Origin of the sequence: Microcoleus sp. AT8-B5 (genome assembly GCF_036705565.1) — a bacterium.
In the GTDB taxonomy this organism is placed as follows: Bacteria; Cyanobacteriota; Cyanobacteriia; order Cyanobacteriales; family Microcoleaceae; genus Microcoleus.
Genome location: NZ_JAUBUY010000005.1, coordinates 57,672 through 115,342 on the forward strand (window position 1 = coordinate 57,672; position 57,671 = coordinate 115,342).

The 57,671-nt window shown below is 47.3% G+C and carries 48 protein-coding genes (2 of these 48 cut by a window edge); 18 read left to right on the top strand and 30 right to left on the bottom strand.

What is annotated here, in order from left to right; translation table 11 throughout:
• Positions 1-159: the end of an ATP-binding cassette domain-containing protein gene (locus QUB39_RS05330; protein ID WP_333208267.1), read on the top strand. The gene continues 1,329 nt to the left of window position 1, outside the view; the window shows 159 of its 1,488 coding nt (coding positions 1,330-1,488); its start codon lies beyond the left edge, outside the window; the stop codon is at positions 157-159.
• A 125-nt stretch (positions 160-284) separates the two neighbouring features.
• Positions 285-437, top strand: coding sequence for a chlorophyll A-B binding protein (locus QUB39_RS05335; protein ID WP_333054810.1), 153 nt, complete (start codon positions 285-287; stop codon positions 435-437).
• Positions 438-648: 211 nt separating this feature from the next.
• Here QUB39_RS05335 and rpoD read toward each other — a convergent pair whose 3' ends face one another.
• From rpoD to trxB, 4 genes are all read right to left on the bottom strand, one after another.
• Positions 649-1,815, bottom strand: coding sequence for an RNA polymerase sigma factor RpoD (gene rpoD / locus QUB39_RS05340; RefSeq protein WP_333054809.1), 1,167 nt, complete (start codon positions 1,813-1,815; stop codon positions 649-651).
• 686 nt (positions 1,816-2,501) lie between these two features.
• Complete coding sequence (locus QUB39_RS05345) at positions 2,502-2,666, bottom strand: hypothetical protein (RefSeq protein WP_333054806.1); 165 nt, start codon at positions 2,664-2,666, stop codon at positions 2,502-2,504.
• A gap of 997 nt (positions 2,667-3,663) precedes the next feature.
• Entirely contained in the window at positions 3,664-4,548 is an 885-nt protein-coding gene (locus tag QUB39_RS05350; protein WP_333054802.1) for an ABC transporter permease, read from the bottom strand.
• Positions 4,549-4,954: 406 nt separating this feature from the next.
• On the bottom strand, positions 4,955-6,325 hold the full coding sequence (trxB, locus tag QUB39_RS05355) for a thioredoxin-disulfide reductase (protein ID WP_333054800.1): 1,371 nt from the start codon (positions 6,323-6,325) through the stop codon (positions 4,955-4,957).
• A 584-nt stretch (positions 6,326-6,909) separates the two neighbouring features.
• Here trxB and QUB39_RS05360 point away from each other — a divergent pair.
• A complete protein-coding gene (locus QUB39_RS05360; RefSeq protein ID WP_333485024.1) occupies positions 6,910-7,926 on the top strand; it encodes a methyltransferase domain-containing protein in 1,017 nt (338 codons plus the stop codon).
• Positions 7,927-8,041: 115 nt separating this feature from the next.
• On the opposite strand, the gene QUB39_RS05365 is transcribed toward QUB39_RS05360, so the two are convergent.
• The 4 genes from QUB39_RS05365 to QUB39_RS05380 form a co-directional block, all read right to left on the bottom strand.
• Positions 8,042-8,962 (bottom strand): hypothetical protein, encoded by a 921-nt coding sequence (locus tag QUB39_RS05365; protein WP_333208264.1) that lies wholly within the window; start codon positions 8,960-8,962, stop codon positions 8,042-8,044.
• A gap of 126 nt (positions 8,963-9,088) precedes the next feature.
• Entirely contained in the window at positions 9,089-9,385 is a 297-nt protein-coding gene (locus QUB39_RS05370) for a type II toxin-antitoxin system RelE/ParE family toxin (RefSeq protein WP_333208263.1), read from the bottom strand.
• Positions 9,382-9,612 (bottom strand): addiction module protein, encoded by a 231-nt coding sequence (locus QUB39_RS05375; RefSeq protein WP_333104998.1) that lies wholly within the window; start codon positions 9,610-9,612, stop codon positions 9,382-9,384. Before QUB39_RS05375 ends, QUB39_RS05370 begins: the two co-directional genes overlap by 4 nt.
• 128 nt (positions 9,613-9,740) lie before the next feature.
• A complete protein-coding gene (locus QUB39_RS05380; protein WP_333203912.1) occupies positions 9,741-9,920 on the bottom strand; it encodes a hypothetical protein in 180 nt (59 codons plus the stop codon).
• 150 nt (positions 9,921-10,070) lie between these two features.
• Between QUB39_RS05380 and QUB39_RS05385 the strand changes: the two genes are divergently transcribed.
• A complete protein-coding gene (locus QUB39_RS05385) occupies positions 10,071-10,310 on the top strand; it encodes a helix-turn-helix transcriptional regulator (RefSeq protein ID WP_172186452.1) in 240 nt (79 codons plus the stop codon).
• A 59-nt stretch (positions 10,311-10,369) separates the two neighbouring features.
• Here QUB39_RS05385 and QUB39_RS05390 read toward each other — a convergent pair whose 3' ends face one another.
• Positions 10,370-11,479 carry a GGDEF domain-containing protein gene (locus QUB39_RS05390; RefSeq protein WP_333208262.1) on the bottom strand — a complete coding sequence of 370 codons (1,110 nt, stop codon included), beginning with the start codon at positions 11,477-11,479 and terminating at the stop codon, positions 10,370-10,372.
• A 422-nt stretch (positions 11,480-11,901) separates the two neighbouring features.
• Positions 11,902-12,396: a DUF427 domain-containing protein gene (locus tag QUB39_RS05395; RefSeq protein ID WP_333203908.1), complete on the bottom strand. Its 495-nt coding sequence runs from the start codon at positions 12,394-12,396 to the stop codon at positions 11,902-11,904.
• A gap of 113 nt (positions 12,397-12,509) precedes the next feature.
• Between QUB39_RS05395 and QUB39_RS05400 the strand changes: the two genes are divergently transcribed.
• Both QUB39_RS05400 and QUB39_RS05405 read left to right on the top strand, forming a co-directional pair.
• Positions 12,510-13,790, top strand: a complete 1,281-nt coding sequence (locus tag QUB39_RS05400) for a GH25 family lysozyme (RefSeq protein WP_333208261.1) — start codon at positions 12,510-12,512, stop codon at positions 13,788-13,790.
• Positions 13,791-14,679: 889 nt separating this feature from the next.
• A complete protein-coding gene (locus QUB39_RS05405; RefSeq protein ID WP_333208260.1) occupies positions 14,680-16,638 on the top strand; it encodes a cation:proton antiporter domain-containing protein in 1,959 nt (652 codons plus the stop codon).
• 49 nt (positions 16,639-16,687) lie between these two features.
• On the opposite strand, the gene QUB39_RS05410 is transcribed toward QUB39_RS05405, so the two are convergent.
• Positions 16,688-19,777 (bottom strand): tetratricopeptide repeat protein, encoded by a 3,090-nt coding sequence (locus QUB39_RS05410; protein WP_333208259.1) that lies wholly within the window; start codon positions 19,775-19,777, stop codon positions 16,688-16,690.
• Between the two features lie 105 nt (positions 19,778-19,882).
• On the opposite strand from QUB39_RS05410, the gene QUB39_RS05415 reads away from it, so the two are divergent.
• Positions 19,883-20,020, top strand: coding sequence for a hypothetical protein (locus QUB39_RS05415; protein WP_333208258.1), 138 nt, complete (start codon positions 19,883-19,885; stop codon positions 20,018-20,020).
• Between the two features lie 169 nt (positions 20,021-20,189).
• On the opposite strand, the gene QUB39_RS05420 is transcribed toward QUB39_RS05415, so the two are convergent.
• From QUB39_RS05420 to QUB39_RS05430, 3 genes are all read right to left on the bottom strand, one after another.
• The gene (locus QUB39_RS05420) at positions 20,190-21,911 is read right to left on the bottom strand and encodes a S8 family serine peptidase (RefSeq protein ID WP_333208257.1); all 1,722 of its coding nucleotides are present in this window, start codon (positions 21,909-21,911) and stop codon (positions 20,190-20,192) included.
• A 43-nt stretch (positions 21,912-21,954) separates the two neighbouring features.
• Positions 21,955-22,116, bottom strand: coding sequence for a hypothetical protein (locus QUB39_RS05425; RefSeq protein WP_333485025.1), 162 nt, complete (start codon positions 22,114-22,116; stop codon positions 21,955-21,957).
• A 269-nt stretch (positions 22,117-22,385) separates the two neighbouring features.
• Positions 22,386-22,859 (bottom strand): hypothetical protein, encoded by a 474-nt coding sequence (locus tag QUB39_RS05430; RefSeq protein ID WP_333208256.1) that lies wholly within the window; start codon positions 22,857-22,859, stop codon positions 22,386-22,388.
• A gap of 55 nt (positions 22,860-22,914) precedes the next feature.
• Between QUB39_RS05430 and QUB39_RS05435 the strand changes: the two genes are divergently transcribed.
• Entirely contained in the window at positions 22,915-23,127 is a 213-nt protein-coding gene (locus tag QUB39_RS05435; RefSeq protein WP_333208255.1) for a hypothetical protein, read from the top strand.
• Positions 23,128-23,498: 371 nt separating this feature from the next.
• On the opposite strand, the gene QUB39_RS05440 is transcribed toward QUB39_RS05435, so the two are convergent.
• The 4 genes from QUB39_RS05440 to QUB39_RS05455 form a co-directional block, all read right to left on the bottom strand.
• A complete protein-coding gene (locus QUB39_RS05440) occupies positions 23,499-26,318 on the bottom strand; it encodes a tetratricopeptide repeat protein (protein WP_333208254.1) in 2,820 nt (939 codons plus the stop codon).
• A gap of 35 nt (positions 26,319-26,353) precedes the next feature.
• Positions 26,354-27,223: a DUF928 domain-containing protein gene (locus QUB39_RS05445; RefSeq protein WP_333054781.1), complete on the bottom strand. Its 870-nt coding sequence runs from the start codon at positions 27,221-27,223 to the stop codon at positions 26,354-26,356.
• Positions 27,224-27,712: 489 nt separating this feature from the next.
• Positions 27,713-29,668 (bottom strand): CHASE2 domain-containing protein, encoded by a 1,956-nt coding sequence (locus tag QUB39_RS05450; protein WP_333208253.1) that lies wholly within the window; start codon positions 29,666-29,668, stop codon positions 27,713-27,715.
• 71 nt (positions 29,669-29,739) lie between these two features.
• A complete protein-coding gene (locus QUB39_RS05455; protein WP_333054779.1) occupies positions 29,740-30,411 on the bottom strand; it encodes a response regulator transcription factor in 672 nt (223 codons plus the stop codon).
• 364 nt (positions 30,412-30,775) lie between these two features.
• On the opposite strand from QUB39_RS05455, the gene QUB39_RS05460 reads away from it, so the two are divergent.
• Entirely contained in the window at positions 30,776-31,594 is an 819-nt protein-coding gene (locus QUB39_RS05460) for a class I SAM-dependent methyltransferase (RefSeq protein ID WP_333054778.1), read from the top strand.
• Between the two features lie 601 nt (positions 31,595-32,195).
• On the opposite strand, the gene QUB39_RS05465 is transcribed toward QUB39_RS05460, so the two are convergent.
• From QUB39_RS05465 to QUB39_RS05490, 6 genes are all read right to left on the bottom strand, one after another.
• Positions 32,196-32,795: a Uma2 family endonuclease gene (locus QUB39_RS05465; RefSeq protein WP_333208252.1), complete on the bottom strand. Its 600-nt coding sequence runs from the start codon at positions 32,793-32,795 to the stop codon at positions 32,196-32,198.
• 117 nt (positions 32,796-32,912) lie between these two features.
• Positions 32,913-33,512 carry a Uma2 family endonuclease gene (locus tag QUB39_RS05470; protein ID WP_333208251.1) on the bottom strand — a complete coding sequence of 200 codons (600 nt, stop codon included), beginning with the start codon at positions 33,510-33,512 and terminating at the stop codon, positions 32,913-32,915.
• Positions 33,513-33,591: 79 nt separating this feature from the next.
• Positions 33,592-35,805, bottom strand: a complete 2,214-nt coding sequence (locus tag QUB39_RS05475; RefSeq protein WP_333208250.1) for a phosphoketolase — start codon at positions 35,803-35,805, stop codon at positions 33,592-33,594.
• A gap of 328 nt (positions 35,806-36,133) precedes the next feature.
• Positions 36,134-37,357: a COP23 domain-containing protein gene (locus QUB39_RS05480; RefSeq protein ID WP_333208249.1), complete on the bottom strand. Its 1,224-nt coding sequence runs from the start codon at positions 37,355-37,357 to the stop codon at positions 36,134-36,136.
• A 414-nt stretch (positions 37,358-37,771) separates the two neighbouring features.
• The gene (locus QUB39_RS05485) at positions 37,772-37,999 is read right to left on the bottom strand and encodes a hypothetical protein (RefSeq protein ID WP_333054772.1); all 228 of its coding nucleotides are present in this window, start codon (positions 37,997-37,999) and stop codon (positions 37,772-37,774) included.
• 442 nt (positions 38,000-38,441) lie between these two features.
• A complete protein-coding gene (locus QUB39_RS05490; RefSeq protein WP_333208248.1) occupies positions 38,442-39,008 on the bottom strand; it encodes a COP23 domain-containing protein in 567 nt (188 codons plus the stop codon).
• 694 nt (positions 39,009-39,702) lie between these two features.
• Here QUB39_RS05490 and QUB39_RS05495 point away from each other — a divergent pair.
• The 3 genes from QUB39_RS05495 to QUB39_RS05505 all read left to right on the top strand — a co-directional run bounded on the left by QUB39_RS05495 (position 39,703) and on the right by QUB39_RS05505 (position 41,938).
• Positions 39,703-40,308, top strand: a complete 606-nt coding sequence (locus QUB39_RS05495) for a hypothetical protein (protein ID WP_333054770.1) — start codon at positions 39,703-39,705, stop codon at positions 40,306-40,308.
• Positions 40,309-40,446: 138 nt separating this feature from the next.
• On the top strand, positions 40,447-41,823 hold the full coding sequence (locus QUB39_RS05500; protein ID WP_333054769.1) for a cytochrome P450: 1,377 nt from the start codon (positions 40,447-40,449) through the stop codon (positions 41,821-41,823).
• On the top strand, positions 41,798-41,938 hold the full coding sequence (locus QUB39_RS05505) for a hypothetical protein (protein WP_333054768.1): 141 nt from the start codon (positions 41,798-41,800) through the stop codon (positions 41,936-41,938). The genes QUB39_RS05500 and QUB39_RS05505 overlap by 26 nt, the downstream gene beginning before the upstream one ends.
• 424 nt (positions 41,939-42,362) lie before the next feature.
• Here QUB39_RS05505 and QUB39_RS05510 read toward each other — a convergent pair whose 3' ends face one another.
• Complete coding sequence (locus tag QUB39_RS05510; protein ID WP_333054766.1) at positions 42,363-42,650, bottom strand: hypothetical protein; 288 nt, start codon at positions 42,648-42,650, stop codon at positions 42,363-42,365.
• A gap of 494 nt (positions 42,651-43,144) precedes the next feature.
• On the opposite strand from QUB39_RS05510, the gene QUB39_RS05515 reads away from it, so the two are divergent.
• From QUB39_RS05515 to QUB39_RS05525, 3 genes are all read left to right on the top strand, one after another.
• Positions 43,145-43,405, top strand: a complete 261-nt coding sequence (locus QUB39_RS05515) for a MoaD/ThiS family protein (RefSeq protein WP_015179186.1) — start codon at positions 43,145-43,147, stop codon at positions 43,403-43,405.
• 495 nt (positions 43,406-43,900) lie between these two features.
• Positions 43,901-45,199, top strand: a complete 1,299-nt coding sequence (gene thrC, locus QUB39_RS05520) for a threonine synthase (RefSeq protein ID WP_333054764.1) — start codon at positions 43,901-43,903, stop codon at positions 45,197-45,199.
• Positions 45,200-45,391: 192 nt separating this feature from the next.
• The gene (locus tag QUB39_RS05525; RefSeq protein WP_333054763.1) at positions 45,392-45,667 is read left to right on the top strand and encodes a MoaD/ThiS family protein; all 276 of its coding nucleotides are present in this window, start codon (positions 45,392-45,394) and stop codon (positions 45,665-45,667) included.
• 474 nt (positions 45,668-46,141) lie between these two features.
• On the opposite strand, the gene QUB39_RS05530 is transcribed toward QUB39_RS05525, so the two are convergent.
• From QUB39_RS05530 to QUB39_RS05545, 4 genes are all read right to left on the bottom strand, one after another.
• Positions 46,142-48,028: a ribonuclease J gene (locus QUB39_RS05530; RefSeq protein WP_333054762.1), complete on the bottom strand. Its 1,887-nt coding sequence runs from the start codon at positions 48,026-48,028 to the stop codon at positions 46,142-46,144.
• A 297-nt stretch (positions 48,029-48,325) separates the two neighbouring features.
• Complete coding sequence (gene dapA, locus QUB39_RS05535; RefSeq protein WP_333054761.1) at positions 48,326-49,219, bottom strand: 4-hydroxy-tetrahydrodipicolinate synthase; 894 nt, start codon at positions 49,217-49,219, stop codon at positions 48,326-48,328.
• 106 nt (positions 49,220-49,325) lie between these two features.
• Positions 49,326-50,369, bottom strand: a complete 1,044-nt coding sequence (locus QUB39_RS05540; RefSeq protein ID WP_333054760.1) for an aspartate-semialdehyde dehydrogenase — start codon at positions 50,367-50,369, stop codon at positions 49,326-49,328.
• A 132-nt stretch (positions 50,370-50,501) separates the two neighbouring features.
• Positions 50,502-50,705 carry a hypothetical protein gene (locus tag QUB39_RS05545; protein WP_333208246.1) on the bottom strand — a complete coding sequence of 68 codons (204 nt, stop codon included), beginning with the start codon at positions 50,703-50,705 and terminating at the stop codon, positions 50,502-50,504.
• A 678-nt stretch (positions 50,706-51,383) separates the two neighbouring features.
• On the opposite strand from QUB39_RS05545, the gene tig reads away from it, so the two are divergent.
• The 3 genes from tig (at position 51,384) to clpX (ending at position 55,351) form a co-directional block, all read left to right on the top strand.
• The gene (tig, locus tag QUB39_RS05550) at positions 51,384-52,802 is read left to right on the top strand and encodes a trigger factor (RefSeq protein WP_333054759.1); all 1,419 of its coding nucleotides are present in this window, start codon (positions 51,384-51,386) and stop codon (positions 52,800-52,802) included.
• A gap of 506 nt (positions 52,803-53,308) precedes the next feature.
• On the top strand, positions 53,309-53,998 hold the full coding sequence (gene clpP, locus QUB39_RS05555) for an ATP-dependent Clp endopeptidase proteolytic subunit ClpP (RefSeq protein WP_333041644.1): 690 nt from the start codon (positions 53,309-53,311) through the stop codon (positions 53,996-53,998).
• 9 nt (positions 53,999-54,007) lie between these two features.
• Positions 54,008-55,351, top strand: coding sequence for an ATP-dependent protease ATP-binding subunit ClpX (gene clpX / locus QUB39_RS05560; protein WP_333054758.1), 1,344 nt, complete (start codon positions 54,008-54,010; stop codon positions 55,349-55,351).
• A 301-nt stretch (positions 55,352-55,652) separates the two neighbouring features.
• Here the strand turns inward: clpX and QUB39_RS05565 are convergent, their stop codons facing one another.
• Positions 55,653-57,671, bottom strand: the 3' portion of a protein-coding gene (locus QUB39_RS05565) for a DNA polymerase III subunit gamma/tau (RefSeq protein WP_333054757.1). 63 nt of this gene lie beyond the right edge of the window; the window shows 2,019 of its 2,082 coding nt (coding positions 64-2,082); its start codon lies beyond the right edge, outside the window; it ends in the stop codon at positions 55,653-55,655.

Sequence of the window (57,671 nt, forward strand, 5' to 3'; positions counted from 1 at the left end):
TTGGGGGTTTGTTTGACGGATGCTCCGGCGGTGAGGATGCAAGTGCGGGTTCCTCCTGAGCGATCGATCCGAGTTGGCGAAGAGCTTTGGTTGGCTATCGCCCATGACAAGATTCACTTGTTCGACCCTGATACCGAGTTGGCTATTTTTCCTAGTTAGGCAAAATCCTCAAGGTCGATCGACCGTTGTGACCGATATCACCAATCACAAGCTTGCATTTTTATCAAGGAATGTTATATTTATTTACATAAGCCTTACAAAAGTTAACGAAGGGAGTTCGCACTATGCAAGAACAAAAACGCAATGCTTGGAACTGGGGCTTCACCGAAGGCGCCGAAAATTGGAACGGTCGTTTGGCGATGATTGGTTTCTCTGTCGCTGTCATCATCGAATTGGTTTCCGGTCAAGGTCTGCTTCACTTTTGGGGCGTGATGTAATTTTCTAGTTAAGACTTTTTTGACAATGCAAAGCTTGGGAGTTCCGTTACGGACTCCCAAAATTTTGACAGCGCGATTTGGGCCACAAATAGGCAATTGCTCCCGGCAGTTAGCAGCACAAAATTTAACAGCTATAGCTCAAACCGGGTCGGGGGGTTCCCCCCCCCAAAAGAGTGATAATCACTCTTTCGGGTGATGCTAGCAAATTACTCTAGCGGATATATTCTTTCAAGATGCTGTTCCGGTTGGGATGGCGCAACTTCCGCAAAGCTTTAGCCTCGATTTGGCGAATCCGCTCGCGGGTGACGTTAAAGATTTGACCAATTTCCTCCAAGGTCTTCATCCGTCCGTCATCTAAGCCGTAACGCAGCCGCAGTACATCCCGTTCGCGGGGGCTGAGAGTATCCAAAACGCTTTCCAAGTCTTCCCTGAGCAGGTTTTTGGAGACTTGATCTTCTGGTGTTTCCCCGTCAGATTCAATAAAGTCTCCCAGACGTGAGTCTTCCTCTTTGCCGATCGGAGTTTCTAGAGAGATTGGCAATTGTGCGGACTTAGCAATGAACCGCAACTTCTCGATCGTCATTTCCATGCGGGTAGCAATTTCTTCTTCCGTAGGCTTGCGACCCATTTCCTGAGACAGGAGTTTAGTAGTTTTCTTGATCCGCGAAATGGTTTCGTAAAGGTGAACAGGTAGGCGGATAGTGCGCGATTGGTCGGCAATTGCTCGGGTGATAGCCTGACGTATCCACCAAGTTGCGTAGGTAGAAAACTTGTAGCCTTTTTCGTGATCGAATTTTTCAGCGGCCCGGATCAGACCCAAAGAGCCTTCCTGAATCAAATCTTGGAAAGACAAACCGCGATTCATGTATTTTTTGGCGATCGACACCACCAAACGCAGGTTTGATTGCACCATTTTTTCCTTGGCCCGACGGCCGACGTGAAGTCGGTGACGGAATGCAGGAAGTGCCATATCTACAGCATTCGCCCATTCGCTGTCTTTGGGTTCGCGGTTATACTCTTCGAGCAGTTGTTCTCGAACTCGCTCTAATTCCAGCAAATCTGCAATCTTGCGCGCTAGTTCAATCTCTTCGTCAGCTCGCAGCAGTCGAATCCGACCGATTTCTTGCAGGTAAAGACGAATAGAGTCTTCAGTATAATGCTTTTTCTTTGCCTGTGCCCGACGGCGGGCTTTGGCGCCTTTGCCAGCTTTAGTGTCGTCCTCAGATTGAGAGTCTAAGAATTCTTCTCGATCGTCTTCTTCGTCGATAAAGAGTTCCAACTCGCTCTCAGGTAGAACGCTTTCGGCGCCCCGAAGCAACTCGAGTGTTTCCATTTCCGGTGTAATTGTGGTTGCGAGTACGGTGTTAGCCTGGATCATGCCGTCTTCCTCATGCTCCTGAATTAAAGAATAAATAACAGTGGAATAGTGTCTGTTTGTAGTTTAGACAAGTTAGCCAGTATTGACATTCCCGCAGGAAAAAATAGTGGGATTTTCGGTTTGCTAGCTGAATCTGTTACCGAAACTGCACCTGTTTTATGAGTCACGGTTCGAGTTCTGGTTTGAAGCAGGCAGCGCATTCAATCGATCGCAAATTTTAACATCGCGACCTTGAATTGAGCTAGCGGCTTTTTCTTTCGGAACGAGTTACCACATCACCTGCGATACCTTGCCCACAGAAGCAAACCATGAAGTGCGATCGATCGCACTTCCAAAAATACTGGCTTTTTTACTCGGTACTTCGAGCTTTTACCCGTACAAGTTTTCCCGCACGGAACCCTCTAACTTTTGTATTTGAGGTATCGAACTTTTGATTCGCCTTGCTTTCACTCTGGTTGTCAGACATGACAGTTGCACGGCAAATTTTCGCCACCTTGGATGTCGGTCTGCTGCCTCAAATGCAACAGCAGAGGGTTGAAGCACCAAAAGGGGAGAATCGGATCTTGCCAAGACCTTCCCGATTGTAGCCTTTCTCACAAAAAATGGAAGTTGTTTTCCATTGTTTGTCAAGAACTAGGAAAACTCTGTCAGCTTAGCTTGACAATACTAACTCATGTCCAGCTCTGCTAAATCCTGAGAACGGCCCGCAAAAACTTTGGCACGATCGAACGGCGCTGTTTTCTGCGTATATCTGGGTGAACGGCTGCGGCGTAGTTGGCCAGACAGTTAGCAGACAATTTTTGAGTTGCCCAAATTGGAACCAATACCATCCGTGTAGATACACCCATCATTACCCTGTTTCCCTGAATTGAATCATACGCAATCTGCGATTGAATAAAGCTCGTAGCTTTAGTTTTAAGCCGGCCACTCTGGATTAGAGACCGACTCTGACCCCCTATGAAGCGTTGCGGGTTGAGTAGTGCAACAGGGGCTTTCATTGTTAAGTTAGCTCAAATCTCAGAAATTGGCTTTAATTTTGACGTTAAATCACATTAAGTTCTTAACGTCACATTCTTATTTAAGCAGTTCGACACGAGTTTGTCGCGTCCGTGGCAAAAACCACCCGGATAAATTCTACTGAGAGTTAACCCGCCGCGCAACTCTCGGCTGTGGACTTCTCTAAAATTTTTGGCTTTCGGTTCGCACTTACGCGATCGCACTGTCTCACAAACAATACAATTCGACATCTCCCGGAAGTATAACTTCACGATTCCTTTAAATACATTGTGACAGTGTGAAGATTCAATAAACTCCTTCCATCAATTTTAGGTAGGATTCCCGAATTGTCTTGATAATTTCAAGCAGACGGAAAAAAATCCCCAGCGGACGTTGATGCAACTACCTGCAGATGATAACTCCGCCAGGGAAGGAAAATTTACCCAGTTAGCGATGTGCTTGCTATTGTTGGAGAAGGCATAAGCTGCAGGATGCGCTTAAAGAAATGGAACGGTAGGACGTTGGTGCGATGCTCAAAATTTTGTTATTATTTACAGCGTGTCATCAGAAAGCACAGAGCCTTGCTTTATCCTCTAGTGTGGTTTAAATTATGTGGCTTGACCTTTAGGGGAGGAAGCTATCAATAAAAATTTCAGCTCCGTGCCTGTATTGACAACAGAACGAAGGTTTACGAAAAAGAATTCACCTGATTGAGATAAAGATTTAGTAATTAATCGGGCCGAGATTACCATCTCTTTATAGCGCCTGTTTGTAGTCAGGACTTCAGTTTTTTTATATTTGTGAATAAGCACTAAAGTCCTGACTGCCAACTTAATTTAACCGCAAGACAGATTACTGCTGATTCCGCAGGCGAGGGTTAACAAACTCGTTTAATCCTTCCCCCACCAAAGATAGTCCCACCACCATTAAAGTCATTGCCAAACCGGGAAACAAAGCTGTCCACCAAATACCAGTAGGTAGCGCATCTAAAGCTAAACGCAAGTCGTGTCCCCATTCGGGAGTTGCTTCGGGAAGTCCTAATCCCAGAAATCCCAAACCTCCTAATGTTAAAATTGCATCGGCCGCGTTGAGCGCAAACAGCACCGGTACGCTCTGAATCACATTCAGAAACAGGTAGCGCGAAAGCACTGTCCAAGTGTCAGCACCCATTGCTCGCGCGGCTTCGACAAATAATTCGGTTTTGACGCTGACGGTGTGATTCCTGACGACGCGGTAGTATTGAGGGATGTAGGAAATGCTCAGGGCGATCGCAGCATTCAAAACTCCTTTTCCCACTACAAATGCTAGCGTCAGAGAAAGTAGCAGCCCCGGCAAAGTATAAATTGTATCCATTAAAAATAACAACACTCGATCGAGCTTGCCACCCAAATAACCGCTAACCAAACCCAGCGGCACACCGATAAACAAACTCAAAGCAGTGGCTAAAATTACCACTTGCCAAGCCGCGCGAGAAGCAAACAGCGTGCGCGAAAACACATCGTAGCCACTGCGGCTAGTACCAAACCAATAATTCGCCGACGGCGGTTCGTGGATGGGGTTACTCAAAGCCTCGGTAGGATTTTGCAGCCATCCCCAAGCTTGCATAGCTGGAGACAAGGTTGCTACCAATATAAACACGGCAGTTATTGTCAAACCTGCCCACATCATTTTCATTGACAGGCTTGACGGTGAGGCACTGTTGAGAAATCGCGGTAGTCGGAGGCGGCTTTGAGCCATAATGACGATCGACCTATATAAGACTTTTCGATTTTAGTAGCACTCAGGCGAAAAAACCCGGAACAGTCAATCGATTTTAGATTTTAGATTTTAGATTTTCGATTGACTTGCGCGAGATAAATGCTCTTTCTTGAGGATTTTCGATTTTCGATTTGGGATTGATTCCACGGATAAATCACGTGGCGGGTACCACCTTTGAAATTCCTGGTCAAAAATCCTCTTTCTCATTCGCCAAACACTCGCGACAAACCGGGTTTTTTCGCGCGATGGGGCTAAAAAAACCCGGTTTCTCCCCTGCACGAGACTGGCGCGCAGGGGAGAAACCGGGTTTTTGGCAGGTGGGACACAAGTTGAGTTTAGGAAAAATCTCTCTTGGCACACCTCCAATCTAAAATCGATCGAATTCCTACAAATTACTGGCAATTAACTCGCGGTACTGGCTTTTCGGCTTAACTCCTTTGAGCTCAGCCACCAAATCTTTGTCTTTGAAATACTGAATCGTCGGCGTACCCATCACGCCAGCATTTTCAGCAATTTCAGGATCTTCTTCGATGTCAATTTCCACGTAGTGGATTTTGCCATCGAACTCATCTACTACTTTGCTCAAAATCGGCTTGAGGCTGTGGCAAGGCCCACAACTCGGAGAGGCATATTTGACCACAATCAGTCGATCGCTATCGTGGAACAACTTCCGCAAAGCATAACCTCCTTCGTGGCGCGTCTCTTGGATATCAAAGTTCTCGCTGGTTTTGCGTACTTTTGGAGTTTCTGGCGCTGCTAGGGGTTGCTCGGATTCCTCAGTTTGATGGAATTCCTGCGTTAAACCGTTAACTGACAGCCAACGTTCTGCCAGCATCGCACCCATACAGCCGCTGCCGGCTGCGGTGATTGCTTGGCGAAACTCGTGGTCTTGCACGTCGCCGACGGCGTAAACTCCCTCGACGCTGGTTTCTACCGAACCGTGTTTGGTGGCGATATAGCCTACTTCGTCGAGTTCTAGCTGACCTTGGAACAGTTGAGTGTTGGGAGTGTGACCGATCGCGTAAAACAATCCTTTCACCAGCAAATCGCTCTCGGCGCCGGTCTCGATATTTCTAATTCTCACCCCGTCCATTTTGCCCCCTGGCTCTCCCAAGATATCCACTGCTTCGGTGTTCCAGTGCACGGTAATTTTGGGATTGCTCAGCACTCGGTCTTGCATGGCTTTGCTGGCGCGCATTCGATCGCGCCGCACCAGCATATGTACATGAGAGCCGTATTTTGTCAAATAAATAGATTCTTCCGCTGCGGTGTCGCCCGCGCCGATGACAGCTAAGTCTACTCCTTTAAAAATTGGGGTAGCGCCGTCGCAAATCGCACAGGCCGAAATGCCGTGACTCCAAAATACGTGTTCGCTAGGTAGCCCCAGCCGTTTCGCCGTCGCGCCTGTAGCGATTACTATCGTGTGGGTTTTGATTTCTCTGTCTTCCGATCGCACTGTAAACGGACGCTTGGTCAAATCCACCGAAATTACATCTTCTGTGTATAATTCGGCACCCCAGCGCACTGCTTGAGCTTTCATCCGATCCATCAGTTGCGGCCCGGTGATGCCTTCGGGAAAGCCGGGAAAGTTTTCGACTTCTGTGGTGGTCATCAGTTGACCGCCGGGGATGCCTCCCATTTGGTAGCCTTCAAAGACTACGGGTTTCAGGTTTGCCCTCCCCGCGTAGATGGCTGCTGTGTAGCCTGCTGGGCCTGAGCCGATAATTACTAGGTTTTCTACGGTTTCGTCGGTCATAGCTATTTAATTAAACTCATAACGACTTCGTTTTACTAATTCTAGCAGAGTTCGATCGAGTTTGGTGGGATGCCATTGTGCGATCGAGGATCTGTATCTATATCTTGAGGGTCGATCGGTCTTCGGGGCAACTCCAGCTACTTTGATAAGCAAAAACAATCTAAAAGTCGATTTAGTTTTAAATGTTCGATCTATTTTAAGGGCTGAAATCTTAAGAAAATCTAAAGACGACCAAAATTATTGACTTCATTCTCAATTATTTTACCTATTTACTTGTTTTGAGGCTTGTGGTACGATTTTCATAATCCAGGGGCATTATGACTAATTTTACTTTTTGACGCTGCAAGCTTTTAAAATCGTAAAATTAACGAATTCGCAAATGTAATAAGTACAATTATTTATGCAAAATCCGCATTTGATGGTTTAAGAATTGTAACGCAGATTTTGCCATTTTTGACAAAATACAGTATTTGTGGTATGCAAGGTGCGATCGGGGGAAATTAGAAGGAAATTTTTAACCGCTTCGGAAGCACAGGCGGGACGCCCGTGCCACGATAAACATAGAATTTTATAATTGTGTCTGAATGGATAAAATCAAGATATTGTTTGTGTGCAGTCAGAATAAGTGGAGAAGTTTGACTGCCGAGAAGATATACCAGAAGGTTAGTGGCTACAGCGTGCGATCGGCTGGAACGGAAAAAGGTGCAAGAATTAGAGTAACTGAGGGTTTGCTGGGCTGGGCGGATTTGATATTTGTGATGGAGAAGAAGCATGGCGATCGACTTCGCAGCAAATTTCCGCAAAGTCTCGAAGGCAAGAAAGTTATTTGCCTGCAAATCCCGGACAATTACGAATATATGGAACCGGAATTAGTCGAGCTTTTGCAGGCGAAACTCAATCCCTATATGGAAATTCCAGAGAACGAGATAAATTTTATGCAGCGAGTTTTGGAACCGGAAGTGATGGATTCCTTGGAAGAGGCGATCGAATACGATTCGATGGACTTTACTGAGGTTAATGCTGCTTTTGCTCAGAGTGCTGCGGCCTTGGGGCCGGTTTTTGGAAACGTTTTGGATGCGGGGACGGGTACGGCGAGAATTCCGATCGCCCTTTCTCAACTCCGGCCTGAGTGGAAATTGACTTGCATCGATTTGTCGCCAAATATGCTGAAAGTTGGGGCCCAAAATGTGGAAAAGGCGGGGGTGCGATCGCAAATTAGTCTCGAATTAATCGATGCTAAGGCCATGCCGTATCCAGACAGTTATTTTGACATGGTGATTTCCAACAGCATTATCCACCATTTGCCCGATCCGCTGCCGTTTTTGCAGGAAGTCAAGCGGGTGTTGAAGCCGCAGGGAGCAATTTTTTTGCGGGATTTGCTGCGGCCGGAAAAACCGGAAATCAGGGATAATTTAGTCAAGCTTTATGCGGGAGATTGCAACGCGCATCAGAAACAGTTATTCAGCGATTCGCTGCAAGCAGCATTTACGCTGGATGAAGTTGAGGAGATGATGCAAAATGCCAGGTTGGATGGGTTGAGGATTTATGAATCTTCAGACCGGCACTGGACGGCAGAACGTGCTTGGTGCGAGACTTTGTAGACTGGGACGATCGGTTGCAAATATCTACTTTTGGGCAGGAAGAATTAGTATGATTGAACCGCGAAGACGCGAAGGACACGAAGGAAGAATAGGGAAGAAAAAGCCAGAATCAGCGTTAGGGTAATGGAATTATGCGGCGCATGAGGTTTCCGCTAATGTCTTCATCCAACCACTCAAGTGCATCGGGTTCCCAGTAGGCAGTTGCTAGTGGCAACCAACCAAAAAAAGAGCCAAGTCCACCGCAAATGGAGCATCCGCCGTCTCCGCCTCGGACTGTATGTTTGTCGCTAATTACCTCGCCATCGTAAGGATTTTGAGCGATGTGGAGTCCGAAAAGGTTGGGCTGCAAGTGGAGTTTCCAGTCGGCTGCCTTGTCAGTTGGGTAGCAATCGCTAGGATTTAAGTCTCCCCAGCGAAATAGAGTGGTACTTCCGGCACCGCAAGCATACTCCCATTCGTCGAAAGTTAGCAAGCGCAGTCCTTCAGTCGCCAATTCAGTCGCGAGTTCTTCATGCGTTTTGCTCGTAATTTGCCAAGCCTCAATCGAGCCATCCTCAGCACGATCGAATCCGTATCTATCGTTACATATCATCCTCTGCCTGTCTGGAAACTCTTTTAATAAATTCTGGATTTTAAGTGACTCCGAACTAATTGCCTCAAGACCGATTTTTGTTGGTTTAATTTCTACAAGCATCGGCGAAAATGTCACCTTTCGAGGAGGTGTAGTGACGCTTTGGACGTAAGAGTATATATCTCGATCGATCTCATACACCTGGGCAGTATCTTGAAATGATTCGATTTGCTCGTCTGTCGGGCGAAAGTTGTAGGCTTCGTATCCGATTTGGACTTCACCTCCTGGCATCAGAGAAAATAAAGCTCCTCCATACTCGAAAATGGCAATAGAGAGTTCGGGGCCGCCATCAGGGTAAAATCGCAAACCTTTAAAAATTACTAACTGTGGCAGATGTGCTGCTAATTCCTGTGAGTAGCGATTTTTTTGTTCTTCGCTCAATTTTTGCCATTCCTGCAATTCCATAAGCCAAAAGTTCCTCAACTCAAGTAGAGTTAACGTAGGGTGCGTCGCCCTTGAAAATTCTCGCCCTTGTGTATTTATCCCATAGCGACGCACCATACCGCGATATATCTCCTATCCGTAAAATTCTTAGACTCGTGACTGCCAAGTTTTCGGCTCTCGCTTGCTGTGAAATATCCCGATAACTACAATTTGCTCCGGTTCAACACGGTAGAAAATTAAGTAGGGAAACTGTCGCACAACTATGCGCCTCATTTCTTGGAAAATAGTTGGGTAGGCTTCTGGGGTCACGCTAATTCGATCGAGTGCTTCTTCTATACGATTGAGAAACTCTACTCCAAGTCCTGCACTTTGTTGCTCGTACCAATCAACAGCCTCATCAAACTCTTCCTGTGCAGCCGGACGCAGGACAATAGAAAGGCTCACTGTTGCAACCTCGCCATTGTTCTAGCTTTTACTTCTTGCCAAGAAATAACCGCATTGGGGTTTGTTTCGTGGTCTAGCAGGCGGCGAGATAGCTCTATCCTTTGAGATTCAGTTAATTCAAGATGTTCGGGATCTGCGCTTATGCTGTCCCATATCGCTTGTACTAAGCGAATTCTGTCATTAACGCTCAAACTAATAATTTCTGCAAGAGTACCAGCGAGATCCATAGCTTAAAAATGCGTCACAGCTAAATACTTTTCCACATTTTATCGCAAAGATTGCTGGAAAGGAGCGATCGCACCTCCCCAGCTATTCGCCGTACTGTTGCGCGATCGCTTCCAAACTCAAAACTAATTTACGAGCGATCGCCCGGATCGAACACGACTATTAGGCGAGCTTCCGGCAACAACTGTCGCAAAATGCGGATCTGACCGTCTGCATCCGACCAACTACGAAACCGACCCACAACGCTTCTTTGTAAATTGGGAAGCAAGCGAACAATAATCCAGGAATTCAGACGCTGTTTGTAAGGCATAATCGATTCATGCTCCTTTCCAAAGGGGTATTAGAGCCAGTCCTTGTACTTTCCACGGTTCTGGACTGGCTATTAAACATATTGTCTAATCAATTTATTGTTTAGTCAAGATGCTTAAGCATCTTATAGAAAAAATGTGCGATCAAAGTTATGCCGAAAAAGCCCGTTCCGCGACCTGAAGATGAAGAGTCGCACTTAAAGAAGCTCAGGGAAGAACTGGAGATGAGTCAGGAAGATTTGGCGCGAGAGCTTGGCGTTTCGTCGCAAACCATCAGCCGTTGGGAGTTGGGGAAGAATGTGCCGACGTTCACCGTCAAGCAGATGAAAGCTTTGGAGAAATTGCTGGCTAGCATCGGGAGGTCGATCGGAGATTTGCCAGACAATCTGTGATGGAAACCATTAAACCAGCCCACGGATAAATCCCTGGATCGCTTTTTCCAATCTAAAATCTAAAATCTAAAATCTAAAATCACTCGATCGCGCCCTAGGTCTTTAGCATGATAAAGCGCGCGGTCTGCCGCTGCAAGTAGGTTTTCCTGAGAAGTTTCGGGCTGAGGAAACGTGCTCGCTACCCCCAAACTCAGCGTCACGAAAGAACACACCGCTGAATTAAGGTGTTCGATTTCTAGTTCTTTGACGCAAACTCGAATTCGCTCTGCAATCCAAACAGCTATTTCAGACGAAGTGCGGGGTAAAATTACCGCAAATTCTTCACCTCCGTAACGAGCCACCAGAGTCTCCCCGGAAACTGCGCCTGCTGAGTAATGTACAGCCTCAACAATAGTTTTGGCTACCTGTTGCAAACAAGCATCTCCCGCCTGATGCCCGTACGTATCGTTGTATTTCTTAAAAAAGTCAACATCGCATAAAATCAAAGATATTTCTGCCGCAGCTTCTCCCAATTCTTGCCATTCTTTTTGTAAGTATTCGTTAAAACAGTGGCGGTTGGCAATCTGAGTTAAGCCATCTAAGTTAGCAAGGCGATACAATTCTGAATTAGCTGCTTTTAATTGAGAATTAGCTGCTTCTAGCTCGGATTGCGTGACTGATAAATTGTAATAAAGTTCGCTCATAGACCAAGTAGCTTCTTGGTGAATTTGGGATAAAGCTACCCAGAGTTGATGCACGTCTAAAAGTCGGTAAACTTGAGGTTCTAACTGCACAACAATCGGCTCGTAAAGCAGTTCCGGCGGTCGCTGCACGGAGCGCTGAGCTGCCATGACAATTAAGGCTACTCCTGGTAAAATCAAACTATCGGTTTGAGCTATTTGATACAAGGCTATAATCGGTCTGCAAGCAAATATATCTACTCCGTAAGGGCGGCTCATGCGTTCCATAAATCGCCGACGCGATATCATCCCTAAAAATTCTCCATTTACGGTTAAGATAACTCCCGGAAGCAGCGGGTGAGATTGAAAAAACCGGGCTACTTCTTTGGCTAGATATGAGGAGTCAACCTGAAAATTGAATAGAGCCAGATCCTTAAGAGTAGACTCTAAAGATAAATTTTTGGGTGAGTTTTCTGGCGAGTTGGACGGCTCAATAAATTCAACAGACACAGCACAGATCCGAATAAATAAATAATAAAGAAGCAACAAAGCTAGTGTCAGATATTAACTTATACTAACATTTATTTATGAACAGTCACTGTATTCTTGACTACACTGTTTATTTCAAGGGATAAGCTGCTGCGTTAGCTTCTGCCTTGCCTGCATTGCATTACATTGATTCATTCTCACTCAATTAGAAAGCTATTGAGTTATTATTCATTTTTTTAATGTTGGCTTTTTGCGTCGTAATAAAAATATTTCAGAGCCATTCCTTAACTCATTCAATGCGATCGCACACTCAAGAAACCTGGTTTTTATTTAAACCTGGGTCAAAGCTGTAACGATGTTTAAATAAAAAGACGTGGTTTCTGTCGCTGTTCTCAACTGAAAACTCAAAACTCAAAACTGAAAACTCAAAACTCAAAACTTCCTCACCACCCCCAAGTTCCCGGCCCTCCCTTAAACGGGCCGACAATATCTTTGGTAATCCAGCCGCCGTAAAAATCCCCTGGTTGAGATTGCACTAATTCCCCGTCCACATAACAGGCATCCATCTTGCTCGGATAAAAAGCCACATAATCTTTAATAGCTGCAAAAACCTGATTAGGATTGGGATAAAACCAAGCAGCATTTACTACTTCTTTCGACTCTACCGTCACAGTGTAATAACCGGCTTGTCCCTTCCACTCGCACCAAGAACCTCGTAAAGTTTTGTGCAAATATTCCATTTTGATGTCATCGGGGCAGATATAGTAGGCAGGAGGGTGGCTTGTCTCCAATACCCGCTGAGGACGGCGCGTGTCGGCGATCGTCACTCCATTAAAAATTATCTGTACGTGTTTGGTCGATTCCTCAAGCCGAGGGGGACGCGGGTAATCCCAAACAGACTCTTGACCAGGGCCGGGCTCTATTCGATCGAAGTTCATTCGCACCATCTCCCCTGTAAAAAAACAATTAGCGACTTAGCATTACAATTTTAATGTACCCTTAATCGAGTCGCTGCTTCAGAGCAAACCAGCTTTTCTCAACTCTTCGTCATATGAGTATTCGCGGTATAGATGTTTCCGACTACCAGCCCAATGTCAATTGGCCAGCAGTTGCCCGGGATGGTATCACCTTCAGTTTTGTCAAATCGACCGAAGGTGCAACGTTCGTTGCCCAAACTTTCGCTCGCAATTGGGCGGCGATGAAAGCGGCGGGGATTCAACGCGGTGCTTACCACTTTTTTCAACCTGCAAGCAGCATTCAAGGACAAATAGATTTGTTCTTGAAAACTGTAAAACTCGAACCGGGGGATTTGCCACCAGTCTTGGATATCGAAACTACAGGCGGTTTGACTGCGACTCAATTGTGCGATCGAGCCGCAATTTGGCTAGAAGCAGTCGAAAAAGCCACCTTGATGCGGCCGATTATCTACACGTACCCCGGTTTCTGGGACAACTTGGGGACAAAACGGTTTGCCGATTATCCACTGTGGATTGCTCACTATACCACTGCTGAAGAACCTTGGGTTCCCGGCGGCTGGAAAACTTGGACTTTTTGGCAATACAGCGACAGCGGCAGCGTGTCGGGCGTATCGGGCAATGTAGACACCAATATTTATGAAAGCGTCCGAGAAGGCACCGTAAGTTATAAAGTTGCAGACATCCAAAGGGAATTAAGAATTAAAGGTTTCTATCAAGGCGCGATGGACGGTAAATTTGGAGCTACCACCACAGCGGCGCTCATCTCATTTCAGAAATCTCAAGGTCTCAATCCAGACGGTATTGCCAGCCTCAAAACCTGGGCCGCTTTGATGCGAAAATCTCCCAAAGTAATTGTCCCTCCTCCAGCGCCGACACCCGTCCCGCAGCCGACTCCTGCTCCGACTCCCACTCCCATCTCAGACGTGCGCCTGACTCAGGTATTCTCGTCTTATCAAGCTAAGGCTAGTCAAGATACTGCCTTAATTTGGCTGCAAAGTCAAGTTTCTACCTCTGTTTTAGGGGAATTTGCTCAAAAATGGCGGGCGACTACCTTACCTCAAGATAGTAATTTGCGATTGATAGATGTGGGAAAATTTTATCGCGGTTTAGCACAACAAGACCAAGCTTTAGATTGGCTGCAAAAACAACTTTCTCCGGCTATTATTAACGAGTTTGCACAAAAATGGCGAGCTCAATCAACTGTCACTAATTCTCCGATTCGGCTGATAGATGCGTGCAAATTTTATCGGGCCGCACCCCAGCAAAACCAGGCTTTAGATTGGCTGGAAGGGCGAATTTCGCCGGCCATTCTATCGGAGTTTTTTCGCAGGTGGCAGAATGCGAGTCGATTATAGATTTTAGATTGAGTCTAAAGATGAATCTTGTGATGTAAAATTTTAGATGGGAACTCTACTCTAAAGATGAGTGTGGGAACGATAGATTAGATTATAGATTTTAGATTTACTCTACAGATGAATCTTGGGATTTTAGAGTTTTTTAGATGGAAACTCTACTCTAAAGATGAGTCTGGGGGCGATCGATTTGAGATGTGAGCTTTTTAATTGGAGATTGACCGAAAGCATCCAGGATACAAGCCCCCGGATTTATTCCGAAAGCAGACTCAGGACCGGTGAAATAAAAAACCTGTAAGCTGTCGCGCATTTAAATTGTAGATTGAGGGCGGGCGGGACGCTAGGGCCCCTACTCCCCACAAGACTTTAAAAATTTTTGACATACCATTTAAATGCCGCAACAGCTTATCCGATGAAACTTGCCCCCCGAATTTATCCGTGGGGTCAATACTTCAATTCTAAAATCTAAAATCTAAAATCTAAAATCGATTGACTCCCCATCAAAATTCGTCAAATCCTCTCCCTCTGTGCCCGCATCCCCATCGGCATCGGAGTCTCGAACATAACAGACAATCTCTGGCTTAAGCTGTCGCGCATTTAAATTGTATATTCAGGGCGGGCGGGACGCTAGGGCCCCTACTCCCCACAAGACTTTAATTTTTTTTGACATACCCTTTAAATGCCGCAACAGCTTAGCTACAGCTTACTCGCATCTTTGACGCCAAGAGAATTATCTGATAAAGTTATAGCGACTATCAAGGTTTTTTAATCTTATTGGGAAAAATCCAGGGCCGTGCCGAGTTTGTAAGCTGCGCCGAAAATAGCGCCTGCACTCAAATTACCCGCGATCGAACATTTAAAACTGAGCGGGCAGCCTGTAACAATTATATCTATGGAAATCCCCTTTAACATCACCCAGTTGATGGTCATGACCGTCATCTGTGGCATCAGCGCTCAAGTTATCGCCGCTTATCTGAAAGTTCCGGCGATCGTCTTTTTGCTGTTGTTTGGCATTTTAGCCGGCCCAGACTGCTTGGGAGTGCTGCACCCGAATCTGCTGGGAAGCGGTTTGGAAGTTATGGTATCCCTTTGCGTAGCTTTAATTCTGTTTGAAGGCGGCTTGAATTTGGAATTGCGAGATTTAGGCAAACTTTCCGGCAGCATCCGCAATTTAGTTACCGTAGGCACTTTAATTACGCTCATAGGCGGCGGAATGGCCGCACACTGGTTGGGAGAATTTCCCTGGCCGATCGCATTTTTGTATGCTTCTCTAGTAGTCGTCACAGGCCCGACAGTAATCGGCCCTTTGCTCAAACAAGTATCCGTTGACAAAAAAGTTGCCGCCTTGCTAGAAGCAGAAGGCGTTTTAATCGATCCTGTCGGGGCAATTCTGGCAGTATTGGTGCTGAATATTATTTTAAACGGCAATGCTGATTTGCTGGTTTTGTTCCGAGATTTAATCGTGCGACTCTTCGTTGGCGCACTCGTCGGAGTTGCGGGAGGTTGGCTGCTGGGATTCATTCTCAAGCGATCGCAATTTCTCTCAGAAGACCTCAAAAACTTAGTAGTATTAGCTGGTTTGTGGGGATTTTTCGGCTTAGCAGAAGAAATCCGCAGCGAATCGGGACTGATGGCAACAGTGGTATCCGGCATCGTCCTCAGAGCCGCTGCTGTGCCAGAAGAAAGGCTGCTGAGGAGGTTTAAAGGGCAACTCACAGTCCTGGCTATTTCCATGCTGTTCGTGCTGCTGGCGGCCGATTTATCCCTCGCTAGTGTGGTCGCCCTCGGTTGGGGAAGTTTGTTTACAGTTTTAGCTTTAATGTGGGTAGTGCGCCCGATCAACGTTTGGCTGTGTACTTGGAACAGCGGACTGAATTGGCGGCAGAAATTATTTGTTTGTTGGGTAGCGCCGAGGGGAATTGTCTCAGCGTCGATCGCATCTTTATTTGCAATTTTGCTCACCCAGCGGGGAATCAACGGCGGCGACTCGATTAAAGCCTTAGTTTTCCTAACAATTATTATGACAGTTTTCGTCCAGGGACTAACAGCCGGACGGATGGCTCAACTTTTGGGAATTACCTCAAAATCGGCAACCGGTGCTGCAATTGTGGGGTCAAATCCTTTGAGCAGATTAATTGCTCGCTTGTTTCAAGAACGCGGAGAATCGGTGGCAATTATCGACACGAACCCGGAAGCTTGTGCACAAGCAGAACGAGAAGGTTTGCGGGTGTTTTTGAGCAGTGCTCTGGATCACAGCGTGTTAGAAGAAGCCGGACTGGATTCGATGGGAACTTTTTTGGCAATGACTAACAACGGCGAGGTAAACTTAGTGTTAGCTCAGCGAGCTGCTGAAGAGTTTGCACCCCCAAGGGTTTTGGCAATATTCCCCAAAGATCCGCAAGCAAATACGCCTGCTAATCAGAGTAAAATCAATCAAGCTTTTGTCTCCGATTTGTCGCTGAAGGATTGGAACGAATATTTGAGCGACGGCGAAGTGAAATTGGGGGAAACTGAGTTAAAAACAGAGGGATTGCAGTTTCAGATTGCTCACTTACAAGCTTTAGTTAAAGCCGGGGAGTTAGCGCCGCTGCTGCTGGAAAGGCAGGGATACTTGCAAGTAGTGTCGGCAACTCAGATTTGGCAAGCGGGCGATCGAATTATTTATTTGCTGTACGATCCGACACCGAAATTGTTGAAAAGATTGTCTGGTGCGTCGCAGTCTCGCTTGACTTTGGAAAAGCATCAGGTAGTTGAGGAAGTGCCGATTCCTTCTCCGGTTTTAGAGGAGGTTTTGGAGTCAGCAAAAATAGTTCCAGAGGATGAAATTTTGCAGCCGCCTGTTTCGCGATAAGGGTTTGTATCCCCGATCGTACTCTGTAATCTGCTTGTCGCGATCGTCCTTACTCTGCCTCCCCAATCAAAGTAAATGCCGCCCAATTTCGCGGCTGGGGATGAGTTTTCATCGTAGTTAACATTGCTTGCCGAAGTGCCTGTGCTTTGTCGGGATTATTTTGCAAGTTTTGGTAAAACGACTGCATCAATTCCGATGTCGGCGCATCAGGAACCGCCCATAAAGAAACAATCACACTCGGCACTCCGGCCGAAATCAAAGCGCGCGACAAGCCAATCACCCCATCCCCGGTAATTCTGCCTTCTCCAGTGTTGCAGGCACTCAAAACGACTAAGCTTGCTTGCAGTTTCATGTCGAAAATCTCTTCTGCGGTCAATAAGCCGTCATCGCTACCAGAAGGAGCCATAGCGATCGCACTTCCCAATCCGCGCACATCATCCAGCAATCCATGCGTTGCTAAGTGAATAATCGATGCTTGAGGCATTTTTTGGACGATCTGGGCTTTTGTCCCTTGTGCGCCTAAGATCGCTTGAGTATTGAGCAGAGGCGCGATCGCTCTAGCTTCAGCTTCGGCCCCAGGTAGAGGAGACAATTGCTGTTTGGGTTCTCCGGGAGACAAAGATACCTGTGGCATCGTGGGATTACCGAGCACCAGAGCATTTCCGCGACCGTTGGCTGGCTGATTGCCTAACTTCTGTCGTTGTTGTCGAGTCAAATCCAATACTTGAATCGAAGGGGCGGTGAGAATCGTGTGTTTTTCGATTAAGTAAGTGCCGGTGGCATCTTGGAGGGCGGGAAAGGGTACCTGGAACAGGGAACCTTGGGGAATGAAAATTACATGGGCGTTGGGGTCTTTGGGCAGAAGCGTTTGAATTGGATCGATCAGCAGTTGATGCAGTGTCGGTAAGTCGGGTTGGGGTTGGGTGGAACCCAGACTGCTGCGACTGCGGACGGCGAGGAATTCTTGATTGCCAATAATTAAGCTGGCTAGAGAGGCATTGTGTTGCTGCCACAGAGGTTTGAGGTCTACTTCGCGAAACGCGATTTCGCCCGTCGGTTGAATCACCCAAATGTAGAGCGCGGATTCTCGCCCTACTTGTTTGCCCTGACTCTGGAAGCCCTCGTAGATGATGGAATACTGCACCAAAGTGGCATTCTGTGCTTTGGCGATTTTGCGGATTTGCTCCTGGTTCGGAGAAGAGGCGATAACCGGATTGGTAGAACCTGAAGATAAGCGTTCTGTCAGGAGATCCACAAAGGCACGAGCACGTCCCCGTTCGGCAATTTCTAAAGCGGCGATCGGGTTATTCTGAGCCACTCGGACTTCTTGTAAAGTCCGATAGGTATTAGCTTGTCCTTCAAAAATGGAGACTTTATTCGCATCGTTGGAGCCGAGCATTTGACGCATTGATTCCCAAACTTGAATCCCATTGACGAGCATTTTTTCAGCTTCTGTTGGGTTGCCAGCTCTCAAGAACGCCACTCCGAGGTTGTTGAGCGCCAAACCCTCCGTCCGGCGGCTTTGAATTTCGCGAGCGATGGCTAACTGTTGCTGTGAATAGTCAATGGCTTTGGCCGGGTTGCCCAGATAGAGGTAAGTGACTCCCAAATTGCCCAGTGACGCAGCCTCTCCAGAGCGGTCTTGAATTTCGCGGGCGATAGCTAACCACTGCTGTGAATACTCAATGGTTTTGGCATAGTCGCCCAGAGAGTGGTAAGCGGCTCCCAAATAGCCTAGTGCCCGACCCTCCCCATCACGGTCTTTAATGGAGCGGGCGATGGCTAAACTCTGCTGTGCATGCTCAATGGCTTTGGCATAGTCGCCCAGATCGATGTAAGCGAATCCCAAATTGCCCAGTGCCGCACCCTCCCCTTGGCGGTCTTTAATGGAGCGGGCGATGGCTAACTGTTGCTGTGAATACTCGATGGCTTTGGCCGAGTTGCCCAGAAAGCGGTAAGCCAGTCCCAAATTGTTCAGTGCTACACCCTCTTGGTGGCGGTCTTTAATGGAGCGGGCGATGGCTAACTGTTGCTGTGAATACTCAATGGCTTTGGCATAGTTGCTCAGAAAGCGGTAAGCGTCTCCCAAAATGCCTAGTGACGCACCCTCCCACTTACGGTCTTTAAGGTCGCGGGCGATGGCTAACCACTGCTGTGAATACTCGATGGCTTTGGCATAGTTGCCCAGATAGAGATAAGCGACTCCCAAAATGCCTAGTGTCCGACCCTCCCCCTCACGGTCTTTAAGGTCGCGGGCGATGGCTAACCACTGCTGTGAATACTCGATGGCTTTGGCATAGTTCCTCAGTGAGAAGTAAGCGACTCCCAAATTGCCTAGTGCCACATTTTCACTGTGGCGGTCTTTAATGGAGCGGGCGATAGCTAAATGTTGCTGTGAAGACTCAATGGCTTTGGCATAATTGCCCAGAGAGCTGTAAGCCTCTCCCAAATTGCCCAGTGCCACCTTTTCACTGTGGTGGTCTTTAATGGAGCGGGCGATGGCTAACTGTTGCTGTGTATATTCAATGGCTTTGGTATGGTCGCCCAGCTTGAGGTAAGCAACTCCCAAATTGCCCAGTGCTGCACCCTCCCTCTGACGGTCTTTAATTTCGCGGGTGATGGGTAAACTCTGCTGTAAATACTCAATGGCTTTGGCATAGTTGCCCAGATAAAGGTAAGCACGTCCCAAATTGCCCAGTGCCCAACCTTCAGTTTTGCGATCTTTAATTTCGCGGGCGATGGCTAAACTTTGCTGTGAATATTCAATGGTTTTGGCATAATTGCCCAGAGACTGGTAAGCACGTCCCAAATCGGCCAGTGCCAAACCTTCTGTTTGGCGGTCTTTAATTTCGCGGGTGATGGCTAAATGTTGCTGTGCATATTCAATGGCTTTGGCATAGTTGCCCAGAGATTGGTGAGCCATTCCCAGATTGCCCAGTGCCCAACCCTCTCCTTGGCGGTTTTTGAGGGCGCGATAAATTGGCAGTGCCTGTTGCCAGAAATTCAGCGCTGCTTGGAATTGCCCAGTCTGATATTGTTGGGTGCCCTGCTGCAAGAGCCGATCGGCCTCTACTTGACGAGCATCCGTAGTTTGAGCGATCGCTGGGGAAAGAGAGTCAGGAGTATTTAATAGGGACATAGTGGTAAGCAGGAACAGGGAAATGGAAGCTAGGAAAACATTAGTGAGCCTAGAGTGCGTTGATTTGAGTCGCTTAAATGGGGAATACAGCATAGGATTCTAGAGTTGGAATTTAGAGAATTAGCCCGATCGCTCTTTCTGCAGTCGTCGTGCGATCGCCTCAATCTGCCACAGGCGATCGACCTTCCTAGAAGTTTACTCTGCCTCCCCAATCTCGCCGCCGGGATGAGGACTCAAATCTGAATTAGACGACAATTTTAGCGATCGGGCGATCGGTTTGAATCAAACCATTATCCACTGGCATAGTCAAATCCAACCTCAAAACCTGGCGTGTTTGGAGCGTTCATATCCAGAGCCGTCTGCTAAATATGCTCTATTAATGTCCGCTGGACTTAAGTGAGGATTTGCAATGCTATCCTGTTAACCCATTTCTATTAGCTGTTGTCGTCAAAATGTGCTCAACTTGAGCCGGAGTTAAAGTCGGATTGGCACTCAAAACTAAAGCCGCTACACCCGCTACCTGTGGCGTTGCAAAAGACGTACCAGTTCTGAGTTCATAATCCTCATCAGGAGTAGTAGAAACTATCTCTACTCCCGGAGCAACTAAGTAATCTAAAGGTCTGGAACCCGCCCGGTTAGAGCTATCAGCCATGCGGCCTCTTACATCAATGCTGCCCACTGCAATTCCCAAGCTATCGGCATTACGAGCTGGATAAGCTGGTTGGATGTCACCCGTATTTCCGGCTGCTATCACCACAACAGAGCCTTTGTTATTTGCATACTGAATTGCGTTATTTACTACGTTGGAAGGGACAAACTCATTTCCCAAGCTGAGGTTAATTACATTGGCTCCATTATCAGCAGCATAGCGGATTCCAGCAGCAATATTATTCACCGAGCCCCTACCAAAGGCGGGCAACACTCTGACAGGCATAATCTTAGCATTGGGCGCAACTCCTGTGATGCCAAAATCATTTCGTTCCGCCGCGATCGCACCTGCTATGTGAGTCCCGTGACCGTTGAAACTCATATCCATTGGGTTGTTGTCGCTTCCCACAAAATCCCAACCCCGAATATCATCAATATATCCGTTGCCATCGTCATCAATGCCGTTTCCAGCAATTTCACCAGGGTTCCGCCAAATATTGTCATCCAAGTCAGGATGGGTGTAGTCAACACCACTATCCACAACAGCTACAACAATCCCATTTCCTGTAATGTTCTGATTCCAAACTTCCGGTGCATTTATGACATCTAGCGCCCAATTATTCCCGCCCAAATTGGGGAGAGCAGGGAAAGGATTTGAACTGTTCAAGGTGCTGGAAACTGCTGCATTTGCATTCACCAAACCGTAGCCGTAATTACTATTAAAAGGGCCGCTAGGTGTGGGAATATTTAGTTCAGGAATAGAGGTGGCAGAAAGATTCAGGTTGTAATTAGTAGAGTTGCTTAAGAAGCTATAAACTTGGACATAGTATGTCCCTGCCTCCAGATTGGATACATTAATGACATCGGGGACAGTGCCACTCTCAAGAGAGTAGTCAATAATTTCCCCTAAATCAACTCTACCGTTGCCGTTTCTATCTTGAATTAACCGTACATCAGCATCCGCTCTCAAACCGTCTAGACGCAGGCTAAAATTGCTCCTAGTGTTGAGTTCGAATCGGTAGAAATCGTCCCGATCGCCTAGGCCCACAAAATCAGTTAAACTGATGCTACCATTCTGAACGCCAACAACATTACGAGCTGTCAAAAGAGTGTTACCTGGATCGGCGAAATTCAACTGGGAAGCAGAAATCATTCCTGTTAGCGGATCTGCGTTTGCGATCGCCGATTCTGACTGCGGTTTGAGTTGAGCATCGGCGACATCGCCAGTAACTCGATCGCTCGCAGGGAAACTGAAGCCTTCGCCTGCATTAGCTACAATAAAATCTGCTATCTGTGTCTGTTGGTCGAAGCTGGATGCTGTGGGATTAGTCAAGCTAGATTCAGCACTATAACCAGGAATATTCAATGGATCGATCGCTGAGTTGAGCAAGTCGCTGTTAGCCGGAAATGTTGATGGGGCGAGATCCTTTGGCTGTTGATTGAAATAAAGGCGATCGTTAGGATTGGTTGTGGTGATGTCTAACATAATTTTAAAACCCCGATATTTTGATTCATTCTTGAGTTAAATCTTAAGCCGCCCAGATGGGAAAATCATTCGTTCTACCCACAGACTTGATTAAGTATGAGTGCAAAATAGATTGCGGGAAAGTGCAAAGTATGTGAATATGTAGAGTAGATGGTTCACTTCCATCAGTTTTGAGATTGAGACGCGATCGCGAATAAAGATTCATTCCACAGTCCTTAGCGGGAATTAATTCCCTGTCTCATAGTGCAAGTCCTCTCAAAGAGGACTGAAGAAGATAACTCATTAGTCCTATTTCAGATATAAATGAATTCAACTATCAAATAGAAAGATCGATCTTCCTGAAAGCGAGCTAACAGTTCCGGTATGCGATCGGGCATATCTTCATCTTCCGCAAGATACAGCATATTCCAGGTTTGTGAAGTACACCTCAGAAACCGGGTTTCTTTACAGTTCTAGCCTTTAAACTGATTCTGTTCAAGAAACCCGGTTTCTCTGTACTACACATATATGGAATATGCTGTAAGTATCGCTAAACTCGGTACTTACCAAATGTTCGGTAATTCGGTAACACATTCGCAGTTTGCTGTCCAGCATCGGATCTGGCGGTACGGGGGGTTGACTTTTTTGTACAGATTCCGACTGCACGCTTTGCTGTGCCACTCTAATCGCGGACTCCCACAAATTTTTGTTGCGGACTCTTTCGTCCGGGTCGATAATTCCTGCATCTTTCAATACCTCTGTCAGCAATTTCCACAAATGATAAGCAACGTATCGCGCTAAGTAGCATATTTCATAGTTCCGCGCGATCGCATAATTATTCTTGATTTCTTGGTATGTCAAACCATCTAACACTCCTTGAATAATTGCTCGCTGTAAGCCGTTCAATGGTTCGCCTCTCTTTTTCTGTACCAGGTTATCTAGAATGTTTGTAGCTGATTCTGCATTCATAAAGTTACGCAGTAAGTTGACAGTTGACAGTTGACTTAAATTTTAAGCAACCCAGATGGGAAAATCATTCGTTCTACCCACAGACTTGATTAAGTATGAGGTGCAAAATAGATTGCGGGAAAGTGCAAAGTATGTGAATATGCAGAGTAGATGGTTCACTGCCATCGGTTTTGAGATTGAAGCGCGATCGCGAATAAAGATTCATTCCACAGTCCGCCAGGGAATGAATTCCCTGTCTCATAGTGCAAGTCCTCTCAAAGAGGACTGAAGAATATAACTCATCAGTCATCTTTCAGACAGGATTTACGCACTCAGACCAAAGAAACCGGGTTTTTTACCGAATCTGCGGGTCACAACGCGTCTTCTCGAAAAAACCCGGTTTCTGGGCCCCATGCGTAAGTCCTAGAGATATAAATGTCGCTTTTAGGCGAAGTCTAGACCCCCCTAAATACCCCTGGTTGTTGGGGAGTAGGGGTTGACTTTGAATGTTCTTGTTCCCCCTTCTTAGGTCGGGGAACTTTGACAACTTCTTGTCCCCCCCTTCTTAAGGGGGGCTAGGGGGGATCGGGATTTAATAGTTAAACAGCAGTCCCCGATCGCGATAAAAATATCGATATCCAATCCACTATTAATAAAAACTTACTCTGCCTCCCCAATTAAAGTAAATGCCGCCCAATTTCGCGGCTGGGGATGAGTTTTCATTGTGGCTAACATTGCTTGCCGCAAGGCCTGTGCTTTGTCGGGATTATTTTGCAAATTTTGATAAAACGACTGCATCAATTCCGATGTCGGCGCATCAGGAACCGCCCATAAAGAAACAATCACACTCGGCACTCCTGCCGAAATCAAAGCGCGCGACAAACCAATTACTCCATCCCCGGTAATTCTGCCGAATCCAGTGTTGCAAGCACTCAAAACGACTAAGCTTGCTTGCAGTTTCATGTCGAAAATCTCTTCTGCGGTCAATAAGCCGTCATCGCTACCAGAAGGAGCCATAGCGATCGCACTTCCCAATCCATTTACATCATCGAGCAATCCATGCGTTGCTAAGTGAATAATCGATGCTTGGGGCATTTTTTGGACGATCGCAGCTTTTGTCCCTTGTGCGCCTGTGATGGCTTGAGTATTGAGCAGAGGCGCGATCGCGATCGCTTCAGCTTCGGCTCCAGGTAGAGGAGACAATTGCTGTTTGGGCTCTCCGGGAGACAAAGATACCTGTGGCATCGTGGGATTACCGAGCACCAGAGCATTTCCGCGACCGTTGGCTGGCTGATTGCCTAACTTCTGTCGTTGTTGTCGGGTTAAATCCAATACTTGAATCGAGGGGGCGGTGAGAATGGTGTGTTTTTCGATTAAGTAAGTACCGTTGGCATCTTGCAGGGCGGGAAAAGGCACCTGGAACAGGGAACCTTGGGGAATGAAGATGACGTGGGCATTGGGATCTTTTGGGAGGAGGCTGGCAATGGGCTCGATTAGCAGTTGATGCAGCGTCGGTAAGTTGGGTTGGGGTTGGGCAGAACCAAAACTGCTGCGACTGCGGACAGCGAGAAATTCTTGATTGCCAATAATTAAGCTGGCTAGAGAGGCGTTGTGTTTTTGCCACAGGGGTTGGAGGTCAACTTCGCGGAACGTGATTTCGCCCGTCGGTTGAATCACCCAAATGTAAATCGCGGATTCACGCCCTAGTTGTTTGCCCTCAATCTGGAAGGTGTCGTAGATGATGGAATACTGCACCAAAGTGGCGTTCTGTGCTTTCGCGATTTGGCGGATTTGATCCTGGTTGGGAGCAGTGGCGATGACCGAATTGGCATCACCAGTTGATAAGCGTTGTGTCAGTAGATCGACAAAGGCACGGGCACGTCCCCGTTCGGCAATTTCTAAAGCGGCGATCGGGTTATTCTGAGCCACCCGAACTTTTTCTAACATCCTATAAGTGCTAGCTTGTCCTTCAAAGATGGAGACTTTATTCGCATCGTTGGAGCCTAGCATTTGACGCATCGATTCCCAAACTTGAATGGCATTGACGAGCATTTTTTCAGCTTCTGTTGGGTTGCCAGCTTTTAAGAACGTCGCTCCAAGGTTGTCGAGCGCCGTACCTTCTCCAAGGCGGTCTTTAAGGTCGCGGGCGATGGCTAAGCGCTGCCGTGTATACTCAATGGCTTGGGGATAGTTGCCTAGAGAGCGGTAAGCAAATCCTAAATTGCCCAGTGCCCTACCCTCTCCAAGGCGGTCTTTAGTTTCGCGGGCGATGGCTAAGCACTGCTGTGCATACTTGAGGGCTTGGGCATAGTTGCCCAGAGAGCGGTAAGCGATTCCCAAATTGCCCATTGCTGCACCTTCCCCTCGGCGGTCTTTAATGGAGCGGGCGATGGCTAAACTCTGCTCCATATACTCGATGGCTGTGACATAGTTGCCCAGAGAGAGGTAAGCGGCTCCCAAATTGCCCAGTGCAGCACCTTCCCCTTGGCGGTCTTTAATGGAGCGGGCGATAGCTAAATGTTGCTGTGTATACTCAATGGCTTGGGGATAGTTGCCCAGAGAGCTGTAAGCGATTCCCAAATTCCTCAGTGCAGCACCTTCTCCAAGGCGGTCTTTAAGGTCGCGGGCGATGGCTAACCACTGCTGTGAATACTCAATTGCTTTAGCATAGTTGCCCAGAAAGCGGTAAGCAACTCCCAAATTGCCCAGTGCTGAACCTTCCCCGTAGCGGTCTTTAATGGAGCGGGCGATAGCTAAAGTCTGCTGTGAATACTCAATGGCTTTGGCATAGTTGCCCAGAGAGAGGTAAGCTGCTCCCAAATTGCCCAGTGCCCTACCTTCCCCGTAGCGGTGTTTAATTTCACGGGCGATGGCTAACCACTGCTGCAAATACTCAATGGCTTTGGCATAGTCGCCCAGATAGTGGTAAGAGGTTCCCAAAATACGCAGTGCATTACCCTCCCTTTGGCGGTCTTTAAGGTCGCGGGCGATGGCTAACCACTGCTGTGAATACTCAATGGCTTTGGCCGAGTTGTTCAGAGAGTGGTAAGCGAGTCCCAAATTGCCCAGTGCATTCGCTTCCCCAAGACGGTCTTTAAGTTCGCGGGAGATCGCTAAATTCTGCTCCATATACTCGATGGCTTTGGCATTGTTGCCCAGAAAGCGGTAAGCGACTCCCAAATTGCCCAGTGCTGCACTTTCCCCGTAGCGGTTTTTGATGGCGCGATAAATTTGCAGTGCCTGCTGGAACGAATTCAACGCTGCTGGGAATTGGCTAGTCTCAAGCTGTTGAATTCCTTGCTCCACAAGCCGATCGGCATCTGCATCACGAGCATCCGTAGTTTGAGCACTAGCCGGAAGTGGTGAGTGCATAGGAATATAAAAAGCAACAGACAAAACGCAAAAAGCTAGGGGAAACAGAAAGCCCGATCGCACTTTAAGATCGCTGGATTTAAGCAGTTTTAGCGAGAAAGATTTCATAGGATTTAGTCTGTGGATTGCGAGGGTTAGCGCCGTCATTGTCGCTGTTGTTCGATCGCCCTAATTTGTCGCAATCGATCGCTCCAATCTTTCAAAGGTTCGGCTTCCGAACTAGCAAGAGAATCTAGCAATTCCAGCACAGCCGCTTGGTTTTGAGAAGTCTCAGAGGCTTTCCGCGCTTCCGCGATCGCGTCATACCACAGCCCAGACTCCGCATACAGGTCGATCCGCTGTTGGGGAGTTTGCGCCGCTGCAAGTTGAGTCTGCAACGATGCAGCAGGCGCAACGACTTGGATTTCTGCCGCCGCCACGACATTCCTCGAAGGAACATTCGGATCGCACACCAACACCACTTGCCACTGATAGGATTGCCCGATCGACAGTTGGGGCCCATTTGAAGGCAAAGCAACGGACATTATTCCCGGCTGACTCTGGATCTCGGTTCTGTAAAGCAGTTGTCCCGATCGAGCAAACAGCCTCAATTGCAACGGACGAGAAGTGCGATCGGGTACAAACCAGGTAAAAGTCGGATGCCCAGAAATCGTCTGTCCCACATGGCTAAACGGCACTAAGGCAGTCAATCTCGCCGATGAATTAGCTTCGCAACTGCCCCCGCGAGTGGTATTCGTCCCCGTTTCTTTCGGTTTAGAAGGGTTTTCAGGAGGAGTGTATTGTGCCAGCGCTACAGGAGCGATCCAGAACGAAACACTCAGCATTAAACTCGCAAGGCCCGCAGAGTAAACGGTTCGACGCTTCAACTCGTGAGTCATCATCGCAATCCCCTCTGTAACTATTTCTACAGTAATCAACAATACACAAACACAATAGAGGACTACCCGCAAGCGTCCTTTGCGGGAAGGTGCAAAGATATTGGTGTCAGCAAGCCGTAGGGGCGGGTTCGCCAAGGGCCTTAAAGCTTGCAGACCGGTTAAATAAACCCGCCCTGCCCCATGAAAAATCCCCTTGCTGACATTGGTACAAGATGTCAGTTAGATATGACATCTTGCAGCACGATCGATTTGGGGGTTATTCGGAGTCGGGCGGGTTTATTTAACCTAGGATCGCGAATTAAATAACTTACAATTTTAATTGTTATTGTGGGATGGGCTCTTATAGCCCGTCCACTCATGACGGGCTATAAGAGCCCATCCCACTTTCAAGAGTGGAAGTTATTTAATTCTCATTCCCTATTTGCTACGTTTTTGACTGTTGGCGAACCCGTTCCTTGTATCTTAAAAGAGGTAGATTGCGATTTACTGTTGGGTGGGGGCGGGTTTATTTAGATTGTGGGTACTTGTTAGATATTGTTGGTGAACCCGCCCCTACGGCTAATTGAGAATGCTGCAATATCTCATCTCAATTAGCTCGGATTTGACAAGGGTGAACCCAACCAATTACCAGAACCACCGCCGTTTTGCTGACCAGGTTAACTCGCACACTGTCCCCTTCGGTTGATTCGGGTAGCGCCGAAATGCTCCGCCTAACTGTTTGGCTAAGTTCTTTGCAAGCTGGGTTCCTAATCCTGAAGGTTGAAGTTTAGGGTTTGGATCTTCGGTTATCTCCCTGTCTCGATCCATTTGGGCCAAGCTAAGCGTTTCTGACTGAGACGGTTTTCCCCTACCATTATCCGCCACCCGAATCACCTGCCGATCGCCCTCCTGAGTGCAAATTACGGTCAAGCGAGTGGCTTCGATCGCGTGTTTCCCCACATTGCAGAGCGCTTCTTCCAGAAAGCGGCAGAGTGCTCGCTTGTGTTCCAACCGCAGATGCGAGGTGTTCAAAGGATCGAACTGCACAATTTTGAATTTGAGCGTTTTGAGGTAAGGCAGTTCTTGTTCTAACGTGTTGCAATAGACTTTGTAGAGCAATTCATGCAGTGGAGCCTGCAGGGCTAATTCGATCGCACTTCCCATTCGCAAATGCGGTTCATCGGCGATCGCTTCTCGCTGCACTGAGCCGTAAACTGCCCGCAATTCTTGATTCAAGCGTTGCAACTCCGGTAGAAACGGCGGCGGCGGATCTTGCTCCCCAACTGTTCTCAAAATCACCACTAATGTTTGTAAAGGCCCGCTATGAATCGCATTAAAAGTTTGTTCGATCGCAAATTGACGTTCCTCCAAGCGCAGTCGGAGTTCCTGTTCGTGGCGATAAAATAACGCTGCCGTCAACCCAACCCCATTCAACACGAGTACGAGCAATACAGGTACGATTGGCACCCACCATCCCAAAAGAATGAACCAGTAACAGAGCGCGATCGGGGTAATACTAGCGATTAAGAGCCCGATCACAATTTTCCAGGGCGATCGCAGAAATTGTCCCAAACTCATCCCCAAGAGTCCCCAGACCGCAATCCAGAGCGTTTCCCAGCCCTCCCCCCAAACCTGAAGCAACGGTCGCCGATCGAGCACCGCGCTAATCATCTGGCTGGTTTCGTGGGCCTGCATTTCGACTCCGTAAATCCGTCCGGGATTGATACCTGCGATCGCACCTGAACTTGCCAAATCCTTCGCGCTAAAAGACATCATCCCAATCAGCACAATTTTGCCTCGAATCCAATCCGGGTTGACCTGTCCCGATTTGATTTGCGAGAGAGAAAGCAGGCGAAACGGCATTGTCCCGCTGCGAACATTCAGCAAAATTTGGTTCCCGCCTGCATCCGCCCCCACATATCCGCCAGAGTTTGACTGCACTCTGGTCAATTCAATGCTGCCAAAGCGCTTCGCCTCCCGATCGCGAATTCCATTACCTAACTTAATTCCTCGGGTTGCTAAATAGAGTTGTGCCAGCCGGATTGCGAAGGAAAAACGGTATTCCTGTCGATCGTTGTTAGTGCCCAATAAACTGCGACGCTGGTAGCCATCCGCATCGAGTACGAAATCTGCAAAGCCAACCTGTTCGGGTGGTAGCGCGGGCGGAGGTGCGACGGTAAAGCCACTGCGATCGGGCAGTGCAATCTCCACTCCGATCGTATTCTTGCTGCTGCGAAACACCGATGTCAGTTCAGCATTACCCGGTTCAACCGGAATATCGCGGACAATATCCAGCCCGATCGCGATCGGTTGATAGACCTGCAAGCGTTTGAGTAAATCGGCAATGTCGCGATCAGGAATCGGATAAGTTCTAGCGCGTTGAATATCCTCCTCAGTGATGCCGACAATTACAATCCGTTCATCCATTGGCTCAGGAGGACGCAGCCGCAGAAATCGATCGAACGCAACCAACTCCCAAAACTGAAGCGCACCGCTCAATCTAGCCATCATCACAGCGACAATCACCATCAACCCTGGAAGCGAGCCGCGCCGCCAAGTCGAGATATCTGCTTTCACTGCTTGTTCTCGATCGGGCTTCAATAATAGACATCTCCAATAATTCTTGTGGAACAGGCATCTTGCCTGTTCTGGACTTGGTATTCGGTCGAGGCCTAATCAATCAATCCTTGTTCCCTAGCTCGCACTTCCGTTTGAATCCGCAGATTTTTGTCATTTTCGGTATGCACATCTAGCACATCTCGAATCTTACTCCAGTAACACTGCACAGTGCGTTCAGAAACATTCATCCGTTTGGCGATCGCAGTATCCTGCAAGCTCTCGTGAAAAGCAAATTGCAACACCTGCATCCAGGCGGGTTTGAGTTGGAGCCCATTGCGGATCTCTCTGGGTGTAGAAATCCGCTCGTGCAGCGCCCAATCAACCATTGCTAGCAAGTCTTTGATCGGGTGGCTCTTATCGACAACTGTGAAGCCGCCCATGTGATTGTCGATCGACGGTTTCAGCCAAACTAAAGTCCGAACATGGGCACTCTGCACCACAATATTCAGACTCGGATACTTATCCATCAACGTTTTGAGAAGTTGAAGCCCTGAATTCGCTTGCGCCGTTTCGCCGATCGTCTCTGGCATCACCAGATCCACAATCACCAAATCCGGGGTTCTCTGCGCTATTTGCTCAAGGGCAGCCTGAGCCGTCGAAGCCGTCAGAATCTCTGCCTCTGGATATTCTTGCTTCAGAATGTTAAGCGTGCCACCTAACACCATCGCATGGTCATCCACAACTAAAAAGGTTCGTTTTTCAGATTGAGCTAGAGTTTTGGGCATAGTGCATAAAATAAAAATAGTAAGGGATGCGGGAAAATCAGCATCTTGAGTTTAGGTAATCCGTCATCTTCTTACAATAGAGGAATTACCGGGTTTCCGTCCTGCATCTGTCCGCCAAATGTAGTTGTGGATGTCGGCAACGAGAATTGCGCTTTAGCGCAATTCTGATGATTGTGTTGCAAAATCCGCACTTCCTCGTCCTGTATTCATCTCTCTCTTCTCGAACTCTGCGTTCTGGAGCGTCCTCTGTGGTTAAATCATTCCCATGCCACCGGAAACGATCTTACGCACAGATAACTCGATCGGAGATTTGATTATATTTCTATTATAATCCTGGTATCCTAGTAAGAATAAGGATAATTTCATGCCAGCAGAAGGTTCGTATCAAGCAAACACGTACAATCTGGAAATTGACGCAGAAATTCAACGGTTAAAAGCTCAAGTTCTCCTCAGTTGGGAAAAGGAAGCGCGCAATTTAAAGTGGTTCGGTTTAGCCGACGGGATGAATGTTTTAGAAGCAGGTAGCGGGCCTGGATTTTTCACCGAAAAACTGTTAGAATTGCTGCCAAACAGTTCGGTAACAGCGGTAGAAATTGACCCGGTACTGCACGAAAAAGCAGTAGCATATTTGCAGGATAAAGGGGGCGATCGAGTAAATCGCATCCAAGCATCGGTTGCGGATACTGGTTTGGCGGCTAACACTTTCGATTTTGCGATCGCCCGTTTGCTGTTCGTTCACCTCCCAGAGCCCGTCGCAGCAGCTAAAGAAATATTCCGCATCTTGAAGCCTGGGGGAAAACTGGTGATTATTGATAGCGACGCGGATCTGTTTTGGCTGACAAATCCACCGTTGTCAGTCGAGATTGTCAGGGAGAAATTCAAGCAGGTAATCGCATCGCGGGGCGGCAATTTATGCGTCGGGCGAAATCTGTGCCGCATTCTCCAAGAAGCTGGGTTTGTTAGCGTTGATTTAGAAGCCGTTGTCAGCCACAGCGATATAATAGGAATTGAAGCGTTCCAACCTTTACTTGACTCCGGGCCCATTTTGCAAATGGTCAAACAAGGGTTGATTTCAGAGTCGGAAATAGAAAGCTATCTGGTTTCGCGGGATGAGTTTGTAGCTGCGGGCGATCGATCTATGATGAGTTTTTGGTTGATGGCTTGCGGGGAAAAAACTCAATAAAATTAAGACACATATTTCACACAATATTAATGTCCCGTCGCAGCACAATCTCTAGCACTCTCGCTACATTCCCAGCTAACAAATCAAATCCGCGCTTCAGCGTCGGGCGTAAAATCGAGTCAATAGTCAACAATCACAGACGGTGCCACTATAATTTATCTAATTCATCTGCGTTAAGCTGTTCTCCATTTAAATTGTGTGTCAAAAATCACTCAAATTATTGTGGGATGGGCACGCGAACCCGTCCCGAATATGCAATTTAAACGCGCAAAAGTTTAATCTGTGTTTATCTGCCCTCATCTGCGGTGAAAAAAAGAGAAATTTTTAACCGCAGATGACAATGGATTGACGCAGATTCACGCAGATTAAGAGAAGAGAGATAGGAATAATTCCGATTCTAAAAGATTTAATATCAAAGTTATAAATTTTCATATTTCTGAGCTTAGTAACTTTACACATACCAGTCTAACAAATCCTTGGAGCCGATCGCGCAAAGGTTTTTTGTGAGAGCCAATGGTTGACTGTCACATTTTAGCTTAACCAATCAAGTCGTTAGGGAAGCTCTCGTAGACGATCGCACTTTTTACCAACTCCTCAGCATTCAACCCACTTGCCGAATTCCATTAAGAAACTCTGTCCTAGCCTCAATCCTTGAAGGCATTAAAACGCAGCGTACCAGCAATTCTAAATCCAATTCCGGCAGCAACTCACTTCTTGAAACTTGCTCATAATTATCATCCCGCAACCCATACACAGCCAACTGATTATTTTCCCAAAACCAGACTTCCGGAATGCGAAGTCGCAGATACTTAGCGAGTTTATTTGTGCTACCGCTAGTAATCGTTACTTCCACGGCTAAATCGGGATGCTCTTTTCTTGAACCTATATAATAAGACTCGTCTGGTTCAAAGGATACATCTCTTGCCCGGTCTCTGCGAGTTGCGCTTCCTACAGGAATATATTCAATTCCCCTTTCACAAAAGTAGAGTTGTAGCAAAAAATTAAGAAGACAACTGATTGTCTCATGTGCTTCACCCAGTGTCATAAACTCGATCCACCCATCAAGATAAGTTATCCGCAAACCAGAAGAATCTGCCATTAAAGATTCGAGCGCCTCAAATTGCTCCCAAGTATAATAACCAGGGAGAACCAATCGCTGTTCCGCAAGCGTAACTATTTCTTCTAAAACTTTTGCTGTCATGATTGTATAGTTGGAAGTTAGGAAAAAGTAGAAATTCTCCCGGCTAAAAACTGGGAGATTCTCGCATTATAACTTAACCAATCAGGTCGATCGCACTTTTTACCAACTCCTCAGCATTCAACCCACTTGCCGAATTCCATTAATAAACTCTGTCCTTGCCTCAATTATTGAAGGCATTAAAACGCAGCGTACCAACAATGCTAAATCCAACTCCGGCAAAAACTCACTTCTTGAAACTTGCTCGTAATCATCCTCGCGCAGCCGATAGACAGCAAGCAGATTATTTTCCCAAAACCAAACTTCAGCAATGCGAAGTCGCAGATATTTAGCTAATTTATTTGTGCTACCGCTAGTAATCGTTACTTCCACGGCTAAATCGGGATGCTCTTTTCTTGAACCTATATAATAAGACTCGTCTGGTTCAAATGATACATCTCTTGCCCGGTCTCTGCGAGTTGCACTCCCTACAGGAAAGAATTCAATTCCGAGTTCAAAAAAGTATGCTTCCAGTAATATAGCGATCGCTTTTTTAAAGCTTTCATGTTCTTCGCCCACTGTCATAAACTCGATCCACCCATCAAGATAAGTTATCCGCAAACCCGGAGAGTCGGCCATCAAAGATTCGAGCTCCTCAAATTGCTCCCAACTATAGTAACCAGGGAGAATCAATCGCTGTTCTGCAAGCGTACCTATTTCTTCTAAAATTTTTGCTGTCATAGGTATCACCATCCTATTTTAAATATTACTAGCCCCTACCCAGTACAAACCAGGCAGGGGCATTCACTCACATTCTAACTTAATGAACTAGCTCGATCGCCCTTTTAGTCAACGCCTCAGCAGTCAACCCATTAAACGCCATCAACTGACCAGCACTAGCAGTAGTTTCCCCCCGCTTCCAAGCGAAAGTATCCCGCTGGCAATTGCTGCGGAGCATCACAGGTTCCAACATCCCAGAAGCACCGCCTGTCACGCCAATCAAGGCATCTCCGCCAAACAATTCGGCAAATTTCTCATCGCTCAAAAAGCCGCCGTCAGCTTCCGAACAAGTATCCCAAGCAACATCGCTAGCACGATACAAACGCCGGGGATTCACAACAGAAACAATTCGCACTCCAATCCCTTCTGTTTCCAAAAATGCCGCAGCTTCAAACACTGGCATTAACGTCATGTCGCCGACAACTGCAAACACAACTGTCTTATCTCCTGCTATTTCGTGCAGCACTATTCCACCGTCTTGCAAACCTTGGCGAGTCTGTTCAAGAGTAGTGCGAATTGGCAGCGGCGACTTGCTTGCAGTAATCACAACTCCCTTATTTTTAGCAGTCAAAGCCCACTCATAACAAGCTTGAATGCTGTTAGCATCCGGTGGAAACAAAGGAAACACATTTCCGTTCCGCATCATCGCCGCAAAATAAGCCTCAATTTCCGGCCGCTGGTGCGTCCAACCATTGCGGCCTTGTTCCAATGCACCCGCTGTAAATAAAGTGACAGTTGCCGGAGTTGGACGGCGCAATTCTGCCATTGCTTGGGTTACAGTTTGCCAAATTGGTAAACCGTTGATGGCAAAAGATTCGTAGGAACACCACAAACTCCGCGCTCCAAATAGCGATAAACCTACCGCTAAACCAGCGCAAGCATCTTCGCTCAAAGGTTCGTAAACTTGACCGTTGGGCGATTGATTGTACAGGTCATCTGTCGTTGGGTGAATAATCTTTAGAGCTTGGTTGATATTGGCAATTGCCGATGCTTCGTTGCCGTCAGCATTAGTCACAAGAAAAGTCCGATCGCACTCGCCGACTTTCCCTACCAAACGTCCCATTGCTGTTGTCGAAATCTTCGGTTCTCCCCCAACGGCAAATTCTTCTAAAGGCAATTCGCCTAAATCTGCCAGCGGCAATGTAAACTCAGTCACAACTGTTTTCGCCGCCGGCCCGCCGCCCGCACGCTCGCAATTTGTCCGCACCAATTGCCAAGCAGCAGCAGTTAAAGCGCGCTCTTTTAAAGCACTGACAATGTGCGGAGCATCCAGCGTATCTTTCGGATAAAGGTTGTGAGATTTTGCTCCGCGCGCGTGGACGCCGGCACCTTTCAACTGTTTGATAATAAACGCAGTTAATTTGCCGCCGAGAGCAGATTTTGCCGCTTTGTCTACTCCTTGTAAAACAGCTTTGGTAAATGCCATCCGCTGTTCGAGCGAAAAAGCAGTGCTGTCCACATAATCTTCCGGTTGATTTTTATCGTCAAATTCCTTAGCATCAACTAAGATAACTTCTTCAAAACCGTTGCCTTGCCAATAAGCAATCATTTCAGCATTAGTTTTAGTCGAAACCATGCTGTGATGTTCCTGAGAATATCCGTTCCAAACCAACACAGGCAAAAAGTTAGTAACACTCGGATAAGCAGTGTGGAAATGCGCCATACTGCTCATCGGATAGGGTTCGCCCATGCCGCCGTCGCCCATTGTGAAAGCAAACAGTTTTTCGCGGTGCAAAAGCGCTCCCGCCATTGCGAAATGCTGCCCTTGTCCGAGGGGGCCGGCCGGTGCTAAAAGGCCGGGAATGAAACCGGAAAGATGTCCTAACAAACCGTCTTTTTCTCGGAATTTATCGCGTACTTGCTGCACGTTAACAATTCCCATATCCTCCAAAGATCGATCGAGAAACATGGCGCTGTAAAAGCCGGGGGCGTGATGGCCGACTTCGGTGACAATGTTTTTGTGTCCGAGCATCACCAAAGCGGCATAGGCCTCAGCTTGGCTAGCAAAACCCCCCGGATGTCCCGATGCCTTGCTAGCGGTGACTTGTAGCGTCAGGTAGCGCAGGGCGTCTGCTCCCAGCATCGTTTGAAAGACGGCGACGGGATCGGCAGAATCGGCGATCGACTTGCTCCCCTCGGCGATCGCAGGTGTTTTCCCATAAGTATCAAAACCAGGGACTGTTTCAGAAAAATATTGAATGCCTTCGCAAAAAGCGGGCGTTGTTGACGTTGCCTGCGGGGTAGTTGCTGTCATGCTTGATACCGGAAAAATTTGAATTGGATTAATATAATAGTAATTTTATAGCTTCCGTGTTCCAAAAAATCATGAGTTCTATTAAGCTGTTGCGGCCTTTAAATTGTCTGTCAAAAAACAATCAAAGTCTTGTGGGGAGTAGGGCCCTAGCGTCCCGCCCGCCTCGAATATGCAATTTAAATGCGCGACAGCTTATGTCAGTGATAAATAAGTAAAATCTCTCAAATTTTCAGCTAATAAGTAGTTGTTTGAGAACCCGGAGTTTTTTAATAAATCCGGGTTCTGTGTTTACCCATTACTAATCCCTCTCAAATCTCAAATCGCCAATCTAAAATTGTTCCAGCCGTTCCCGCACATCGATATACAGCACAGTACCACTTTCAGAAAGAGAAGGCACAGCTTTTTGATTCCGCAGCCAAACAAAAAAACTGCTAAGTGCAGGAGTCGGATCTTGATCGCGGCGCAGCGTGTAGATCAAACCTTCGCAAGGCCCATTAACGCGGCTACTCGTGCAAATCGCTTTCTGGTTATTTACTATACCCACCGTCACATAATTTAGCTGTTTATTTCGGTTATAATTCTCAAGGCGCTGAGTCACTTGTTGGCAGCGAGTTAAAGGATCGTAGCCAGAACTAGAAAAGAAATTAGAATTCCAGCGAATCCAAGGCTCCCTGAACCCTTGCGGATTTTGATACACAGTCACCGGCTCGCCCGTGGAGGTATCGCATACAAATCCTCCATAACTCCGATTCGGCTGGTTTTGATCCGAGGCGCTGCTGAGAGAAAGATTGCTGAGAATGTCCCAGCCGTTACGCTTGTTTTGTGAAAGCAATGCCATAAAAGCATCGATCGGGATTGCCGCATTTAACCCCGTTTTTATCTCCTCAATCTGACCGTTCCACTGACTTCTAATTGTGCCAACAGTATCCCCCTGACCGTGAATTCCTATTACCCTGCCATCAGCATTAAATACAGGCCCGCCGCTCATCCCGCGCCTGGTTACAGCTTGGTAGCGCAGACGATACCCTGATGAGGCGCTGCCCAAGCGAGAAGAGATGATACCAGTAGTAAACTCAAGTTTTCGTTCAACTCCCGAAATTGGCAGCGGATAGCCAGAAACGTAAATAGCAGAACCAACAACAGCACGTTCTGACTCGCCCATTGGTGCTACTGGATACTGTTCTCGGCTCTGAAACTGGATCAAAGCCAAGTCTATATCCGTGTCATTTTTCGGTAGGCGCTGTATTCTAATCGCAGCATAATCCTTCTCTAAATGAGTGCGAATGCTGTATTTTTGAGCGAGGCTTGCCACTACATGATTAGCTGTCAAAACAGTGTAAATATTACCCTGTTTGGCAATAATTACTCCCGAACCACTAGCAAAAAAACCCAGCGTATTGTTGACTTCCACAGTTGTCAAGGTCGCTAGCTGGGCAATTTCTTCTGCTGTTTTGGCACAGGCAGCATATTGTTGACTGACAAGGGCCGTCACTGTTAATGCACCTGTCAAGATGATTGTCAGCGCGTCAAACCGCAAACTCCACACATTCATCGATAACTCCCTAGATGAAACGAGGCGAACTGCCAATATATACTAATTGGAATTCCCCAACTGGATTTAACCATTTTTTCCGATAATTCCGCTGTTGGTTCACTTCCCTCTTCAAAAGCATAAACGCAAAAATTTGGATCTCGATACTTGCCCCTACAGTTAATCCCAATCAAGAAACCTTTGGCATTAAAAATCGGGTCGCCACTCATACCGATTTTACCTCATTTGTATAGCCCAACCTATAACCTTGAGGCAAAGATTTGGCTAGCGGCACCGAAACGAAGCCCGCGTCAATCGATTTTAGATTTTAGATTTGAGATTTTAGAGGCGACCCCACGGATAAATGCTCTTTCTTGAGGATTTTCGATTTTCGATTTGGGATTGACTTGCGCGAGATAAATCACGTGGCGGGTACTACCTTTGAAATTCGTGGTCAGCGAAACTCCTAACCTCAGCACCCCCAGGAAAGCCGACTGCCAACACTGGCTCAGACACCGCTCCGGGTTCAAGGCTGAATAGTGCTATTTTATACTCGATCGCGCTGCGAAACAGAACGATCGCCCGATCGGTATTGCCCAGCCGCCTCAGAACTCCTAGCAGTGGGTGGAGGAGGCCGTCGTCGGTGACAAGTCCGATCGCCACAACCTGCTAGTTAGTGAGCACCCTATAGGTTTGGCCCTGCAGCCGGACGCTCGTCTCGGAACCAGAAGATTTCCCCGTCGGGATGCGTACCGCTGTTTGACGAAGAATTTCAAAGGTGGTATCCGCCACGTGCTTGATCCGTGGAATCAATCGAAAGCATCTAAGGAATGAGAATTAAATAACTTAGAATGCGTGATGCTTCTTGTGGGATGGGCCTGAAAGCCCGTCCAGAAAGGGCGGGCTTTCAGGCCCAACCCACTTTCAAGAGTGTAAATTATTTAATTCGCGATCCTAAAATCTAAAATCCTCAAGCCCCCGAATTTATCCGTGGGGTCGCCTCCAACATCCAAAATCTCAAATCTAAAATCTAAAATCGAATGACGCGCCAAACTTTCCACCTCAATCCTTGGAATTGGTGACGGGATGGAAAATTTGCCCATCTTTAAGGCTGTCCCGACGGCGGAGAAAAAGAAGGCTGTTGCACCTCATCATCCGTGTTTTCCCCTAGCTTTTTCCTGACATCAATGTAAGGAATTTTACTGGTCTCATCAAAAGACGGCATCCCGACATATCCTTGGCGCCAAGCCAACAAATTATACAAAGAGCCGATCGGGTCTTGGCCGGGTCTGAGGGTATAAATCAAATTTTGACACCGCCCATTGACTTGATTCGCCGTGCAGATGACGTTCTGGCCGTTCATTTGGCCTGCTGTAATGTACTTAAGCATTCGTTGGCGGCGATAGGTTTCGAGGCGTTGACTCACTAATTGACACCGAGTTGCCGGATCGTAGCCAGAACCGGAGAAATAATCGGAAGTCCACTCAATCCAAGGCTCTACAGCACCTTGAGCGTTTTGGTACACCGTCACCGGCGCACCAGTCGAGGTATTGCACCAAAATCCACTTTCCCCCGACGCTCGCCGACCGTAACTCGGTTCAGAAGCAACCGTCAGGCCGCTGAGGGCGATGGCTGTTGCCGCCAAAACTTTTGTCCATAATTGCTGTTTCATGATGTTCTCACTCTTTTTGATGGGATGCGACACAAAAATCACCGAATGCTGCGATAACACCCTTGACACGCCTGTTCGTTACAGATCCGCTGACTGAGGAATTATGTGATTCGCGACTTGACCAGAAACCAGTTTTTTTTACGAAAACACTTCGTTGCAGCCCTTATGCCTGGTTAAACAACCCGGTTTCTTTGCTTTTGATCCGTAAGTTTTGATATTGTTCGCGACTTGGACATTCCCTCTAACCGCGATTATCGGCGCTGTTAAAAAGGCGCTCCGAAACCGAGCTTAAAATGCGCGCGCCAGTCTGAATTCTGTCCTCATTACTACTAATCCAGCTCGGGCTGTCGCAAACCGGAAAGAGGCTCTTTACCTCAGATATTGGAATTGCTCGAATTGCAACGGTACATCACACCTACTGACACGGTATTTGATATCACTTTGCGATCGAAGTCCCTAGCTCGATCTGCTGCGATACCGAGACGGCAGGGTTGCACAAATGAGGACTAATACTTCCTGTGCCCGATCGATCGAACGTGAAAATGAAGGTATTGACCAGAACTCTTAACTTGTTTTCATCTCCGTATTACGGATACCTAGAAATACTTCTAAGTGAGTGTAATCAGGGACTAAATGCTTTCTACTACCAAAGTTCACCCTCCGTACACTGAAGTTTAGTTGAGTATTAAAAACTATGAACCGTATCTGCAAACAGTTAGGATATTTAGGCGTTTGGTTAATTTTGATAGGCGGTAGCGGTTGTTCTACCTCAGATGCAGCTACCTCAACCGAAAACCAGAGCCAACTCTCCCGAAGCGCCCCTCAGTTCCAACACCTACAGCTAACGGGAAATCAAATTGAGGCTCGATCGAGTCAATTAACGCAGCCTTATAAATCTGTTGCCTCAGTTTTAGGCAGTGCTACCCTCTCAGAAAATACTGCCACCGTTACGGTTTATAAGGTAGATAATTTATGTCAAAATCTGAAGCCGGAAACAGTTACAGGCCCAGAGAACCAGTTAATGTCATCGGCGGTTAATGAAGTGTTAAAGCAGCAGATTTTCGATAGTCTTGGTTTGGCTGGCTATCGCCTCAAGATCGATCGCGACCTCGGAATAGCTACCGTGGATCTGCGAGCCTCCGGAAATTCGCGGCAGAAATTGCAAAATTTGTCCAGTTGTCAAATGTTAGGTTTGTTCGGGGGCGTGCGCCAAACTTTAACCAGTTATGCTCCTTGGCAAATCAAAACTGTTCGTTTTACAGAGCTTGGAGAGGATATTTTGAGCACAGTTCGAGAATAAGCGATTAAAATTATTGGAGATGGGAATTACACAATTCTCCCCTTAAAAACAAGGGTTGGGAGGGATTGAATAAACCTTCAAACCCTTTGAAGTTTTTTGATACTGCTAAGTCCTGTGACCCAAACCCCGGTAATTCCTATGACACTACCTGACGGCCCCAAAAGCCCCCGCTTCGTGCAGCTAATTCAATGGATTGGCGATCCGCTGACATACCTGGATCTATCTGCCAAAAAGTACGGGGAGATTTTCACGACTCGATGGGGCAAGCTCAAACCATTCGTGATGATCCACAACCCGCAAGCCATCCAGGAAATGTTCAACAGCAAAGCTTTTGACGCTCCAGGCGAGATCAACGGTATTCTTAAACCCTTGCTGGGAGAACAATCCATGATTGTGCTCTCTGGAGAAAAGCACAAACGCGATCGCCAATTATTAATGCCACCTTTTCATGGGGAACGGATGCGGAATTACGGCCAACTAATTTGCGATATCGCTCGAGATGTTGCCTGCAAATGGTCTGTCGATCGACCTTTTGTTGCCCGCAGCGCCATGCAGGAAGTCACCATGCGGGTAATCTTGCAGGCTGTCTTCGGTCTGGATGACGGGCCACGGTTGCAGCAACTGTCCCCGCTGCTGGCTGCGATTATCGATACGATCGGCTCTCCTTTGCGATCGAGTATGCTGTTTCTAGGCTGGATGCAGCAAGATTGGGGGCCCTGGAGTCCTTGGGGACGGATGAAACAGCAGCAGCGGAAAATTAACGAACTGATGGACGGCGAAATTGCAGAACGCAGACTGCAACCTGATGCCAACCGCACCGACATTCTCAGCTTAATGATGGCCGCGCGCGACGAAAACGGGCAACCAATGACCGATGAAGAATTGCGCGACGAGTTGATGACGCTGCTGTTTGCAGGCCACGAAACCACAGCAACTGCCCTAGCTTGGGCATTTTACTGGATTCACAGTTTGCCCTCGGTGCGCCAGAAGTTGCTGCAAGAATTGGACAGTTTGGGGGAAAATCCCGATCCGATGGAGATTTCCCGCTTGCCTTATCTGAGTGCAGTTTGTCAGGAAACGCTGCGAATTTACCCGGTGGGAATGCTGACGTTTCCGCGAGTGGTACGATCGCCCGTGGAACTGATGGGACATCAACTCGAACCGGGCACGGTTGTTTTCGCCTCAATTTATTTGACCCACAGACGGGAGGATTTATATCCAGAACCGCTGCAATTTAAACCGGAACGGTTTTTGGAGAGGCAATTCTCGCCTTACGAGTATTTGCCCTTTGGAGGCGGCAGCCGCCGCTGTATCGGCTTGGCGCTGGCGCAGTTGGAGATGAAACTGGTGCTGGCAACCATTTTGCGGGATTTCGACCTAGTATTGGCCGAGAAAAAGCCCGTACAGGCCAAACGCCGAGGGGTGACTTTAGGGCCAGCCGGTGGCGTGCGGATGGCCCTGCTGGGGCGGCGGATGTCGCAGCAGAAGCGTGAACCTGTTGTTAGTGGAGTTTGAAGTCGCAGCAGTTGCAGGGGACGATCGAACTTTGGGCTTTGAGTGCAAACAATTTAGCGAGAAAGTGCGATCGTCCGCCAATGCCACAATTTTTTGTAGCACCCGCTACAGATAAATAGCTAGAATCCTTAACCTGTAAGCCTCCCCTCTCTCAATTTTCAAATTCTCAGTCTAAAATAATAGGAGCCTCGCAAACACAGCCTGAAAGCAAAAGTGGGTGATTGCAATAGTCCTCTTGATATCTCAAAAGCCTCCCTGCCATACTTTAAAAACATATGCATACCCTGTTATTCAGCAAGGTCGGAAGCGTGTTGGCAATGCCACCAATCTTCCGGCCTCTTTATTTTTTGGGCTACTTCAGGCATTGGAGACAAGATGCAGAAGGCAAGGCAAAACTATAAATTCTCCCCCTGTCCCCCTCTGCCCCTCTCCCCAATGTAGAGATTCTGCCTCTAATTCCAATAGAATCCGACAGCAAGTTTAAGGAATCACTAAGGAATAATTAATAACTTGTTAAATTATCTCCTTTGGCCCTTCTCTCAATCTTCTGTTTTCAGAAATTCTGACACCGAGACAGACTTCGGGAGACTCTCCATATCTTGAATTTCGCTTTCGTGGGCAAAAAACTCGACTTCTTTGTCGTCAATCTGGATTTGATAGCTAGCGGTAGCTGTCACAACCCGTCGCTTTTTTTTATCTTCTATTAAAACCCAACACACTACAGGTCTTACCCATCTCTCAACGTGCTGGCTTTGCTTGGTACTGCCAAAGGCATACCAGCCTTTAGCTTCAATAATCTGAAGCACTTTAAAATCGTTATTTGCCATATATTTCTATCGCGTTAACTTCAGTATTCTTCTTAGATAGAACGGGTAGCTTGCTAAGCATGGCAAAGGTTTGGCAATTCCAATCCACACTTTATAACCTGATTTTTTGTCAGGAAAAGCGGGTTGACAGGGCCTTGTCTGCGTTGTTGCCTGCTAAATGTAGTGCGAGCTTTTTGTACTCTCCCACAATTACCGTAAAGTATCTATACCGCATCCTCAAAAAATATTCTCGCATTAGCCTCAACAGCAGCCAACTAGACCTTAGCTAGCTGCATCTAAGTGGATGCAAACTGCTTCTAACACCTGGTTGGTGAGAGCGATCGGCATACAATCCTGTTAAGACTTTTTGCTGCAATCAACTATCATCTTTACCCGGTGGGGTAAAACTTAACTAGAGGTTGCCGCTTTCAATTCTAAGCCTCGGCGCGCCTAATTACTAATTAATTGTATGGTGTAGTTGATAATTGCCAAACCGTCGATCGCACTCAACAGCCGTGTCTAACTCTTCGATTACCATCACCGTTAAACTGTTCGCCGCCTTCGGTGAAGCCTACGGCGTTTCGGAACTTACATTAGAACTTCCTCCCGAAACCCCAGTGTCTCAAGTGCTCGAAAGCTCGATCGCCCAATATCCTCAATTAGAACAATGGCGCGATCGCACCCGCTTCGGCCTCAACCTGGAATTCGTCTCCCCCGATACCATCCTCCAAGACGGTGACGAAGTTGTCCTCATCCCTCCCGTCAGCGGCGGGTAGGCTAAGTTGGTTAATCTGAAATGTTGCACCATTCTCAATAAGCTTTTTATGAACAGGCTTTTCGGCCTGTTCCACAAAGAGTGAATTTTCTTGTGGAACAGGCCGAAAAGCCTGTTAAGCGAGAATCGTGCAACATCTCAGTTAATCAAAAATTCGAGGTTTTGTAGTTGTGTTCGATCGCACGACTGCCCAATTCTTAGCCAAAAAAAGATTTATTAAGTTTTGTAACAATTTCGTCGGCAAATCATCCTTGAGATCGATCGGGCTGGCGTGCGGGCCTGAAAATCTGGGTTAAGAACCCGATCCTGAAAACAACTCAAATCCTTGTGGTATGGGCGTCCCGCCCGCCCAAATATCAAAGTTAAATACACCACTGTTTAATTTAATTGAAAAATCAATCCCGACTAAAAAAATCGGGTATGGTTGACGCACTAATTTGAGCGTGGTATTCTGCGAAAAGAATTAACAAACATCGCAAAACTAGAGAGTTGAGCTATGACCCAGGCCACCAGAACACAATCCACAGCAGCAACCTTCACAGCCCTCAAATGTAAAGAATGCGGTGAAGAGTACGAACTCCAAGCCAAGCACGTCTGCGATTGCTGTTTTGGCCCGCTTGAAGTCAAGTACGACTACGACGCCATCCGCCGCACCGTCACTCGCCAAACCATCGAAGCCGGCCCCAACTCGATCTGGCGCTACCGCGCATTTTTACCAGTCGCTACAGATAACGTCATCGATGTCGGCACGGGGATGACTCCTCTATTAAAATCCCACCGCTTGGCCCGCCGCCTCGGTCTAAAAAATCTTTATATTAAAAACGATGCCGTCAATATGCCCACTCTCAGCTTTAAAGACAGAGTGGTGTCAGTCGCCCTCAGCAGAGCCAGAGAATTGGGTTTCACAACGGTATCCTGTGCCAGCACCGGCAATTTAGCTAACTCTACGGCTGCGATCGCCGCCCACGCCGGACTCGACTGCGTAGTCTTCATCCCCTCCGACTTAGAAGCAGGCAAAGTCCTCGGCACTCTGATTTACAATCCAACTGTCATGGCAGTTCACGGCAACTACGATCAAGTTAACCGTCTCTGTTGCGAAGTCGCCAATACACATGGCTGGGGATTTGTCAATATCAACTTGCGTCCCTACTATTCCGAAGGCTCAAAAACCCTCGGTTACGAAGTTGCCGAACAGCTAGGCTGGCAATTGCCCGATCACATCGTCGCTCCCCTCGCCTCCGGCTCTTTGTTCACAAAGATTTACAAAGGCTTTAATGAATTCATCGAAGTCGGTTTAGTGGACGAAAAGAAAGTCAGATTCAGCGGTGCCCAAGCTGACGGCTGTTCCCCCATCGCCCAAGCCTTCCGCGAAGGCCGTGATTTCGTCAAACCGGTGAAACCGAATACAATTGCTAAGTCGATCGCGATCGGCAATCCAGCCGACGGTATGTACGCCTTGGAAATCGCCCGCAAAACAGGCGGCAACATTGAATCCGTCAGCGACACCGAAATCATCGAAGGCATGAAACTGCTAGCAGAAACTGAAGGCATATTCACTGAAACCGCAGGCGGCACCACAATCGCAGTCTTGAAGAAACTCGTAGAAGCAGGTAAAATCAATCCCGATGAAACCACAGTCGTTTACATCACCGGCAACGGTTTGAAAACGCAAGAAGCAGTTCAAGGCTACATCGGCGAACCCATCACCCTCGAACCGAAACTAGAAGCATTCGAGCGCGCCCTAGAACGCGCCCGCACGCTCGAACGCCTAGAATGGCAACAAGTTTCGGTTTAATAAATAGTCATTAGTCATCAGTCATTAGTCATTAGTTATTAGTTATTAAGCTGTTGACTACTGACTGAGGACTACTGATTAATAGTCATCAGTCATTAGTCATTAGTTATTAGTTATTAAGCTACTGACTACTGACTACTGACTACTGACTACTGACTACTGACTACTGACTACTGACTAAGGACTAAAAAAATGACCGTCAAAGTTTTAATTCCAACCCCCCTGCAAAAATTTACCAACAATCAAGCCACCATCGAATGCGCCGGCGATAACATTTCCGAATTAATTGAATCGCTGGAAACCAATTGTCCCGGCATCAAAAAAAGCCTGTGCGACGAAAAGGGAGAACCCCGCCGATTTCTCAACTTCTACGTCAACAGCGAAGACATCCGCTTTTTGGATGGCTCAAATACAGCCCTCCAAGATGGCGATGAAGTCAGCATTGTTCCTGCTGTTGCTGGTGGCTGATTAATTTTCAAATAAACGCAAGTGAACGCAGATAGTTATTTAAATCTATCTGCGTTCACTTGCGTTTATTTACGGTTTAAAAACTACTCCTTCGCTAAGCTGTTCGGCATTTAAAGGGCTTGCGTAAGGTGCGTCAGCATCTAAGGTTTTCCGTTTCAGCGTAAGGGTTATAGCTGACGCACCCTACTAGCCTCGTTACTGGTTTAAATGCTCCACAGCTTAACCGAGAAAATCCTACAAATCCCGGATTAGGTAAGGAATGAGAATTAAATAACTTACAATTTTAATTGTTATTGTGGGATGTGCGTCCCGCCCGTCCAAAAAGGACGGGCGGGACGCCATCCCACAATCTTGTGGAAGTTATTTAATTCTCATTTCTTATATCTAGGCTGGTAGTTGCGCTTGGGTACCCAAGCGCAACTACCAAACCTAAAACTCCTTTCTTTGTTCGCAGTGCGTCCGAGAATTATCCTACTAGGAAGCTGCCCTTGCAGCAGTCCGGGGACGGCGCCGGCCCGTCACCTGATTGGCAGGAGATGGCAAGGATGGGGATGATGGCGATGACGGCGATGATGGCGATGATTGCGAGGATAATAGCTTAGGTGCTTCCAGGGCACCTGGAGATACTGCTGCTTTTTCCGATCGCACTGCTTCTTCAGGAATTTGCATCAGGAATACCAACAGCGGATTGCTTTGCAGTTCCCGGCGCATCACTCGCTGAATTGCTTTTTCTATTTGCGTTTGCACTCCTACCCAGTCAACATCAACTTGTGAGTCAGCAGTGGCAGGTTTTACAAATTCTGACCAACGATCGCTCAAAACTGTTTCAATGGTTTGAGTGATTAATTTGATAACCTCCGCGCGATCGGCTGATGTCACTACACCTTTCAAGTGGACTTCTGGTTTAGCAACTAATTTGCCTTCCCAATTCAAAGCCGCCGCTACAGTTACAACGCCATCTCCCGCCAACTGCTGACGTTCCTTGAGGACGCTAGCTTTGACAACGCCCGATCTAGAAGCATCTACCAATTCAATTCCTGAAGGCACTTGACCAGCAACTCGTATCGAATTTTCGGTCAATTCTACGACATCGCCGTTATCAATAACCACCATATTGCTAGCGGGAATGCCCATGCTTTGAGCCGTCTTGGAGTGCTGGATCAGCATCCGGTGTTCCCCGTGAACCGGCAAGAAGAACTTGGGACGAGTCATGTTAATCATTAACTTTTGGTCTTCTTGACAACCGTGGCCGGAAACGTGAATGCCTTTGTCGCGGCCGTAAACCACGTGTGCTCCTAGCATCATCAGTTTATCGATCGTGTTTACCACTGCGATCGTATTTCCCGGAATCGGATTAGCTGAGAAAATGACAGTATCGCCCTTTCTGATTTTCAGTTCGTGATGTTCGCCGTTAGCAATGCGAGTCATCGCCGCCATCGGTTCGCCTTGGGAACCTGTAGTTAAAATCAGCACCTTGTCTTCTGCCAAATTGCGGATTTCTTTCAGCGGTTTGAAAATACTATCTTCGCATTTGATGTAGCCAAGATTGCGGCAGTGAGCGATGACGTTAAGCATCGACCGGCCAACCACTCCGACATACCGATTGTTTTTCTTAGCCAAGTCCAAAACAATTTGCAATCGGTGTACCGACGAAGCAAAAGTCGTCAGCATTATCCGTCCCGGTGCTTGAGCGATAATTCTGTCTAAATTCGGCGCCACAGAACTTTCCGAAGCGGTAAAACCGGGAACTTCCGAGTTAGTAGAATCGCTGATCAAGCACAGCACGCCTCTCTCGCCGTACTCCGCCAGCTTTTGCAAATCAAAATGCTCGCCGTCTACAGGAGTGTGGTCAATTTTAAAGTCTCCGGTGTGGATCACAATTCCGACGGGAGTGTGAATTGCCACCGTAAAACTGTCGGCCATCGAGTGAGTGTTGCGGATGTATTCGACTAAGAAATTCTTGCCAATTCTGACAGTATCCCTGGGTCTAACCGTTCTCAATTCAGTGCGGTGAGACACTCCGGCTTCTTCGAGTTTTCCGGCTAGCAAAGCCATCGCCAAACGCGGGCCGTAGATGACTGGAATTTCAAATTGTTTGAGGTGATAAGGGATACCACCTATGTGGTCTTCGTGACCGTGAGTCACGATCATACCTTTAATTTTGTGGCTGTTTTCCCGCAGGTAAGTCATGTCGGGAAGGACAATATTTACCCCGTGCATTCCATCTGTCGGGAACGCTAAACCGGCATCTAAAAGAATGATTTCGTCGCCGTACTCGAACACACAAGTGTTTTTACCGATTTCGTGCAGCCCGCCGAGGGGAATAACTTTTAGAGCAGATGCAGTTGTATTTTTGATCATGCGTATCCTTTGTTAGTTATTTTTGTTATTGGTCTGTGGTCTATGGTCTGTCGTCTTTCGTCTTTCGTCTACGGTTCGTTGGTAGGGCGATATTTTTCCAAATATTTATGGAAAAATCCCTGGCGGGTTTTACTCTCCCGTACAGTCAGTTGTCTTTGGCCTTCATTCTTCTATCTTCAGTCTTTAATGCTTGACTGTTAGCTACTTACTAACACTTAATTACTAATGACTGATAACTCAGAACTAATGACTGATAACAACCAATATTCAGTTGTCTGAAAACTCGTTCTCGCTCGTCTAGCTAGCTGATACTGCTGCTAGCTGACTCAGTACGTCCTTTAACTTTTGAGTTACCTCAACGGGCGGATCGCACAGGGGCGGACGGGTGGAGCCGACATCCCAGCCTTGAAGCTTGAGAGCTGTCTTGACTGGAATGGGATTTGTGGTGAGAAAAAGAGCTTTAAACAGGTCAAAAAGTTGCAAGTGAATCTGGGTAGCGACTTGAACTTGACCGGCCTCGAAAGCTTTGATCATCTGTTGCAGTTGTTCTCCTACCAGATGGCTGGCTACGCTAACTACACCAGATCCTCCTACCGCCAACATTGGCAAAGTTAGGGAATCATCTCCAGAATAGATGGCAAATTCAGGGGATGTCAAGCACCGAATTTGACTTGCTTGATCCAAGTTGCCACTTGCTTCTTTTACGGCCACAATGTTGGGAATTTGGGCCAATCGAGCCACCGTCTCCGGCAACATATTCTGACCAGTGCGACCGGGGATGTTATATAACATTATAGGCAATTCTGGAGCAGATTGCGCGATCGCCCGAAAATGATTATATAAACCTTCTTGCGGGGGTTTGTTGTAATAAGGAACCACCTGCAAACAACCGTCTAACCCTAGTTTAGCTGCTTTTTGGGTAGCTGCGACTGCTTCTGAAGTAGAATTCGAGCCTGCTCCGGCGATTACCAACGCCTTACCGGCCACCGCCTTTTGTACCACCTGAAATAATTCGTACTCTTCATCCCACGTCATAGTGGGAGACTCGCCAGTAGTGCCGCACACTACCAAGCTATCTGTACCGCGATCGGCTAAATGAACTGCCAATTGTTCTGCTACCGCATAGTTAACGCTGCCGTCTTCCTTAAACGGCGTAATCATTGCAGTCAGAACCCGTCCAAACTTTACCACACTTTCTCCGATTTTAGACTGTTGATGTTTGATTTTAAATTTTTGATTTCAGATGAAAGGTTTATCTAAAATCCCCAATTTCAATTTTCAAGTTGCGAGGCTTCCCCTAATTAGAAGCCGCCGCCACTTGGCTTCGCAACAAATTTTTTTCTACCAGCAACTCAGCTATCTGCACCGCATTTAAAGCCGCCCCTTTGCGAATTTGATCGCCCGACAGCCACATTTCCAACCCGCAGGGGTGAGAAATATCTTGGCGAATCCTGCCGACTAACACGTCATCCTTACCGCTGGCTTCTGCGGGCATCGGGAAATAATTAGCTTGCCAGTCTTCTACCAGCTTAACCCCGCTTGCCTGCTTTAAGATTTCCCTGGCCTCGATCGCGCTAAAAGGCTCTGCAAACTCTAGATTAATCGCTTCCGAATGAGCCCGCAGTACGGGAACCCGCACACAAGTTGCCGTAATTTTAATCTCGTCCGTACCAAATATCTTCCGAGTTTCGTTTACCATTTTCATTTCTTCTTCACAATACCCCAAATCGTTAATCGGGGTGTTGTGCGGAAACAAATTAAATGCTAACGGGTAGGGAAATATATCTGTTTTGGGAGTTTCTCCCTGCAAAATTGCTCTTGCTTGAGCTTTCATTTCCTCCATTGCCCTGGCCCCCGCCCCGCTGGCAGACTGGTAAGTTGCTACAACGATGCGCTGTATCGGCCTAACTTTGTGAAGTGGCCAAACGGCAACCGCCATCAAAATAGTCGTGCAGTTGGGATTTGCAATTATACCTCGGTGAGCTGCTGCCGCTTGGGGATTGACTTCGGGAACCACTAGCGGTACCGTCGCATCCATGCGGAAAGCGCTAGAATTGTCAATTACCACTGCCCCGGCTGCCACAGCTTGCGGAGCCCATAATTTAGAAGTAGAGCCGCCGGCAGAGGCGAGCACCAAATCTACATTATCAAAAGATCGCGCCGAAACTGCTTCCACCTGCAGCATCTCGCCCCCAAAAGGCAAGGTAGTGCCTGCTGAACGTTCCGAAGCCAGCAGCTTCAAGTGAGAAATCGGAAAAGTCCGGCTGTGCAAGAGTTCTAGCAACTCGGCCCCGACTGCGCCGGTAGCTCCTAAAATGGCAACTCGATAGGATTGAGACAAATTAGTTTCCTCCACAAATTAGAGTCTAAAGGATCGAAATCAAAAATTTAAATAACTGCAATTCTCAATATCAAACTTAATTAATGTTATGCGATATCAGGAGCATGAGAGGATAGCAATGGTGCAGTTAACCTAAAAGGGCGATCGAACTTCCCGATCGATCCGTGCGATCGTACCCAATGCCAGTTTAGCATCTTTTGTCGCTCGCCCACGCCCAATCCGCATCCGGTTAAGTTTTGCGATATATCTGCATTTTCGCAGGCGCATCCATTGACTTTGACTGGCCGCAGAGACCGGCAAGATTGACATCACAGGGCGATATGTGCTATGGTGCATCGGCAATTAGTGGACTTAACCTCCACATTCCTAGCAGCAAAAGCTAGTATCCTCAAACCCAAACTATTTGGCAAGAGCCAAAAAAGTAGCCGGCAATGACTTACAGTCTCATCCGGTAAAGGTGTTGTAGTTGTGCCGTTACGAGTCAAAGCGTACAAAATTAAAATGCAGGCAAAGTCAGATTTGTATGTATTTTATCAAGGAAATTGGGTCTAAAACCCTGTCCTTCTAGGACGGCTTTAATTTCTTAAATCCCTTCCTAAAAGTCAGGAAATTTCTAGTATTCTAGAGTAGTCAAGGTTAAACTCCTGCGCCCTAGTGCATAAAAACAGTTAACGACACACTTTGGCGCGTAAACCGGGGGACAAAGAGCGGCGAAAACTCTATAAACAGCTAGGGGCTTAACACAGTTCCTTTAACCAGAGAAACAAACTATTTAGTCTTGTTAAGTAGGGTAGGGCATACCCGAACTCTAGGTAAATATCCTAGTACGCTTTTGGAGATAGACCAAGAGGGATGACTGCGAATCAGGCTCGTTAATTGGTAGGATTTCTACGGTTAAAAAGTTTGAGGATTGCCGAAAGGACGCAACATTTTAAGGTCAGTCGCTGAATTAAGAATCCCTGACCTAAAGGACAGGGAGTGTCAATACACTATTGTTAAATATCAAAAAAGCCGATGAAAGTAACCCAGGAAAAACTTCCAGCTAGCCAAATTGGTCTGGAAATCGAAGTACCGTCAGAAAAGTCAAAACAAGCTTACGAGCAAGTAATTAAACAATTTGCTCGCGAGGTTAGTATTCCTGGGTTCCGCAAAGGCAAAGTTCCCCGTCAAGTTTTGCTACAGCGCCTAGGCCAGAGTCGTTTGAAGGCGACGGCTTTGGAAAATTTGATTAATGATTCCCTGCAAAAAGCCCTCGAACAAGAAAAAATTGCGGCAATTGGCAGTTTTGAACTTCGCACCGAGTTTGAAGAATTACTAGAGAAGTTCGATCCAGAACAGCCTCTGATTTTTTCGGCGAAGGTTGATGTACAACCCGAAGTAAAAATGGGTCAGTACACAGGTTTGCAGCTTCAAGCAGAAGAAGCTAAGTATGATGAGGGTCAGGTAGATGAGGTATTGGCAAAATATCGATCGGACAAAGCTACTTTAATCCCCGTAGAAGGCCGGCCAGCTCAGTTGGGAGACACGGCTTTGGTTGATTTCTCCGGTAGATTTGCGGAAGCACCAGAAGGCGAAACTCCCGCAGAAATTCCCGGTGGCGAAGCAGAAGACTTCCAAGTAGAATTGTCGGAAAATCAGTTTGTACCGGGCTTTATCCAAGGCATGATCGGGATGAATCCAGGAGAAACGAGAGAAGTTTCTGTACAGTTCCCCGAAGAGTATAGCAGTGAAGAATTAGCCGGAAAACCAGCAGTCTTTACGATTACCCTCAAAGAACTTAAGGAAAAAGAATTGCCGGAGTTGGACGACGACTTCGCCCAAGAAGTCAGCGAGTTTGAAACCTTAGCAGAACTGCGCGAATCGCTGGAAACTCGGTTTAAAGCCGACCAAGAAAACCAGACATCAGCTAATAAGGAAAAAGCTATATCAGCAGCACTTGTGCAGCTAATAGAAGTGGAAATTCCCGAAACAATGGTCGATCGCGAAATCGATTATTTGTTGAATCAACAAGCCCTCCAATTGAAAAATTACGGCATAGATATCAACCAACTGTTTACCGAAGAAAATATGGGGCCGATGCGGGAACGCTCGCGCCCGGAAGCAATCGAGCGCCTCAAGCAGAATTTAGCTCTGGCAGAAGTAGCCAAGCTGGAATCCTTATCTGTTGAACCAGCAGAAGTAAAAGCAGAAGTAGCAAAAATCAGAAAGCAGTTTCCCAAAGGAGATTTTGACCCCCAAAGGTTGCAGGAATTTGTAGCAGAAGACTTGCTCAAACAAAAAACCCTGAAATGGTTGGAAGAAAAAGGAACAATCGAACTCGTACCTGAAGGCTCACTGACTCCTGCAGCAGCAGAAGAATCAGAAGAATCGGACGCTGAAGATTCAGCAGAAGCAGCCACGAGCGTTGAAGTGGAAGTCGTAGGCGAAGAATAGGGCGCAGAATCAAAGTAGTAGGGACACCGCACGCCAGCCCTTCTTCGTGTCAACAAACACGTTAAACCCGCAGTCGGGCAGGGGTTTAAACCCCTGCCTCAAAGCGCAAGTCCTCGCTATGAGGACTGAATAATTCATTAGTCCTCATAGTGAGGACTTTAGCTATAAGCCCCGTGGAATTGATTCCCTGGCGGACTAGCGGGCCCACTGGTGGACTTGGCAGGCTGAAAGCTTAAGTGGACACTAATTGGCTCTTGGAGTGTGCCTAGGGCGGGGATCGGGGGTATCTGAAGTGCGATCGAATTTTACGTTTAATGTCGAGCTACTGTTGAATTTGGGTTAAATAGTCACAAGATTTTTGCTCGACTATGCCCTGTTTGGCCAATGCCCAATTCCCCATTCCCCCGATATCTGTTCAGAAGAGGCATAATAGTTAAAAGCTGGCGGCTTAATTTAAAGCTTTCATCAGCAGCAGCAAATTGTCTAGAATCCTTGACTGGTGTCTTATGGTTGTATCTCAATCTTCCAATTACCTAATTACAAGCTATAACGATTTTGATGTCAGTTCCAGCCCCAGCAATGTAGTGCCGATGGTGCTAGAACAGTCGGGGATGGGCGAGCGGGCTTTTGACATTTACTCGCGCTTGCTGCGGGAGCGAATTGTGTTTTTAGGAACTCCCGTAACCGACGAAGTTGCTGACTCAATAGTGGCTCAGCTATTGTATCTAGATGCCGAAGACCCAGAAAAAGATGTCCAAATGTACATTAATTCCCCCGGTGGCTCGGTGACGGCCGGCATGGCAATTTATGACACAATGCAGCAAATCCGCCCGGATGTGGTGACGATTTGTTACGGTTTGGCAGCGAGTATGGGCGCATTTCTGCTGACAGCAGGAGCTCACGGTAAGCGGATGTCTCTTCCGAGTTCCCGGATTATGATTCACCAGCCGCTTGGAGGTGCTCAAGGTCAAGCAGTTGATATTGAGATTCAAGCCAAAGAAATCCTTTATCATAAGCGTAAGCTGAATCAACTGCTAGCGCACCACACGGGTCAACCGATCGACAAATTAGAGGCGGATACAGAGCGCGACTTTTTTATGTCAGCCGAGGAAGCCAAAAATTACGGTTTGGTCGATCGAGTTATCGCTAAGGAAAACCTTCCGACGGCGGGAGAGAATGTCACTGCACTGAATTAAGAGGCTGTTATGTCTAAGTACGACTCCCATCTAAAATGTTCGTTTTGTGGCAAGTCTCAAGAGCAAGTACGCAAGTTGATCGCAGGGCCCGGGGTGTATATCTGCGACGAATGCGTTGACTTGTGCAATGAAATTTTAGATGAGGAGTTGTTTGATTCGAGTGCAGTGCCCGCAGCGGCGGTGGCTCCGAAGCAGGAAACGACGCAAAAGCGCCGCGGTACTTCGGGCAAAAGTATGTCGCTGAGCCAAATTCCCAAGCCGAGGGAAATTAAAAATTATCTCGACGAAAATGCGATCGGGCAAGATGAGGCGAAAAAGGTGCTCTCGGTGGCAGTTTACAACCACTACAAGCGCCTGAGCTTTATCCATGCCAAAAATAGTGGCAAGCACCCGCCGGAAGAAGTAGAACTGCAAAAATCGAATATTTTGTTAATCGGGCCGACTGGTTGCGGCAAAACTCTGCTGGCTCAGACTTTGGCGGATATGCTAGACGTACCGTTTGCGGTGGCTGACGCGACGACGCTGACGGAAGCGGGCTATGTCGGGGAAGATGTGGAAAATATTTTGCTGCGGCTGCTGCAAGTGGCAGATATGGACGTGGAAGAGGCGCAGCGCGGAATTATTTATATTGATGAAATTGACAAAATAGCCCGCAAGAGCGAAAATCCTTCGATTACGCGGGATGTGTCTGGGGAAGGCGTGCAGCAGGCGCTGCTGAAAATGCTGGAGGGGACGATCGCCAATGTACCTCCCCAAGGCGGGCGCAAGCATCCCTACCAAGACTGCATCCAAATTGATACCAGCAATATCATGTTTATCTGCGGTGGTGCTTTTGTCGGTCTGGAGAAAGTGATAGAGCAGAGAACGGGCAAAAAGTCAATGGGCTTTATTCAGCCCGGAGAAGCTCAGCCGAAGGAAAAGCGGGCTGCTGATGTACTCAAGCAACTGGAACCGGATGATTTGGTGAAGTTTGGGATGATTCCTGAGTTTATCGGGCGGGTGCCGGTGGCGGCGGTGTTAGAACCGCTGGATGAGGAAACGCTGATGGCGATTTTGACGGAACCCCGAAATGCTTTGGTTAAGCAGTATCAAAAGCTGCTGAAGATGGATAATGTGCAGTTGGACTTTAAGCCAGAGGCGATTCGGGCGATCGCCCAGGAAGCATACCGCCGCAAAACTGGAGCACGGGCGCTGCGGGGAATTGTCGAAGAATTGATGTTGGATGTGATGTACGAGTTGCCGTCGCGCAAGGATGTTGCCCGGTGTACGATTACTAAGGAAATGGTCGAGAAGCGATCGACTGCTGAGTTATTGGTACTTCCGTCTTCGCTACCAAAACCGGAATCGGCTTAAAAGTTTTCACATTGTCAATAAGTCTTTTAGGGCGGGATCTCCTGCCCAACCCATACTCCCCACAAGAAAATTCACTCTTTGTGGAACAGGCCGGAAAGCCTGTTCTTGAGCATGGTACAACATATCATATCGTTTCCGGTTGCATCGAAATTATTAGTAGCCGAAATTAGGAGACGGCAGTGCCGTCTCCCTACCCAAAATAACATTGTAGGGAGATGGCACTGCCGTCTCCTCTATCATTTCCAAGAGTGCAACCGAAATTGATATCATATCAAGCCAATGCCCAATGCCCAATTCTCATTTACCAATCAATAAAATCATCCTCACCTAACTCAGAAGATAACTCGGAAAAATCAGGTTCAGATTCCAATCTAAAAGTTTCCGACTCCCAAATCTCCAAGTCATCCGACAAATCGACTACTTGCCCGTCAAACATATCAGCCCATTGCCTAGCCCTATTCGCGACATCTCGCGCGTCATCACGCACCGCTATAGCCTGAGCGTTAAAGTCAGTTTGAGAGTCTGTAGAACCGTTTGTGGGCGATCGCGATTCGGAAATTGCCGGCACATTAACAGCGGTATTTTCAGTCGCAGGCGGGTGTTTTTGTTCTTCTCTACCCTTCCCCAAAAAATCATCTGTAATCTCAGAAGCCGCCGACTTCTGCACCTGTTGGCCCGCATCATCCGCAGGATGAGAATTGCTGGCATTTTCGCCACCACGTCCGTTAGAAGTTGGCAAATTCTTGGTGCGGGAACTATTAGTTTCAGCGGGATTTGTCAAGCCCACCTTTACTGTTACTCGACGGTTAAAAATTTGCAAAAAAGCTTCTGCAATATTAGCTACTTTGTCTTTAACCATATTGAGCAACGGCTGCGAACTAATCTTAACATAAGCAGTATCATTGCTAAAAATTACTAGCTGTCCATGTTGACGAAGCAGCGATTGAGTTCCATGGGGCCGCACGCGGTCAAGTACCTGTTCCCACACTCGATTTAAATCGATTTCATCGCCTGAATTAGCCGGGGAATAATTTGTTTGATTCGTTTCCGCAGTTGGTGCAGGTGCAGGAATCGCTGCAGGAGGTGTGTTTTCTATTCGATTAGCCACAGGCGGCGACTGCGGCGGAGGATTTTGCGAATTGGGAACAGAAGATTGTTCAATATTAGATGTTTGACTTCCTCCCGATTGTAGGGGCGGTGCCCCCGTGCCCGCCCTTGGTTGGGGGGGGTAATTTTGTGGTGGTTGAGCAACATTTTTCGCTGGTTCGGCTGTTGGTTGCTGCTGAGTTCTAATTGCTGATGGCAATAATCCCAACAGCGTTACTTCCAGCCACAAACGCGGCTGAGTGGTGTTTTTAATTTGCACTTCGTGGGTTTGCAAATGTTTCTGACCGGCCAAAATCAACTCGGCATCCCAATTGCGGGCAAAATCCCCCAGTTTTTCCCAAGTGGCCGATGTTAAAGCTACTAAATCTGACCGTTTCGGGGCAGCTTTGGCTATTAGCAAATCTCGGTAAAAGCTCGCGAGACTTTGCAGCACGATTAGCGGTTCCCGACCGCGATCCATTAGGTGACGAGTCATGTCTATTAATGCTGTAGCGTTATCTGTATCAATAGCTTGCAGCAAATCCATTAAATCATTTTCGGGAACCGCACCGACTAAATCCCAAACTTTTTCGACTGTTACTTGACCGGGAAATAAGCTCAGTTGGTCGAGCAAACTTTCGGCATCTCGCAGACCTCCTTGGGCGATTTGAGCAACCATTTGTACTGCATCACTGGCAATATTGATGTTTTCTAATTGGGCAATTTTGTGCAAGTGAGCAATCATTGCTTCGAGTGGTATGCGGCGGAAGTCGAACTTTTGGCAACGAGAAATAATAGTTGGTAATACTCTTTGTGGGTCGGTTGTGGCGAGGACGAATACAACGCGATCTGGCGGTTCTTCTAATGTTTTCAATAAGGCATTAAATGCCTGGGTACTGAGCATATGAACTTCGTCGATTACATATACTTTATAGCGGCACTGTACGGGCGAAAATTGAGCTCGTTCAATCAAATCCCGAATGTTATCTACTCCGGTGTTGCTGGCGGCGTCAATTTCGATGACATCTAGTGTCGAACCTCGGGCAATTTCTTGGCAAACGTTGCATTTGCCACAGGGTGTGGGGGTGGGGGCTACCGTAGAAATACAGTTGAGGGATTTGGCGAAAATTCGGGCACTGGAGGTTTTACCGGTGCCTCTGGGGCCGGTGAATAGATATGCTGGTGCTATGCGCTCTTGTAGGATGGCGCTGGTGAGGGTTTGGGCGATCGCCTC

Bases quoted from the DNA above. Each gene is read 5' to 3' on its own strand.
- QUB39_RS05335 (WP_333054810.1), top strand. From the start codon at position 285: ATGCAAGAACAAAAACGCAATGCTTGGAACTGGGGCTTCACCGAAGGC.
- rpoD (WP_333054809.1), bottom strand. From the start codon at position 1,815: ATGATCCAGGCTAACACCGTACTCGCAACCACAATTACACCGGAAATG.
- QUB39_RS05345 (WP_333054806.1), bottom strand. From the start codon at position 2,666: ATGATGGGTGTATCTACACGGATGGTATTGGTTCCAATTTGGGCAACT.
- QUB39_RS05350 (WP_333054802.1), bottom strand. From the start codon at position 4,548: ATGGCTCAAAGCCGCCTCCGACTACCGCGATTTCTCAACAGTGCCTCA.
- trxB (WP_333054800.1), bottom strand. From the start codon at position 6,325: ATGACCGACGAAACCGTAGAAAACCTAGTAATTATCGGCTCAGGCCCA.
- QUB39_RS05360 (WP_333485024.1), top strand. From the start codon at position 6,910: ATGGATAAAATCAAGATATTGTTTGTGTGCAGTCAGAATAAGTGGAGA.
- QUB39_RS05365 (WP_333208264.1), bottom strand. From the start codon at position 8,962: ATGGAATTGCAGGAATGGCAAAAATTGAGCGAAGAACAAAAAAATCGC.
- QUB39_RS05375 (WP_333104998.1), bottom strand. From the start codon at position 9,612: ATGGATCTCGCTGGTACTCTTGCAGAAATTATTAGTTTGAGCGTTAAT.
- QUB39_RS05380 (WP_333203912.1), bottom strand. From the start codon at position 9,920: ATGCCTTACAAACAGCGTCTGAATTCCTGGATTATTGTTCGCTTGCTT.
- QUB39_RS05385 (WP_172186452.1), top strand. From the start codon at position 10,071: ATGCCGAAAAAGCCCGTTCCGCGACCTGAAGATGAAGAGTCGCACTTA.
- QUB39_RS05395 (WP_333203908.1), bottom strand. From the start codon at position 12,396: ATGAACTTCGATCGAATAGAGCCCGGCCCTGGTCAAGAGTCTGTTTGG.
- QUB39_RS05400 (WP_333208261.1), top strand. From the start codon at position 12,510: ATGAGTATTCGCGGTATAGATGTTTCCGACTACCAGCCCAATGTCAAT.
- QUB39_RS05405 (WP_333208260.1), top strand. From the start codon at position 14,680: ATGGAAATCCCCTTTAACATCACCCAGTTGATGGTCATGACCGTCATC.
- QUB39_RS05410 (WP_333208259.1), bottom strand. From the start codon at position 19,777: ATGTCCCTATTAAATACTCCTGACTCTCTTTCCCCAGCGATCGCTCAA.
- QUB39_RS05420 (WP_333208257.1), bottom strand. From the start codon at position 21,911: ATGTTAGACATCACCACAACCAATCCTAACGATCGCCTTTATTTCAAT.
- QUB39_RS05425 (WP_333485025.1), bottom strand. From the start codon at position 22,116: ATGAATCTTTATTCGCGATCGCGTCTCAATCTCAAAACTGATGGAAGT.
- QUB39_RS05430 (WP_333208256.1), bottom strand. From the start codon at position 22,859: ATGAATGCAGAATCAGCTACAAACATTCTAGATAACCTGGTACAGAAA.
- QUB39_RS05435 (WP_333208255.1), top strand. From the start codon at position 22,915: ATGGGAAAATCATTCGTTCTACCCACAGACTTGATTAAGTATGAGGTG.
- QUB39_RS05440 (WP_333208254.1), bottom strand. From the start codon at position 26,318: ATGAAATCTTTCTCGCTAAAACTGCTTAAATCCAGCGATCTTAAAGTG.
- QUB39_RS05455 (WP_333054779.1), bottom strand. From the start codon at position 30,411: ATGCCCAAAACTCTAGCTCAATCTGAAAAACGAACCTTTTTAGTTGTG.
- QUB39_RS05460 (WP_333054778.1), top strand. From the start codon at position 30,776: ATGCCAGCAGAAGGTTCGTATCAAGCAAACACGTACAATCTGGAAATT.
- QUB39_RS05465 (WP_333208252.1), bottom strand. From the start codon at position 32,795: ATGACAGCAAAAGTTTTAGAAGAAATAGTTACGCTTGCGGAACAGCGA.
- QUB39_RS05470 (WP_333208251.1), bottom strand. From the start codon at position 33,512: ATGACAGCAAAAATTTTAGAAGAAATAGGTACGCTTGCAGAACAGCGA.
- QUB39_RS05475 (WP_333208250.1), bottom strand. From the start codon at position 35,805: ATGACAGCAACTACCCCGCAGGCAACGTCAACAACGCCCGCTTTTTGC.
- QUB39_RS05480 (WP_333208249.1), bottom strand. From the start codon at position 37,357: ATGAATGTGTGGAGTTTGCGGTTTGACGCGCTGACAATCATCTTGACA.
- QUB39_RS05490 (WP_333208248.1), bottom strand. From the start codon at position 39,008: ATGAAACAGCAATTATGGACAAAAGTTTTGGCGGCAACAGCCATCGCC.
- QUB39_RS05495 (WP_333054770.1), top strand. From the start codon at position 39,703: ATGAACCGTATCTGCAAACAGTTAGGATATTTAGGCGTTTGGTTAATT.
- QUB39_RS05500 (WP_333054769.1), top strand. From the start codon at position 40,447: ATGACACTACCTGACGGCCCCAAAAGCCCCCGCTTCGTGCAGCTAATT.
- QUB39_RS05510 (WP_333054766.1), bottom strand. From the start codon at position 42,650: ATGGCAAATAACGATTTTAAAGTGCTTCAGATTATTGAAGCTAAAGGC.
- thrC (WP_333054764.1), top strand. From the start codon at position 43,901: ATGACCCAGGCCACCAGAACACAATCCACAGCAGCAACCTTCACAGCC.
- QUB39_RS05525 (WP_333054763.1), top strand. From the start codon at position 45,392: ATGACCGTCAAAGTTTTAATTCCAACCCCCCTGCAAAAATTTACCAAC.
- QUB39_RS05530 (WP_333054762.1), bottom strand. From the start codon at position 48,028: ATGATCAAAAATACAACTGCATCTGCTCTAAAAGTTATTCCCCTCGGC.
- QUB39_RS05545 (WP_333208246.1), bottom strand. From the start codon at position 50,705: ATGCACCATAGCACATATCGCCCTGTGATGTCAATCTTGCCGGTCTCT.
- tig (WP_333054759.1), top strand. From the start codon at position 51,384: ATGAAAGTAACCCAGGAAAAACTTCCAGCTAGCCAAATTGGTCTGGAA.
- clpP (WP_333041644.1), top strand. From the start codon at position 53,309: ATGGTTGTATCTCAATCTTCCAATTACCTAATTACAAGCTATAACGAT.
- clpX (WP_333054758.1), top strand. From the start codon at position 54,008: ATGTCTAAGTACGACTCCCATCTAAAATGTTCGTTTTGTGGCAAGTCT.